Source organism: Streptomyces sp. NBC_00690 (assembly GCF_036226685.1).
Classification (GTDB): domain Bacteria; phylum Actinomycetota; class Actinomycetes; order Streptomycetales; family Streptomycetaceae; genus Streptomyces.
The window spans coordinates 1,438,215-1,494,766 of the sequence record NZ_CP109009.1 but is presented as its reverse complement, the minus strand read 5'-3'; the positions used below and the strand labels follow the sequence as shown (position 1 = coordinate 1,494,766).

Annotated in this window: 52 protein-coding genes, 1 pseudogene and 1 riboswitch (2 of these 54 cut by a window edge); of the genes and pseudogenes, 18 read left to right on the top strand and 35 right to left on the bottom strand. The window is 69.6% G+C overall.

The genetic code is table 11. The annotated features are described in order from the left end of the window. Positions 1 to 322, top strand: the 3' portion of a protein-coding gene (locus OID54_RS06570) for a helix-turn-helix domain-containing protein (protein WP_329015281.1). It extends 251 nt beyond the left edge of the window; 322 of the gene's 573 nt are visible here — the last part of the coding sequence; its start codon lies off the left edge, out of view; the stop codon is at positions 320 to 322. A gap of 112 nt (positions 323 to 434) precedes the next feature. Then, the gene (locus tag OID54_RS06565; protein ID WP_329015278.1) at positions 435 to 989 is read left to right on the top strand and encodes a YbaK/EbsC family protein; all 555 of its coding nucleotides are present in this window, start codon (positions 435 to 437) and stop codon (positions 987 to 989) included. 74 nt (positions 990 to 1,063) lie between these two features. On the opposite strand, the gene OID54_RS06560 is transcribed toward OID54_RS06565, so the two are convergent. After that, positions 1,064 to 1,471, bottom strand: coding sequence for a CoA-binding protein (locus OID54_RS06560; protein WP_329015275.1), 408 nt, complete (start codon positions 1,469 to 1,471; stop codon positions 1,064 to 1,066). Between the two features lie 62 nt (positions 1,472 to 1,533). Here OID54_RS06560 and OID54_RS06555 point away from each other — a divergent pair, with 62 nt between their 5' ends. Beyond that, entirely contained in the window at positions 1,534 to 2,160 is a 627-nt protein-coding gene (locus OID54_RS06555) for a YigZ family protein (protein WP_329015274.1), read from the top strand. Between the two features lie 164 nt (positions 2,161 to 2,324). On the opposite strand, the gene OID54_RS06550 is transcribed toward OID54_RS06555, so the two are convergent. Next, the gene (locus OID54_RS06550) at positions 2,325 to 3,503 is read right to left on the bottom strand and encodes a YncE family protein (protein ID WP_329015270.1); all 1,179 of its coding nucleotides are present in this window, start codon (positions 3,501 to 3,503) and stop codon (positions 2,325 to 2,327) included. Positions 3,504 to 4,119: 616 nt separating this feature from the next. Between OID54_RS06550 and OID54_RS06545 the strand changes: the two genes are divergently transcribed. The 3 genes from OID54_RS06545 to OID54_RS06535 all read left to right on the top strand — a co-directional run bounded on the left by OID54_RS06545 (position 4,120) and on the right by OID54_RS06535 (position 9,555). Beyond that, on the top strand, positions 4,120 to 5,358 hold the full coding sequence (locus tag OID54_RS06545) for an exonuclease SbcCD subunit D (RefSeq protein WP_329015267.1): 1,239 nt from the start codon (positions 4,120 to 4,122) through the stop codon (positions 5,356 to 5,358). Next, entirely contained in the window at positions 5,355 to 8,501 is a 3,147-nt protein-coding gene (locus OID54_RS06540; protein WP_329015264.1) for an AAA family ATPase, read from the top strand. The genes OID54_RS06545 and OID54_RS06540 overlap by 4 nt, the downstream gene beginning before the upstream one ends. Positions 8,502 to 8,703: 202 nt before the next feature. Further along, entirely contained in the window at positions 8,704 to 9,555 is an 852-nt protein-coding gene (locus OID54_RS06535) for an SDR family oxidoreductase (protein WP_329015262.1), read from the top strand. 229 nt (positions 9,556 to 9,784) lie between these two features. Here the strand turns inward: OID54_RS06535 and OID54_RS06530 are convergent, their stop codons facing one another. Beyond that, positions 9,785 to 11,467, bottom strand: coding sequence for a DUF885 domain-containing protein (locus tag OID54_RS06530; RefSeq protein ID WP_329015260.1), 1,683 nt, complete (start codon positions 11,465 to 11,467; stop codon positions 9,785 to 9,787). Between the two features lie 489 nt (positions 11,468 to 11,956). Next, the gene (locus tag OID54_RS06525; RefSeq protein WP_329015256.1) at positions 11,957 to 12,457 is read right to left on the bottom strand and encodes an Lrp/AsnC family transcriptional regulator; all 501 of its coding nucleotides are present in this window, start codon (positions 12,455 to 12,457) and stop codon (positions 11,957 to 11,959) included. A 59-nt stretch (positions 12,458 to 12,516) separates the two neighbouring features. On the opposite strand from OID54_RS06525, the gene OID54_RS06520 reads away from it, so the two are divergent. Further along, positions 12,517 to 13,728 (top strand): trans-sulfuration enzyme family protein, encoded by a 1,212-nt coding sequence (locus OID54_RS06520; protein WP_329015253.1) that lies wholly within the window; start codon positions 12,517 to 12,519, stop codon positions 13,726 to 13,728. Here OID54_RS06520 and OID54_RS06515 read toward each other — a convergent pair. The 4 genes from OID54_RS06515 to pdxR all read right to left on the bottom strand — a co-directional run bounded on the left by OID54_RS06515 (position 13,640) and on the right by pdxR (position 22,020). Then, positions 13,640 to 14,926, bottom strand: a complete 1,287-nt coding sequence (locus OID54_RS06515) for a GNAT family N-acetyltransferase (RefSeq protein WP_443055758.1) — start codon at positions 14,924 to 14,926, stop codon at positions 13,640 to 13,642. The two genes, OID54_RS06520 and OID54_RS06515, sit on opposite strands and share 89 nt — an antisense overlap. Positions 14,927 to 15,771: 845 nt before the next feature. Then, positions 15,772 to 18,789, bottom strand: a complete 3,018-nt coding sequence (locus OID54_RS06510) for a DUF7824 domain-containing protein (protein ID WP_329015248.1) — start codon at positions 18,787 to 18,789, stop codon at positions 15,772 to 15,774. After that, positions 18,786 to 20,192 carry an SWIM zinc finger family protein gene (locus tag OID54_RS06505; RefSeq protein ID WP_329015245.1) on the bottom strand — a complete coding sequence of 469 codons (1,407 nt, stop codon included), beginning with the start codon at positions 20,190 to 20,192 and terminating at the stop codon, positions 18,786 to 18,788. The genes OID54_RS06510 and OID54_RS06505 overlap by 4 nt, the downstream gene beginning before the upstream one ends. 229 nt (positions 20,193 to 20,421) lie before the next feature. Next, the gene (gene pdxR, locus OID54_RS06500; protein WP_329015242.1) at positions 20,422 to 22,020 is read right to left on the bottom strand and encodes a MocR-like pyridoxine biosynthesis transcription factor PdxR; all 1,599 of its coding nucleotides are present in this window, start codon (positions 22,018 to 22,020) and stop codon (positions 20,422 to 20,424) included. A 278-nt stretch (positions 22,021 to 22,298) separates the two neighbouring features. Between pdxR and OID54_RS06495 the strand changes: the two genes are divergently transcribed. After that, on the top strand, positions 22,299 to 23,312 hold the full coding sequence (locus OID54_RS06495) for a DMT family transporter (protein ID WP_329015240.1): 1,014 nt from the start codon (positions 22,299 to 22,301) through the stop codon (positions 23,310 to 23,312). 61 nt (positions 23,313 to 23,373) lie between these two features. Here OID54_RS06495 and OID54_RS06490 read toward each other — a convergent pair whose 3' ends face one another. Further along, the gene (locus OID54_RS06490) at positions 23,374 to 24,207 is read right to left on the bottom strand and encodes an alpha/beta fold hydrolase (protein ID WP_329015238.1); all 834 of its coding nucleotides are present in this window, start codon (positions 24,205 to 24,207) and stop codon (positions 23,374 to 23,376) included. Positions 24,208 to 24,366: 159 nt separating this feature from the next. Between OID54_RS06490 and sigJ the strand changes: the two genes are divergently transcribed. Together sigJ and OID54_RS06480 are read left to right on the top strand one after the other, a co-directional pair. Next, entirely contained in the window at positions 24,367 to 25,269 is a 903-nt protein-coding gene (gene sigJ, locus OID54_RS06485; RefSeq protein ID WP_329015235.1) for an RNA polymerase sigma factor SigJ, read from the top strand. A 257-nt stretch (positions 25,270 to 25,526) separates the two neighbouring features. After that, entirely contained in the window at positions 25,527 to 26,291 is a 765-nt protein-coding gene (locus OID54_RS06480; RefSeq protein ID WP_329015233.1) for a GntR family transcriptional regulator, read from the top strand. Positions 26,292 to 26,379: 88 nt separating this feature from the next. Here OID54_RS06480 and OID54_RS06475 read toward each other — a convergent pair whose 3' ends face one another. From OID54_RS06475 to OID54_RS06440, 8 genes are all read right to left on the bottom strand, one after another. Then, complete coding sequence (locus OID54_RS06475; RefSeq protein ID WP_329027307.1) at positions 26,380 to 27,537, bottom strand: ROK family transcriptional regulator; 1,158 nt, start codon at positions 27,535 to 27,537, stop codon at positions 26,380 to 26,382. 385 nt (positions 27,538 to 27,922) lie between these two features. Next, the gene (gene mug, locus OID54_RS06470; protein WP_329027304.1) at positions 27,923 to 28,471 is read right to left on the bottom strand and encodes a G/U mismatch-specific DNA glycosylase; all 549 of its coding nucleotides are present in this window, start codon (positions 28,469 to 28,471) and stop codon (positions 27,923 to 27,925) included. Continuing rightward, positions 28,468 to 29,910 (bottom strand): adenylosuccinate lyase, encoded by a 1,443-nt coding sequence (purB, locus tag OID54_RS06465; RefSeq protein WP_329015231.1) that lies wholly within the window; start codon positions 29,908 to 29,910, stop codon positions 28,468 to 28,470. Before purB ends, mug begins: the two co-directional genes overlap by 4 nt. Before the next feature lie 85 nt (positions 29,911 to 29,995). Beyond that, positions 29,996 to 30,775 (bottom strand): SGNH/GDSL hydrolase family protein, encoded by a 780-nt coding sequence (locus OID54_RS06460; protein WP_329015228.1) that lies wholly within the window; start codon positions 30,773 to 30,775, stop codon positions 29,996 to 29,998. A 181-nt stretch (positions 30,776 to 30,956) separates the two neighbouring features. Beyond that, positions 30,957 to 31,970: a hemolysin family protein gene (locus OID54_RS06455; protein ID WP_329015225.1), complete on the bottom strand. Its 1,014-nt coding sequence runs from the start codon at positions 31,968 to 31,970 to the stop codon at positions 30,957 to 30,959. Further along, the gene (locus tag OID54_RS06450; RefSeq protein WP_329015223.1) at positions 31,967 to 33,388 is read right to left on the bottom strand and encodes a hemolysin family protein; all 1,422 of its coding nucleotides are present in this window, start codon (positions 33,386 to 33,388) and stop codon (positions 31,967 to 31,969) included. Before OID54_RS06450 ends, OID54_RS06455 begins: the two co-directional genes overlap by 4 nt. A 166-nt stretch (positions 33,389 to 33,554) precedes the next feature. Then, entirely contained in the window at positions 33,555 to 33,986 is a 432-nt protein-coding gene (locus tag OID54_RS06445; protein ID WP_329027303.1) for a GNAT family N-acetyltransferase, read from the bottom strand. 250 nt (positions 33,987 to 34,236) lie between these two features. Next, positions 34,237 to 35,079, bottom strand: a complete 843-nt coding sequence (locus OID54_RS06440; RefSeq protein ID WP_329015221.1) for an ABC transporter ATP-binding protein — start codon at positions 35,077 to 35,079, stop codon at positions 34,237 to 34,239. A gap of 173 nt (positions 35,080 to 35,252) precedes the next feature. On the opposite strand from OID54_RS06440, the pseudogene OID54_RS06435 reads away from it, so the two are divergent. Together OID54_RS06435 and OID54_RS06430 are read left to right on the top strand one after the other, a co-directional pair. Then, positions 35,253 to 35,450 (top strand): annotated as a pseudogene (locus OID54_RS06435) (antitoxin); the annotation flags it as partial. A 170-nt stretch (positions 35,451 to 35,620) separates the two neighbouring features. After that, complete coding sequence (locus OID54_RS06430; protein WP_329015217.1) at positions 35,621 to 35,992, top strand: fic family toxin-antitoxin system, toxin component; 372 nt, start codon at positions 35,621 to 35,623, stop codon at positions 35,990 to 35,992. 62 nt (positions 35,993 to 36,054) lie between these two features. Here the strand turns inward: OID54_RS06430 and OID54_RS06425 are convergent, their stop codons facing one another. The 5 genes from OID54_RS06425 to bioB form a co-directional block, all read right to left on the bottom strand. Continuing rightward, positions 36,055 to 36,717, bottom strand: a complete 663-nt coding sequence (locus OID54_RS06425; RefSeq protein ID WP_329015214.1) for a class I SAM-dependent methyltransferase — start codon at positions 36,715 to 36,717, stop codon at positions 36,055 to 36,057. A 32-nt stretch (positions 36,718 to 36,749) separates the two neighbouring features. After that, on the bottom strand, positions 36,750 to 37,103 hold the full coding sequence (locus OID54_RS06420) for a VOC family protein (RefSeq protein WP_329015212.1): 354 nt from the start codon (positions 37,101 to 37,103) through the stop codon (positions 36,750 to 36,752). Between the two features lie 123 nt (positions 37,104 to 37,226). Continuing rightward, positions 37,227 to 37,940, bottom strand: coding sequence for a dethiobiotin synthase (bioD, locus tag OID54_RS06415; protein ID WP_329027300.1), 714 nt, complete (start codon positions 37,938 to 37,940; stop codon positions 37,227 to 37,229). A 194-nt stretch (positions 37,941 to 38,134) separates the two neighbouring features. Beyond that, on the bottom strand, positions 38,135 to 39,454 hold the full coding sequence (locus tag OID54_RS06410; protein WP_329015210.1) for an adenosylmethionine--8-amino-7-oxononanoate transaminase: 1,320 nt from the start codon (positions 39,452 to 39,454) through the stop codon (positions 38,135 to 38,137). Continuing rightward, complete coding sequence (bioB, locus tag OID54_RS06405) at positions 39,447 to 40,724, bottom strand: biotin synthase BioB (protein ID WP_329015207.1); 1,278 nt, start codon at positions 40,722 to 40,724, stop codon at positions 39,447 to 39,449. The genes OID54_RS06410 and bioB overlap by 8 nt, the downstream gene beginning before the upstream one ends. A gap of 168 nt (positions 40,725 to 40,892) precedes the next feature. On the opposite strand from bioB, the gene OID54_RS06400 reads away from it, so the two are divergent. Next, positions 40,893 to 42,059, top strand: a complete 1,167-nt coding sequence (locus tag OID54_RS06400) for an 8-amino-7-oxononanoate synthase (RefSeq protein WP_443055534.1) — start codon at positions 40,893 to 40,895, stop codon at positions 42,057 to 42,059. On the opposite strand, the gene OID54_RS06395 is transcribed toward OID54_RS06400, so the two are convergent. Further along, positions 42,052 to 42,258, bottom strand: a complete 207-nt coding sequence (locus OID54_RS06395; RefSeq protein WP_329015205.1) for a DUF397 domain-containing protein — start codon at positions 42,256 to 42,258, stop codon at positions 42,052 to 42,054. The genes OID54_RS06400 and OID54_RS06395 overlap by 8 nt on opposite strands. Before the next feature lie 9 nt (positions 42,259 to 42,267). After that, positions 42,268 to 43,125, bottom strand: coding sequence for a helix-turn-helix domain-containing protein (locus OID54_RS06390; protein ID WP_329015201.1), 858 nt, complete (start codon positions 43,123 to 43,125; stop codon positions 42,268 to 42,270). Between the two features lie 250 nt (positions 43,126 to 43,375). Between OID54_RS06390 and OID54_RS06385 the strand changes: the two genes are divergently transcribed. After that, on the top strand, positions 43,376 to 43,807 hold the full coding sequence (locus OID54_RS06385) for an ATP-binding protein (protein ID WP_329015198.1): 432 nt from the start codon (positions 43,376 to 43,378) through the stop codon (positions 43,805 to 43,807). Between the two features lie 173 nt (positions 43,808 to 43,980). Here the strand turns inward: OID54_RS06385 and OID54_RS06380 are convergent, their stop codons facing one another. The 3 genes from OID54_RS06380 to OID54_RS06370 form a co-directional block, all read right to left on the bottom strand. Next, positions 43,981 to 44,457, bottom strand: a complete 477-nt coding sequence (locus tag OID54_RS06380) for a C40 family peptidase (RefSeq protein ID WP_329015195.1) — start codon at positions 44,455 to 44,457, stop codon at positions 43,981 to 43,983. Between the two features lie 3 nt (positions 44,458 to 44,460). Continuing rightward, positions 44,461 to 44,616: riboswitch (cyclic di-AMP (ydaO/yuaA leader) on the bottom strand. Between the two features lie 368 nt (positions 44,617 to 44,984). Then, positions 44,985 to 45,290 (bottom strand): hypothetical protein, encoded by a 306-nt coding sequence (locus OID54_RS06375; protein WP_329027296.1) that lies wholly within the window; start codon positions 45,288 to 45,290, stop codon positions 44,985 to 44,987. Positions 45,291 to 45,295: 5 nt separating this feature from the next. Next, on the bottom strand, positions 45,296 to 45,943 hold the full coding sequence (locus OID54_RS06370; protein ID WP_329015192.1) for an ATP-dependent Clp protease proteolytic subunit: 648 nt from the start codon (positions 45,941 to 45,943) through the stop codon (positions 45,296 to 45,298). A 504-nt stretch (positions 45,944 to 46,447) separates the two neighbouring features. Between OID54_RS06370 and OID54_RS06365 the strand changes: the two genes are divergently transcribed. Further along, positions 46,448 to 46,738, top strand: a complete 291-nt coding sequence (locus tag OID54_RS06365) for a type II toxin-antitoxin system Phd/YefM family antitoxin (protein WP_329015189.1) — start codon at positions 46,448 to 46,450, stop codon at positions 46,736 to 46,738. Between the two features lie 43 nt (positions 46,739 to 46,781). On the opposite strand, the gene OID54_RS06360 is transcribed toward OID54_RS06365, so the two are convergent. After that, positions 46,782 to 47,489: a lysophospholipid acyltransferase family protein gene (locus OID54_RS06360; protein ID WP_329015186.1), complete on the bottom strand. Its 708-nt coding sequence runs from the start codon at positions 47,487 to 47,489 to the stop codon at positions 46,782 to 46,784. Between the two features lie 638 nt (positions 47,490 to 48,127). On the opposite strand from OID54_RS06360, the gene OID54_RS06355 reads away from it, so the two are divergent. Continuing rightward, positions 48,128 to 48,622, top strand: coding sequence for an ATP-binding protein (locus OID54_RS06355; protein WP_329015183.1), 495 nt, complete (start codon positions 48,128 to 48,130; stop codon positions 48,620 to 48,622). 60 nt (positions 48,623 to 48,682) lie between these two features. Here OID54_RS06355 and OID54_RS06350 read toward each other — a convergent pair whose 3' ends face one another. The 5 genes from OID54_RS06350 to OID54_RS06330 form a co-directional block, all read right to left on the bottom strand. Next, positions 48,683 to 48,850: a hypothetical protein gene (locus tag OID54_RS06350; protein WP_329015180.1), complete on the bottom strand. Its 168-nt coding sequence runs from the start codon at positions 48,848 to 48,850 to the stop codon at positions 48,683 to 48,685. Between the two features lie 136 nt (positions 48,851 to 48,986). Further along, positions 48,987 to 49,997, bottom strand: a complete 1,011-nt coding sequence (locus tag OID54_RS06345) for a cytochrome c oxidase assembly protein (protein ID WP_329015176.1) — start codon at positions 49,995 to 49,997, stop codon at positions 48,987 to 48,989. A 104-nt stretch (positions 49,998 to 50,101) separates the two neighbouring features. After that, the gene (locus OID54_RS06340; protein WP_329015174.1) at positions 50,102 to 51,127 is read right to left on the bottom strand and encodes a 6-phosphofructokinase; all 1,026 of its coding nucleotides are present in this window, start codon (positions 51,125 to 51,127) and stop codon (positions 50,102 to 50,104) included. Between the two features lie 228 nt (positions 51,128 to 51,355). After that, the gene (locus OID54_RS06335; RefSeq protein WP_329015171.1) at positions 51,356 to 52,084 is read right to left on the bottom strand and encodes a type 1 glutamine amidotransferase; all 729 of its coding nucleotides are present in this window, start codon (positions 52,082 to 52,084) and stop codon (positions 51,356 to 51,358) included. Between the two features lie 63 nt (positions 52,085 to 52,147). Continuing rightward, a complete protein-coding gene (locus tag OID54_RS06330) occupies positions 52,148 to 53,386 on the bottom strand; it encodes a Mur ligase family protein (protein WP_329015168.1) in 1,239 nt (412 codons plus the stop codon). A gap of 115 nt (positions 53,387 to 53,501) precedes the next feature. Here OID54_RS06330 and def point away from each other — a divergent pair, with 115 nt between their 5' ends. After that, entirely contained in the window at positions 53,502 to 54,071 is a 570-nt protein-coding gene (gene def, locus OID54_RS06325) for a peptide deformylase (protein WP_329015166.1), read from the top strand. Positions 54,072 to 54,190: 119 nt separating this feature from the next. Here def and OID54_RS06320 read toward each other — a convergent pair whose 3' ends face one another. Continuing rightward, entirely contained in the window at positions 54,191 to 54,838 is a 648-nt protein-coding gene (locus OID54_RS06320) for a TetR family transcriptional regulator (RefSeq protein WP_329015163.1), read from the bottom strand. Positions 54,839 to 55,004: 166 nt separating this feature from the next. On the opposite strand from OID54_RS06320, the gene OID54_RS06315 reads away from it, so the two are divergent. After that, positions 55,005 to 56,231, top strand: coding sequence for an acyl-CoA dehydrogenase family protein (locus OID54_RS06315; RefSeq protein WP_329015161.1), 1,227 nt, complete (start codon positions 55,005 to 55,007; stop codon positions 56,229 to 56,231). A 214-nt stretch (positions 56,232 to 56,445) separates the two neighbouring features. Here OID54_RS06315 and OID54_RS06310 read toward each other — a convergent pair whose 3' ends face one another. After that, positions 56,446 to 56,552, bottom strand: partial view of a glutathione peroxidase gene (locus tag OID54_RS06310; RefSeq protein WP_329015159.1) — the 3' portion only. The gene runs 385 nt beyond the window's last position; only the last 107 of its 492 coding nucleotides appear in the window; the start codon falls outside the window, past its right edge; the stop codon is at positions 56,446 to 56,448.

Here is a 56,552-nt window from a genome sequence, read left to right as displayed (position 1 = left end):
GGCGGCGGTGCGCATGTGGTCCACCTCCACCGGTAGCTCCACGACCCTGCTGATCGGAACCGAAAGTCCCGGACCGCTGGAGCTGTGGTCCTGGCGGCTGATGCCCGGCGACCACAGCGAGTCCGACGCCCACCCGGAGGGAACGGTAGAACTGCTGCACGTGACCGCGGGTGAACTCACCCTGGTCGTGGACGGCGAGTCTCATGCGGTCAGCGCCGGAACATCAGCTTCCTTCGATGCGCAGGTGCCGCACGGCTATCGCAACGAAGGGACGACGGCCGTGGAGATGACGATGGCGGTCAGCGTCCCGCCCGTGCGCTAGGTCGCGAACCGTCAAGGTGTCCGCAGTGTCGTCGAGCGCAGCCGACGTTCCTGCTTCCGCCTGTTCAGAACGGCCATCCATGGGGCGCGTGCCCGCTGCTAGCGTGGGCGCCATGCGTGCTCCCATCGGAACCTTCGACAACGCCCGACCCGCCATCGACTGTCTTGACCTGCTGACACCGTCCGTCGTGGATGCCCTGCGCGGATGGTCCGCAGACGTCCCCGTCGACCAGTTGATCTACGTCGACACCGATCCGGAGATCGCGGACACCGCAAGCTTCGTGGAGCACCACGGCCGTGAACTGCTCGACCAGTCGGCCAACTGTGTGGTCGTCGCGGGTAAGCGGGGTGCCGAGTCCACCCTTGCCGCCTGTCTGGTGCAGTCCCGCACCCGCGTCGACGTCAACGGCCTCGTCCGCAAGGAACTGGGCGCCCGCAAGGCGTCGTTCGCCCCACGCGACACGGCCACCGGAGAGACCGGCATGGAGTACGGGGGCATTACCCCGATCGGCCTGCCGACGGGCTGGCCCGTGCTTGTGGATGCGGCCGTCGTCGACCTTCCCTGGGTCCTCATCGGCAGCGGACGCAGGCGCGGAAAGCTAATCGTCCCCGGAAAGGCGTTCGCAGGGCTCCCCGGCGCGATGGTCCTGGAGGGTCTGGGAGTCTGACGCAGCCGGTGTATGCAACGACCGCCGGCCGGACCCGCAGGATTACCTGGATCCGACCGGCGGTCCCGGTGGAATCAGCCGAGCCGCGGGATTTCAATGGCGGGGCAGTGGTCCATCACCATGTCGAGCCCGGCGGCCCGAGTCCGTGCGTACGCCTCGTCGTCGATCACACCCAGTTGGAACCAGACCGCCTTCGCCCCGATCGCCACCGCCTCATCGGCGACGGCACCGGCCCACTGGGAGTTGACGAAGACGTCGACCACATCCACCGGGAAGGGAACATCGGCGAGACTGGCGTACCCCCGTTCGCCGTGCACCGTCTCCGCCTTGGGATGCACCGGGACGATGCGTTTGCCGAAGCGCTGGAGCACCCGGGCGACGCCGTACGCGGCCCGCGACTCATTGTTGGACAAACCCACCACGGCCCAGGTGTCACCGCTCGTCGTCAAGATCCTGCGGATGGTCTCCGTCTCTGCGTCCATGCACAGCACAACGGGCACCCCTGACGGCGCATTCCCCGGTGAGAGCCGCATAGGCTGGGCCGATGCAGGACCAGTACCGGACCCTCGCCTATGAAGGCGTGCACGAGACAGAGATCAATCGATCGCGCTTCATCTGTGCGCTGGCACCCGTCGCCACCGAAGAGGAGGCGCAGGCGTTCGTCGCCCGCATCCGGCGCGAGCATCCGACCGCCACCCACAACTGCTTCGCCTATGTACTGGGGGCCGACGCCTCCGTACAGAGGGCCAGCGACGACGGCGAGCCGGGCGGCACGGCCGGGGTCCCGATGCTCCAGATGCTCCTGCGTCGCGACATCCGCTATGCCGCGGCCGTGGTCACCCGCTACTACGGGGGCGTCAAGCTCGGCGCCGGTGGGCTCATCCGGGCGTACGGGGGAGTGGTCGGGGAGGCGCTCGATGCGTTGGGCACGACCGTGCGCCAGCGCTATCGGCTGGTCATCGTCACCGTGGACCACCAGCGCGCGGGCAAGCTGGAGAACGACCTCCGCGCGACCGGGCACACGGTCCGGGACGTGCGCTATGCGGAGCAGGTGACCTTGGAGATCGCCCTTCCGGACGCACGCACCGATGAATTTGTCCGCTGGTTGGCCGATGCGACGGCGGGATCGGCGGAGTGGGAGTTCGGCGGCGAGGCGTACGGGGAGCTGTGATCCGACGCCCTCCGTTGTGATCCGACGCCTCCGTGGTGATCCGGCCGCACCGACTGCGGTGCAGCCCGTCCGGACCAGCGCTGCGGCGGCCCCCTGTCGCAGAACGTCCTGGACCGCAGAACCTCAGGGGCACGTGCTCGTCAAGCCGTTGGGGGGCGGGAGATTCAGCCGCCGACTAGGACCGCGATGCCCAGCGGGCGCTTTCCGCCCGGTAGTTTCCTGGACGTTCCCCGGTCGAGGTCGACGACGGTGATGCCGTCCCAGTACCCGTCCCGAGTGAAGCCGCCCGTCACATAGGCGGTCCGCCCGTCGGGGGAGACGGTGATGTCCTCGTGCGGGCCGTCGAGCGGGACGAGGCGTTCTTTGCCGTCGCGGGACCTGATGGTGAGCGAAGCCTCCCGATCACCCGACCCGATCGGCCCGGTACCGACCACGAGCAGGGTTCCCTCGGCCGTGAGCGCGACTCCGTGCTGATGCGTGTCGGCCGTCATCCTTGCCACCGTCACCCGACCCGTGCGCGGATCGAGCACGGCCAGCCGCTCCCCTTCGAAGGGCAGCAACAGTCGCCCGTCCGCGGCGACCGCTGCGTAGTGCGGCTTCAGCCATGAGCCGAGGCCCCCCTCGGTGCCGTACGGCGCGACCTCGAAGCGGCGGGTCGCCAGGGTGTCCGCACGTACGGCGGTCACGTCGAAGGAGTCGTGCTGGGTGGCGTACACCTCCCGCCCGTCGCGGGCCACATCGACATCGAACGGACGGCGGCCGATCGGAACCGTGTCGACGACGGACCGCTGGGCGGTGTCGATCACTTCCAGGACGCCGGGGCCGCCCGGCACGTTCACCCCCACATAGACCCGTGAACCGTCGGGAGAGAGCGCGATCCCCATGCCGCCGCCGCGGTACTCCCCCTCCGTGACCGGTCCGGTGTCCGTTCGGTACGGGATGCGGCCCAGGCTGCTGCGGGTTCGGGTGTCCACGATCGCGACGCCCTCCGCGGTGGCGACCCAGGCGCGCCCCTCGGCGTCCACTGCCAGACCGTAGGGCGCCGTACCGACCCTGACCGAAGCGAAGGGGCCCGTCCGCGGATGGAGGAAGGTGACGGTGTCGCTGCCGAAGTCGGCGACCAACAGGGTGCCCCGGGCGGTGACCCGTCCCGGTGCGGGGGACCCGGTGGGGGAGGAGGGCGCGGACGTCGCCGGGGCGGGTGGCCGGGACTCGACGCCCTGTTCGCCACCGCGGCCGGTCGAGCAGCCCATCAGGGCGGCGAAGCAGAGCAGAGCCGCGATCGGACGCATCCGGCCGCCGCTACGGGTCGGCCCGCAGGTCCGGTGTCGAGCGGTGTCCATGGCGCCTCTCCGCGTCGGTGTCAGCCGGGTGCGCAGGGGAGATGGCGCACCGCCGGGGGTACGGGCCCGGCCGGGAGGTTCCCCGAACGGTGTGCCGCGTTGGGTTCCATCCTGCGGGCAATCGGCCGCGATCCCCATCCTCACACCGGTCGGTGCGGACGGAGCGATCGGTGGATCCATGGGTCAACCGATCGGTCGATGCGCCTTCTGGTCCCTGTGCACCGGACCCCGCGCGGGCGCAGGTGCGGTGAGCCCGGCCCGCCCACCACCGCCGCTGGCACCGAGAAGGCACTGACGACGTCCGCGACCCTTGCCGACGTATGCCGATGGACCGGACACCACGCACCCACGAGCCCGCGACTGTACGACACGACGTCCGTGCACTCGGACCGGTACCGGAGCGCCGTCCCCGCCCAGTTGCCACCGTATGGCACGCCCCACTTGCCACCGGATGGCGAGGAAAACACCGGTCCGTGCCGAACGCACCGGCGACCGGGGATAACGTGGGGGCGCCGCCGGCCGTGCCAGGGCGGCCCGGGGCCGGCCGCAGTGCCGGGGCGACACGAGACATCGGTGAGCTGGGGGAAGCAGAGAACATGCAGGTCGGAGTAGCCACGTGAGATTTCTCCACACGTCGGACTGGCATCTGGGGCGTTCGCTCCACCGGGTGCCCATGCTTTCCGCGCAGGCGACCTTCCTCGACCGGTTGATCAGCACCGTGCATGAGCGCGAGGTCGACGCGGTCCTGGTCGCAGGCGACATCTACGACCGGGCCGTCCCACCGCTCGCCGCCGTGGAACTCTTTGACGACGCCCTCCACCGGCTCGCCGCCGCCTCGGTCCCCACCGTGATGATCTCCGGCAACCATGACTCGGCACGTCGCCTCGGGGTGGGGGCCGGGCTGATCGACCGTGCCGGCATCCACCTCCGGACCGACCCGGCCGGCTGCGCCACGCCCGTACTCCTCGAAGACGCGGCGGGCCAGATCGCCTGCTACGGACTGCCGTACCTCGAACCCGCTCTGGTGAAGGATGAGTTCCGCACTGCCGCCGCCCGCCATGAAGCAGTGCTTGCCGCAGCCATGGACCGGGTGCGCGCCGACCTCGCGGGCCGACCCGACGGCACCCGTTCCATCGTGCTCGCCCATGCCTTCGTCGCCGGCGGCCAACCGAGCGACAGCGAGCGTGACATCACCGTGGGCGGGGTCGCCGCCGTGCCAGCCGGGGTCTTCCACGGAGTGGACTACGTCGCGCTCGGCCATCTGCACGGCTGCCAGACCATCACCGACCGGGTGCGCTACAGCGGTTCTCCGCTCCCGTACTCCTTCTCCGAAGTCCACCACCGCAAGACCATGTGGCTGATCGACCTCGGTGCGCAGGGTGAGATCCACGCCGAGCGCATCGACACCCCCGTGCCCCGTCCGCTGGCCCGGCTGCGTGGCACACTCGACGAACTGCTCACCGACGAGTCGCTCGATCGCCATGCGGAGGCGTTCGTGGAGGCGACCCTCACCGACGCATCCCGTCCGGCCGACCCCATGGCCAGGCTCACCCGGCGCTTCCCGCACACCCTCAGCCTGGTCTTCGAGCCGGAGCGCGGCCCCGACGGGCCGACCGCACGTTCCTACGCCGAGCGGCTCAAAGGCCGTGGCGACCAGCAGATCGCCGAGGACTTCGTGGCGCACGTCCGCGCCGGGCAGGGCCCCGACGAGCAGGAGCGGGCCGTGCTGAGCGGGGCGTTCGACGACATCCGGGCCGCGGTGGCGGCACACGACAGCGGAGGCGTACGCACGGTGCCCCGGCAATCCAACCCCGGCCGCAAGACCGTCGCGAGCGCCGGCGAGGCGACCGGATGAGGCTCCACCGGCTCACCCTCACCGCCTTCGGTCCCTTCTCGGACGAGCAGCACATCGACTTTGACGCACTGTCATCGGCGGGCATCTTCCTGCTCCACGGACCCACCGGCGCGGGCAAGACCTCCGTGCTCGACGCGGTGTGCTTCGCCCTGTACGGATCCGTCCCCGGCGCCCGTCAGAGCCCGGGCACACCGCTGCGCAGCGACCACGCCGACGCCGGCACCCCCACCGAGGTTCTTCTCGAACTCACCGTCGCCGACAGGCGGTTGGAGATCGTCCGGCGCCCGGCCCAACCCCGCGCCAAGAAGAGCGGCAAGGGTTTCACCACCGATCGCGCCCAGAGTTGGCTGCGCGAGTACGACGACACCACGGGTACATGGCAGGCCCTCAGCCGTTCCCACCAGGAGATCGGTGAGGAGATCACCCAACTGGTCGGTATGAACCGCGAACAGTTCTGCCAGGTGGTGCTGTTGCCGCAGGGCGACTTCGCCCGCTTCCTGCGAGCGGACGCCGAGGCCAGGGGCAAGCTCCTCGGTCGACTGTTCGACACCAGCCGCTTCGCCGCGGTCGAGGAACGCCTTGCCGAACGCAGGCGGGCAGCCGAGGCCCGGGTGCGCACCGGCGACGAGCAACTCCTCTCGCTGGCCCACCGCATGGAACAGGCCGCGGGTGCGGCGGGTGGCGACTGGCCCGCCCCCGCTGGGCAACCGGGAGATCCTGGACTGGCCGAATCCGTACTGACCTGGGCGGCCATCGCCCGCTCCGCGGCCACCGAGCGGCTGGACATCACCACTCATGCGTTGCGGACGGCCGAGAGCCGACAGGCCGCGGCCCGTTCCCGGTTGGACGACGAACGGGATCTGCACCAACGCCAGCAGCGCCACGCCGACGCCTGCCGCCGCAATGACGCCCTGACGATGCGACAGGCCGAGCACGATTCCGCACGACTGCGCTGGGAACGCGGCGAGCGGGCCAGGCAACTGGCCCCGGCGCTCCGGCTGAGGGATGAGGCCGAACGGGACCACGCGGCAGCGAGCACCACCTGGCAGAACGCCCGCACCGGGCTGCCCCAGGACCTGGGCGATGCCGGTGTGGAAGCACTGTCGGCCCGAGAGGGGCGGCTGCGCCAGGATCTCGGGGGGCTCCAGGCAGCGCGCAGGGCCGAACGCCGCTGCGCCGCCATCGACCAGGAGCAGTCCGAGTTGGACCGGCAGGCACGGGTCGACGACGACGTCCTCGCGGAGGCCCGGGAGTGGCTCGCCGGCTGGGAGACGCTGCGGCACGGCTGCCGCGAGCGCATCACCGCAGCTCAGGAAGCGGCCACCCGCGCCGAGCAACTGACCGCCAGGATCGGGCCGGTCCGCGGCAGGCTCGAAGCGGCCCGGGAACGCGACCGCCTGGTCACCTTGCGGGACGAGGCGACGGAAGCCCTACGGGCGGCTCGGGACCTGTCGACCGCGGAGAAGGAGGTCTGGCTCGACCTCAAGGAACGCAGGCTGCGCGGAATCGCATCCGAACTGGCGGTGAACCTCACTCCCGGCGAACCCTGCACCGTGTGCGGCTCGATCGAACACCCGCGCCCGGCGGCCCGGGACGACGACCGGGTGGAGCCGGCCGCCGAAGACGCGGCCTACGAGGTGCACACCGAAGCCGAGGCCGCGAAGGCGACCGCGGAACGCGAACTGGCCGTGCTGCAGGAGTCCTGGGCCAGGGCCAGGGCAGAAGCCCGGGGCGCCCTCGGGGACGGCGAGGCGGCGACCTTTCCCATCCCGGACGGCAGCCCGGGCGGGCGGACGGAACCCGAGGCGTACGTCACCTCCGCGGACCCGCTCGCTGGCCCCGGTGTTGTTTCCGAGGACACGCCCCCGGACCCCGATGCCGGGGAACTGGGCTCGCTCGTCGAACGATTGGAGAGGGAGCAGCGACAGGCCCATCACCTCGCCTCCGGACTCCACGCCGCCCACGAAGCCCTCGACCGGGCCGAGCGCGAGCATCAGGAGCGGCTCACCGTGCGTCAGCAGGTCGAGCAGCGAGCCGCGGCCCGAACCTCCCGCCGTGAGTCCCTCGAAGAGGAACACGCCACGCTCTCGGCGGAGTTGGCACTCGTGCATGACGGCGAGGTCGGCATCGACGAACTCGCCGCCCGACTGGAGCGGCAGGTGACCAGGTTGGCAGCAGCAGCCGATGCCACACGTGCCTTCGACGCCACGGCCAACCGGCTGAAGGACGCCGACGACCGACTGGCCGATGCCGCCTATCGAGCCGGATTCGACACCCCGGCACAGGCCGCCGCGGCCCTCATGGGCGAAGCCGAGCGAAGGGACCTGCGCCAGCGCATCGACGCCTGGCAGACGGAAGCCGCGGCCGTGGCCGACCGGCTCGCCGAACCCGAGACCCGTGCCGCGGCCCAGCGTCCCCCGGCTGACCCCCGCGCTGCCGAGACAGCCTGGGAGAACGCCGAACAGACGCTTCGTGACGCCACCTCCCGCCTCGCCGCCGACCGGCAGCGCTGTGCCGAACTCACCCGGCTCTCCCAGGCGGCGTCCACCGAGGTCCGGCGACTTGGACCGCTGCGTGAGGAGTACGAGCGGGTCGCCCGGCTCGCGGGGCTCACCGCGGGCACATCCTCGGACAACGAGCGCAAGATGCGGCTGGAGTCGTACGTGTTGGCCGCCCGGCTCGAACAGGTGGCGGCGGCTGCCTCCGTCAGATTGCAGCGCATGTCGTCGGGCCGCTACACCCTCGTACACTCCGATGCCCGCACGGGGGCCCGGCGAGCCGGGTTGGGGCTCCATGTCGTGGACTCCTGGACCGGTAGGGAACGCGACACCACCAGCTTGTCCGGGGGTGAGACCTTCTTCGCGAGTCTTGCGCTCGCGCTCGGCCTGGCCGATGTGGTGACCGATGAGGCCGGGGGGGTGCGGCTCGACACCCTGTTCATCGACGAGGGGTTCGGCAGTCTGGACGAGCAGACCCTCGACGAGGTCATCGACGTCCTCGACTCCCTGCGGGAGCAGGACCGCAGCGTCGGGATCGTCAGCCATGTCGCCGATCTGCGTCGCCGCATCCCCACACAGCTCGAAGTGGTCAAGCAGCGCGGTGGTTCGGGCATCCGGGTGCTGACGGCACCCCTGGGCGGTTGATCGCGTCCCCGGCACTGCACGACACGGCAACCGCACTGGACGGCACGGTAACCGCAGCGCATCGACCCGCGTTGGTCCGGCGTCGAGGGGGGCGTCGAGGGGGGCGTCGAGAGAGGTCGGCGGGCCGGGCGGCAGGTGCCGGCCGGCCCGCGGGCGGTATTTCGCGCGACAACGCCGTCGGGCTCGCGCAGGATGGGGTGCCATGCCCAAGTACCCACCTCCGCAGACCGCCTCCCTCCGTCGCGACCCCCTGCCCCTGCGGGGGCGTACCGCCCTGGTCACCGGTGCGAGCAGACGGGGTGGCATCGGCTACGCCGTGGGGCGTCGACTGGCCGCGCTGGGGGCGAGCGTCTACCTCCACCACCACATCCCGCACGACGCCTCCCAATCCTGGGGAGCTGATCCGGGCGGCCCTGAGGCCGTGGCGGCTGGCGTTAGGGAAGCCCTGGGTGATCCCGCGGCCCGCGTGTGTCACGGCCCGGCGGATCTGGCCGACCCGGCGGCACCAGCCGCACTGATCGCTGCCGCTGGCGAAGCCCTCGGCGGGACCATCGACATCCTCGTGGCCAATCACGCCCTCAGCGGCCATGACGGCACGCTGGACGAGATCGATGCGGCGATGCTCGACGCCCACTGGGCGATCGACACCCGCTCGGTGCTGCTGCTGGTCCAGGCGTACGCCCGGATGCGCACCACCGCGTCGGCCGTCACCCCCGGTGGGCGGGTGGTGATGATGACCTCAGGACAGGACATCGCGGGGGGAATGCCGCACGAGATCGCCTACGCCCTCGCCAAGGGTGCGTTGGCCTCGGTGACCCGTTCGCTCGCATCCGGCCTCGCCGATCTGGCGGTGACGGTCAACACGGTCAATCCTGGTCCGGTGGACACCGACTACCTGGTCGGAGAGGAGTACCGGAACGTGGAGGAGCGGTTCCCCGCCGGCCGTTGGGGCATGCCGGACGATCCCGCCCGACTGATCGCGTGGCTGGCCACCGATGAGGCGGAGTGGATCACCGGTCAGGTCATCGACTCCGAGGGCGGCTTCCGGCGCTGATGGCGTGAAGCTGTCACGCGAGCTCCGGAGCGCGGGCACCCGCGGCCCCGAGCCGGGGGAACGACCGCACGCGTCGCCGTCGCCGTACGGAAGAACCGTCGGGCACGGAGCTGCCCTACGCCACCGAGTTCGGCGGACTGCCGGCACCGGTCCCGGTGCCGGGGTTCGAGTGTGCTGCCGGGACCGGGGTTCGCCCCGGATCCCGGCAGCAGCGTTCGTCAGCCACGACCTAGAGGCGCGACAGTTCGTCCACCAGATCGTCCAGCCCCAGCGACCCCTGGGACAGGGCCGCCATGTGCCACGCCTTGGCGTCGAAGGACTCGCCGTGGGCCTCCCGTGCCTTCTCCCGACCGAGCAACCAGGCCCGCTCGCCGAGTTTGTAGCCGATCGCCTGGGCCGGGACGGACAGATAGCGGGTCAGTTCGCTCTCCACGAAGTCCGCGGGACGCCCGCTGTGCCGGCCGAAGAACTCCTGCGCCAGAGCGGGGGTCCACCTCTCGCCCGGGTGGAACGGCGAATCCCCCGGGATCTCCAGCTCCAGGTGCATGCCGATGTCGACGATCACCCGGCAGGCGCGCATCATCTGCGCGTCCAGATAGCCGAGGCGCCGTTCGGGGTCAGGGAGGAAGCCGAGTTCGTCCATGAGCCGCTCGGCGTACAGCGCCCACCCCTCGATGTTGGCACTGACCCCGCCGATGGTGGCCTGGTAGCGGGACAACTGGTCGGCGACGTGCGTCCACTGCGCCAACTGGAGGTGATGACCCGGGACGCCCTCGTGGTACCAGGTGGTCACCAGGTCGTACACGGGGAAGCGGGTGGCGCCCATGGTCGGCAGCCAGGTCTGGCCCGGCCGCGAGAAGTCCTCGGACGGCGCGGTGTAGTAAGGGGCTGCTGCACTGCCCGCGGGTGCGATGCGCGACTCCACCTTGCGGACCTGCTCGGCGAGTTCGAAGTGGGTGCCGTCCAGGGCGTCGATGGCCTCGTCCATCAATCCCTGGAGCCAGCTGCGCACCTCCTCGACGCCTTCGATGTGCTCCCCGTGCTCATCGAGGTGGGCAAGGGCCTCCCACGGGCCGGCACCCGGAAGGATCTTCTCCGCTTCGGTCGTCATCTCCGTGAGCAGACGGTGGTACTCCGACCAGCCGTAGGCGTACGCCTCGTCGAGGTCCAGCTCGGTGCCGTTGAAGTAGCGGGACCAGCGGGCGTACCGTTCACGGCCCACGGTGTCGGGAGCATCGGCGACGGCGGGCGCGTACACATCGCGCATCCAGTCCCGCAGGGCGGTCAGGGCATCCGTGGCGCTGCGGGCGGCGGACGCGAGGTCCTCGCGCTGCGCCGTGGGGCCGTCCGCGACGAAGTCCTCGAACCAACTGCTGTCCGTCCCGATCCACTCCGTCAGTTGGTCGATCATCGTCGCCGTCGCCCGCGGGCCGGCCGGTAGCTTCCGCTCCAGCCCCAGTTGCAGCGAGGTGCGGTACCCCTCGAATGCGCTCGGCACCGCCCGCAGGCGGCGGGCGATCGCTGCCCAGTCCTCCTCGGTGTGCGCCGGGGTGACCGTGAACACCTCACGGACCTCGTGGACCGGGGAGCGGAGGTTGCTCACTGTGCGCAGTCCTTCATCGGACTCGCGAACACCCAGGTCGGCCGTCAGTCGCTCGCGCAGCAGTCGACCACAGCGCCGTTCGGCGTCGCTTTGGGCACCCGGCAGCTTCTCGGCGTCGTCAAGCTCGGCCAGGGTCCGTCGGGCGAGCTCGATGAATCCCTGCTGACCCTCGGGTGAGTAGTCGGGCAGGAACGGCGAACTCTCCTTGACTCCCAGATAGGTGCCGACGGTCGGGTCCAGTTCGATGAGGGCGTCGACGTATGCGTCGGCGACCTGACGGGGCAGCGGGCTGCTGGGGGTTACTGACATGCACACATCCTCATACGAGTGGGGGGTCCGCGTCACCATCGTCTGGCCGCGGGAGTGTCGCTGACCGGCCATTCCTTCGCTACTGACCGGCCAGCGGTCGGTCAGCGGTCGTGGGTAACGGGCCGAAAGGTCGATCAGCGGTCACAGTCGACATGCTTACCTGACGCCCGCTCGAAGGGGTCGCCGGGGGCTCATCTGGACGCGATTCGGCTGGGATTCGGCTGCCACGAGCTGGGGAATCCGGGCGGTTCCCGACGGTCTGTGGCGGTCGGTCCCGGCGCGATCTGGGTGTCCGCTCGGTCGCCCAGGGCATGTGTTGGACCGGCGGTCCTTCGAGGGGCGGCGATAGGGGCGCGGCCGTGGAGGTGCCCGCTATGGGTACGGCTCTCAGCGCTCCGCCGCTCTCCCCATGGCTACTCTCCGTCATGGCGGGTGAAGGGCGGATCTGCCTATGCGGGCCACGCCCCTCGCACGGACTGCTGGCCCTGCTCAGTGGGTCTGGGCCGGCTGATCCCTGCGGTCCGGCGGTAGCAGCGGCCCGCACTCCCACTGCTGGAAGATCAACCGGGTCTCCACCCGTGCCACCTCGGGGCGCGAGGTGAACTCGTCGATCACCAGCCGCTGGAGATCCGCGGTGTCCGCCACGGCCACATGAACGAGATAGTCATCCGGGCCGGTCAGATGGAACAGCGCCCTGGACTCGGGTAGCGCGCGGATGCGTTCCACGAACGTACTGATCAACTCGCGACGGTGCGGGCGCACCTGTACGGAGAGCAGCGCTTGGAGCCCGCGGCCGAGCCGGGCCGGGTCGAGTGCCAGACGATGGCCAAGGATCACGCCCGAACGGCGCAGCCTGGCCACGCGGTCGAGACACGTGGATGCGGCGATGCCCACGTCCGCCGCGAGATCGCGATAGGTGGTCCGTGCATCGTTCTGTAGGAGGCGAAGTATGCGGAGATCCACCGGATCAAGAGCGATAGATTCGGCCATTGGCCGAACGTAGCACGGGATCATGCCCGAACTTCCCGGTAAGTGTTCACCCTGCGGTCATGGAGAACTCAGCCTTCGCCGCCCCGACACCCCGGGCCCTGGCCACCGAAGCAGTCCATGCCGGACGCGAGGACCTCGCACAGCTCGGCCTGCACGCACCTCCACTGGATCTGTCCACGACCTACCCGTCCTACGACGCGGCTCAGGAAGCAGAGCGGATCGACGCCTTCGCCACCACCGGTGCCCGGCTGGAGGGTCCGCCCGTCTACGCACGGCTCGACAATCCGACGACGGCCCGGTTCGAGACTGCGCTCGCCCGGCTCGAAGGCGCCCAGGACGCGGTGGCGTTCGCCAGCGGAATGGCGGCGCTCACCGCGGTACTGCTGGTGCGCGCCAGTATGGGACTCAGGCACGTGGTGGCGGTGCGCCCGCTCTATGGATGCAGTGACCACCTCCTCGCCGCGGGCCTGTTGGGCACCGAGGTCACCTGGACGGATCCGGCTGGCATCGCGGCGGCGATCCGACCCGACACCGGTCTGGTGATGGTGGAGACCCCGGCCAATCCCACGCTCGCGGAAGTCGATCTCGCGGCGGTCCGGCACGCCTGTGGTGCGGTCCCCCTGCTCGTCGACAACACCTTTGCCACCCCCGTACTCCAACGGCCCCTGGAGTTCGGCGCCCAGATCGTCCTGCACAGTGCGACCAAGTACCTCGGCGGACACGGCGATGTGCTGGGCGGGGTGGTGGCGTGCGACGAGGAGTTCGCGGGCCGACTGAGGCAGGTGCGGTTCGCGACCGGGGGCGTTCTGCACCCGATGGCGGGCTATCTGCTGCTGCGGGGGCTGGCCACCTTGCCTATACGTGTGGCAGCGGCTTCCGCCTCGGCCGCCGAACTCGCCCGACGGCTCGGCTGCGATCCGCGAGTGACCGCGGTCCACTATCCACGACTCGGCGGTGGCATGGTCTCCTTCGAGGTCCACGGTGACCCCAGGGACGTCATCGCAGCCGTCCGGCTGATCACACCGGCGGTCAGCCTCGGCAGCGTGGACACCTTGATCCAGCATCCTGCCTCCATCAGCCATCGCATCGTCGCCGAGACCGATCGCCACTCGGCGGGCGTCAGCGACCGACTGCTACGGCTGTCGGTGGGACTTGAGGACGTCGACGACCTCTGGAGCGACCTCAGCCAGGCCCTCGGTGCCCAGCCGGCGCGCCGGGAAGAGCGGCCGATGAACGGGACGCTGTTGACGTCACCTCAAGGCGCGCGGTGATCACCAGGGTGCCTTCCTCCAACTGGTAGTCGAGCGGCAATCCGAGGCCCCGCATGGCGGAGACCATCCCGGTGTTCGACGACCGGGTCACCGCGTACACGCTCCGGCAGCGGGTCTCCCGGGCCAGTGCGAGGAGTCGACGCAGCAGTTCGGCGCCGATGCCCCGGCGCTGCCAGTCGTCCTCGACGAGCAGCGCCACCTCGGTCTCGTCCCCGTCCCACAGGAGGTGCCCCAGGGCGACCATGCGTCCCGAAGGCGTTCTGGCGGCGAGAGTCTGTCCGAAACGCGGATCGAGCAGATGGTTGAGATAGCGGTGGGCATCGCCGACCGGGCCGTGGTAGCGCTGCCGTAGGGCCCGGTCGGAGCACCGCTCGTGCAGTGCCGTCGCCTCGGACACGTCCGAGAGACCGGCTCGGCCCACGACGATCTCCTCGCCCTCGGCGAGCGTCCAGACGTCCTGGCCCCGGGGAATGCGCAATCCGAGCACGGCGTCCAACTCCACGAGGGCCCGTGCCCGGGCGAACTCGGTCGGGGTGAAGGCCAGATATGGGCGTTCCACCGTGATCGCGCCGCCTTCGCCGTCTCTCAACCGCATCACCGTGCCGTCCAGGACGCCCTCGACGGGCGGGAGGTCACGGGCGCGGTGGCCTGACGCGGAGACCGCGGGCCGGGACCTGATCGTGCACCGGCCCAGCAGCCGTCGCAGGGACAGGGGGAGCGCCGCGGAGTCCACGGCGGTACGGGCGGCGAGCGCGAGGACCCGGGTGGGCGTGTCGACCACGTCATGCGCGTCGGCGCGCTCGGTCCAGATGTCACGACCGCCCGCGCGGGCGATCTCCCGGGTCAGATGTTGTGCCTCCAGGGCGACCGGGGCGCGGAGCAGGAACTCGTCCACCGTCCCATCGGTGAGGGGGTGTGTCTGGAGGGTGAGGATATCGACGCGCAACCCCGCCAGGGCGGTGCAGAGGGCGGCGAGTGAGCCGGGTGTGTCCTGCACGGTGGTACGCATCCGCCAGAGCGTCGTCTCCGGTTGCTCCGGTACCGTGCCGGCCGCTGGAGAGGCAAGGTCGGGTACATCCGAGGTTGACGGGGCGAGACGCATTCCGGTGTCGATGTCCTGGACGCAACGGGCGCTCCCCGCCGTCCGCGCGCTCTTCCGCACATCCGCCGATGGGTTCTCCCGCGCATCTGCCCGCAGGTCCGCCTGCCCGTCCGTCCGTACGGGTTTCCGTGCGGAGGGCTCTTCGCGGCGGGTACCGCTCTGGCCGGGGCGAGATCCCTCTTCGGTGCGATCCAAGGTCGTGTCGTCGGCTGTAGCGCCCTTCGACGGGGCCGGACCTGCCGGCGGTGTACCGGGGGGCGCGGTCGGTCCGCTCGTACTGGGGGTGGAGCCGGAGCGCGTGACGATGATCGGTGTGGTGGTCGGGGACGCACCGCGGCCAATGGACCGACGGCGGGACCAGCCGAGCCACCAGAGCAGAAGCACACCGGTACTGACCACGGCGATCGTCACCGCCGCGGTCGTCGAGGGCTCCGGGAAAGCCGGTGCCGAACCCAGCGCCCCCGAGGTGCCGCGGGTGGTCAGGTCGCCACCGTGGATCCCCGCGGTACGGCCGGCGTCGGCGCCACCCATGGCGCCGGGGTCTGTTGTGGCGTGACGGGTCATCGCGCCGTTGACGGTCAGCAGGAGTACCGCCGTCACCGCAGCGAAGGCGGCAGATGGACCGAAGAGACTCCGCCGCCACTGGCGCGGACGGCGGGTGCGTTGCGCGGACATCGTCTCGGTCATGCATCCACCCTCTCCGAGCCGTATTGCCCAGCCACGAACGCTGTGTGACCGATGGGTAAAGAGTGGTGCGAGAGGGCTTGATCGAGTCCGCTGCTGACCCTGTGGCATGGGCCCAGGGCGGCGCCACCGTACGCCGGGCGCCCTACCGTCTGCCGTGCTGCCCTACCGCCCTGTCGCGAGGGGCCTGACCGGCTTGCGCACGGCCTTCACACCACCATGGGCACGGGCGGTGGCGTCCTACCGTGGGGGTGTCCCTACCGCAGCGCCGCCAGCAGCCGCGCCGCCTGGGTGACCGCTTGGGACGAACCTCCGCGGCGCGCCAGCTCGGCCAGCCCCGGTATCCCGCCCTCCGCCTGCGCAGTGTGTGTCGGCCGCACCAGCGTCGCCTGTGCCGCTCCGGACCGGGATGGCGAATTGGCACCCGACATGTCCAGGGGGTCGAGGCCCGTCGGTCCCTCGACACCGCGGTCGGCCTCCATCGGCCCGATGGCCGGCTCCTGGGCGACCCCCACCCTCACGGTTATGAGGCGCGGACCGCACTGCTCCACGCAGTCCGCGGCGACCGCGAGGAGGCCCCCCACGGCCCGTGCCGCCTTCGGTGAACCAAGCAGCTCGGGCAGTGCGCCGGCGAGCACCGACCAGACCGTGCGATGCGCACCCGTGGCTGCGGCCGTGGCCAGGGCGTCGGTGATGCGGGTGGGCTTCACATGGCCGTGGGCAACCAACTCGCCCAGCTCACGCCCCAGGAGAGCAGGGTCCAACTGGCCACGGGCCGCGGTCACCAACAATGCATCCACCGCGGCCAGTCGGTCGTCGGCGACCCGCACCCCAAGGCCCGCCGCGATCGCCCGGTGCATCGCCTGCCCGGCGGGCCCGCTCGGGGCCGCGCCCTCGGCCAGCCGTGGCAGGCACCAGGCGCCACCACGCAGATCGCTGTCATGGATGTCGGCCACCATGGTCTCCAGCAGCCCCGGCAACAGCCAGCTTGCCAGTGCTTCGCGGTGGTGCGGTACGACGGTGGGCCAGTGCGGCACCACGCTCTGCCAATTGCCGTAGTACATGAGGCACCTGTAGTCGTGGCGGTGCCGGGGATCGACCTGTCGGCTCAGCCAGTGGAATCCGGCGGGGAACTCCCGCTGGATCGCCCGCCGGGCCCGCGCCCGGTCCAGCAGCCGCCGCGTCGCCCGTGCCGGATGCCGCAGAAGACTGTCCTCGGAGTCCGATTCGGCCGGCTCCCGATCCTCCTCCTGCCCCGGGTGCAGGGCAGCCAGAAAGGGACCGCCGCCCATGAGCCAGAGCGCGAGCCGGTCGCCCTCTTCCGTGCCCAGTCCTGCTGCGGCCTCGGCCGCCACACCCGGGTCCCACTCGCCGTCGTCCGAGGCGACCCGCAGCAGCGCCTGGGCGAAGTCCGCCGGTGCAGGCTCGACACCGAGCCGGCCGTACTCCCTCAGGCGCTCCACCAGAACGGCGGGGTCGAGGACTCCGTTCTCCCATGTCGGCGTCGACAGGAGGAACGGCACGGATCGATTCCTGACCAGCTGGGCCGCCTCCCAGAGCCGTGCCCTGGTGATCGCCGCCATACCGCTGTGCGGGCACCCGGACTGGGTGGGTGCCTTGTTCTGGACCTGGCGGATCGCCCGGTCGGAGATCCGTCCCAGCAAGGCGGCGGCGACCACGTCCACCGCGTGGACGCCCCGCTCGAAGTGGGCGTCGAGATCGGCGAACCGGGAGAGGTGCGACTGCAACCACCAGCGGTTCGCCATGGCGCTGCGCAGTTCGGTGACCAGTGCCTCCGGCTCGCGGTGCGCGAGGCGGACCAGACCGTCCAGCGCCCGTTCGAACGCAGAGGGGTCCGTGGTGCCTCCTCGTACCACCGAGAGCTCCGCCACGAGTTCGGCGACCGATGTGGCCGGGGGAGCGAGCCTGATCGGCTCGGGTACGGCGGGCAGGAGCTCCTCATGGGTGCTCGGGTCCGTCGCCACCGTCACCGCGCCGAACAGATCTGCCGCCGCCGCATGGTGGACCGGGCTCAGGAGCGATGCCGACGCGGCCAGTTCCTTCCGAAGGTCGTCGTCCGCCGGCAGCAGATGACGTGACACCACTTTCAGCGCCCGCCCCTGGATGATGACGTCGTCATGGCCGAAGGCTTCGGCGACCACCGGCAGGAGTTCACGAACAGCCGCCGAACTCTCCGCACGCTCTCTGTTCACTGCGTTCGTTGCGTCGGTCGCGCCGGTCGCGTCTGTTGTGGGCGTTGCGCTCTTGGTGCCGGGCTTCTTCCTGAGCTGGGTGTGCGACCGCAACACCTTCCCCAGCAGCGACAGTTGAGCCGTGACCAACTTCTTCTCGGTGCGAAAGAGAACGGCGCCAGACATTTCGGCGAGGGCCGACGTCGACAGTGCCCCGCTCTCGGCGAGCCGGGCGAGCACGCCCTGAGCAACCGTCGCGACGGAGGTCGGGCCGTCGGCGGCCATGCCCAGCCAGTCGGGAACACGGGCCGCTTCCTCGTGTCCGGTCAGCTCCAGCCGCCGCAGCAGGGCCAGGAAGAAGCGCAGGTCACCCGGTTTGCCGCCGCGCAGGAGTCGGGCGACACAGGCGTCCACCACCACCGCGCGTTCCACCACCCCGTCCTCGGTGAGGCCGACGAGCACCGAGGGCCAGTGGGCGGGCGTATCAGGGTCCGCGTACCAGGCGAGTGGGCCGGGCAGTTGCGGGGTTTCGAAGAGCCGAGGCACCAGGATCGGCGTCTGCGGGTCCTCGGTGAGCCGTTGACGCAGTCGATGGAGCGTGCCGGATCGCATACGGCTCAACTCGTTGATCCAGCCGTACACATAGCCGTCGGTGACAGGCACCGGGCAGCCGGCTAGATCCACCAGGCGGCGGATCAGCCAGTAGTCCTCTTCGGCGGTGGAGGCACGTGCGGCCAGCCGGTGGGCAACGTCCCCGAGCCAGTCGGCGTCCCGCTCCTTGAGCACCTCGACGAGCGCATCACGGGGCGTGCCGGACCCGGTGCGCAGATCCCTGGACCCCAACCAGAGGGCAGCGGCTGCCGCTCCGGTGTGGCAGCCTGCGCCCGCAACCAACAGGGCGGCCCCCACGTCGTTGCGCTCCCGCCAACTGGGCCAGCGGCTCGGATCGCCCTGGCGCAACTCGTTGCGCAGGGTCTTGAGCTCGGTCAGCATCGTCTTCCGCTCGGCGGGACCCAAGCGCTTCAGCAACGTCGGGACCTTCGTGGGGTGTCCCGCGCGCACGGCTTCCAGGAGTGTGTTCATCGGGCAGCTCCTGACACCGGGTGATCGGCGGTGGCGGAGACGGTGGCCTCGCGTCGGGTGATACGTACGGCCAGGGCGTGTTTGCACGGCCCTCTCTGGCCCAGGTGGTCGGACCACCAGGCGCAGGTGCACCGCAGCCGTCCGTCCTCCTCGCGCACCTGGTACACCCGTTCGCCGGAGGTCACCGACGCGCCTTCGGCATGTAGGGCGACGGCCCGGGACGACACCAGCTTCCGGGCCGCCACCAGACGCGGGTTGTGCCGCTCGGCCCGGTCCGCGTCATAGGGGAGTTCGCGGTGGAAGTACGCCGCGTCAGCCACGTCGTAGCCCACCCGTCCGGCGGTTCCCAGCCGCACCAGGGCCGCTCGTACCCGGGCCACCGACAGACCGGAGCGGCTCGCCAGATCCGCGGGATCGATGGTCGGCTCCCAGGCGAGCAACACCGAGATCAACTCGGCGTCCTGGGCCGCCTCCTCGGTGGCCAGGGCTTCGAGCACCCCGCCCTCGCCGGAGAATCCCCTACGGGTGTCGGGCGAAAGGGTGAGCGTCAGCCGCATACCGGGCAGCACCACCTCCCATGCCGTCGAGGTGGGGGAGTTCGAGCCGCCGGGCGTCGCCGGCCCGTACACGCGCAGGGCGATCGCGTGGCGCAGGACCCGGCGCAGCGCCGTCAGCCGCTCCGGCCCCGGCAGACAGACCGCGCCGGCCACCGGACGCGTGGTCGGCCGCAGGGTCTTGCCGGCCGGCACCACCCACTTCGCGCCCAGGGAAGCCCGACCCGTCGACGTGGGCAGCGAGCGCAGAAAACGCACGGCCTCCGTCGCGGACAGCTCTGCTCGCAGATCGAAGCCCGCGGTCGCCACCTGGGCCTCGGCGAACCCCCGCAGCCAACGGTCCGGCAGCGGTACCTTCTTCTCCACCACCGATCCGTCGAGCGTGGTGACGGCCAACTCTTCCGGACCCACCCGCAGATGGAGCGGACTGTCACCGGTCATGCGGGACAGGGCATCGCGCAACGGATTGTTGACGTCCACGTTGGTGGTGCCCCGCCCGGTCTCCCTGCCGTCCAACCCCGCGCTCAACACGTCCAGCCGGGCGTAGACCCCACAACACCCCGAGAAGGACTCAAACCGCAAACGATCGCCGTTGCCGGTCACCACGGGATCCAGCAGGGGGCGAGGCGTGGGGTCCACATAGCGGGCGGCTGCCACGTCCGCGACCGCCAACAGACCACGCGCCGCGGTGTGGGGCGAGGTCAAGAAGCCCGAGAAGAAGTGGGGGTGCGCTTGTGCGCCGACGGGTGTCAGGCCCCCCGAAGTCTCCAGCCCGAGGAGGGGTCCGTCGGCCGATGACTCAAGGGTGGACGGGCGTGCGTAGGCGAGTGCCTGCATGGATCGCGTCATGCAAAAGACCGTAGGCGCAGGCACTGACATTCGATCCGCCACGAGCGGTGCCGGGGTGCATCTGACAGGCTGCGACGGCGGAAGAGTCCCTGGTCAACGGCACCAACCGACGTTATCCACAGGGCGGGTGTGCGTCGATGGGGCGCCCCACGTCATGACGGCCGACCCATCGCCCATCAGCGACATCGAAGCGGGCAAGGGCCCGGCGCGCGGTGTTATCTCCGCTTGCTCAGGGTGTGCCGGCCCGTGCCAAAAACCCCACGCCCCGGGCGATCTCGGCCGGGCTGAGATGGGCGTACCCCAACACCAGGTCCACGCCCCCATCCCCAGACCCACTCGCTGTGTCCAGCACTGCCATCCCGCCCGCCACGTCCGACATGCCCGCCTCGCCCGCGGCGCTCACCGTGCCGTCCGCGGGCTCGGTCGGCAATCGGGCAGCCGCCATCCCTGCCCCGTCCGTGGTCTGCACATCGCCGCCGGTCATCCGATGGTCCGACAGCAGTCGCACGGCGACCCCCGCGTCCGCCGCCCGCTTCCGGAACGCTTCCTCGGGTCCATACCGTGCCGGCAGCTGCGCGATGATGTGCAGCCCGGCGGCGATGCCGCTCACCCGGGTACCGGGAAAGTGCTCGTCGAGGGCCCGGACCAGGGCATCCCTTCGCTCCCGGTAGGCCCGCTGGCAGCGGCGCAACTGTCGGTCATAGTCTCCGCGGTCGACGAAGTCTGCCAACACTTCCTGGTCCAGCGCCGGATTGCCCAGATCCATCGTGCGCTTGCGCTCCACGACCTCCTCCAGGAGCCGCGGCGGTACGACGACCCAACCGAGCCGCAGCCCCGGCGCCAGCGACTTGCTGACCGAGCCGCTGTAGGCGACCCGGTCGGGGTCGAGGCCCTGGAGCGCACCGACGGGGGCCCGGTCGTAGCGGAAGTCGCCGTCGTAGTCGTCCTCGAAGATCAACCCGTCCACGGCACGTGCCCAGTCGAGGAGTTCGATGCGCCGCCGCGCAGAGTAGGCGATCCCGGTGGGGAACTGATGGGCCGGTGTCGTCATCACCGCGCGCACGCCCGATGCGCGCAACGGCCCCATCGACAGTCCCTCGGCATCGAGCGGGAGTGCCGCCATCCGCAGGCCGACGCCGGTGAAGACGGGTCCGTGACTGGGACTCCCCGGGTCCTCGACCCCGATGCTCCGCAGGCCGTGGGCGTACAGGACGGACCCGAGCAGGGCCGTCGCCTGGGTGACGCCGGAGCACACCACCAGACGGCCAGGGTCGGCCACCACTCCTCGCCGTCGGGTCAGGAGTGCGGCCAACTGCTCGCGCAGGGCCGGCAACCCACGGGGGTCGGGGTAGCCGAGGGACCGGTGGGGCAGCCGCGCGAGGACGGACTTGTGCGTCGCCGCCCACGCGCTCCGCGGAAAGAGGGAGAGGTCCGGTGTGCCCGGCCGGAAGTTCACCTGCGCGGCAACGGACCGGGGAGCTGGGGCGTGCGCCGAACGGACGCCTCCACGCGCGGCCTCGCCCACCCAGGTGCCCGAACCCCGGTCACTGCGCAGATATCCCTCGGCCGTCAGCTGTTCATACGCCTCGGTCACCAGACCGCGGGAAACACCGAGGTCGGCAGCGAGGTCCCGGCTGGAGGGCAGACGGGTGCCGGCCGCCAGCCGGCCCGCCCGAACCGCCTCACGCAGGGCGGACTGAAGCGCCCGTCCGCGCTGACGCGCGGGTGCCGTCGTAGCGGGAAGCAGCAGTTCCCAAGCGGTCGACCAGGGCCCTCCTCCCGCAGGAGCCGACCGATGGCGGTCCGCGCCTTCAAGGGGTTCCGCCATCGCGCCCGCTTCCTTCGATGTCGTCTGCCGTCGATGATCCGTCGTTGCCTGATACGACCTGTCATGACGTGCCATGGGTCGTGCTGGTCCGCTCGCCGCGCGGCGGTGGCCTCCGATCGCCGAACGCCGTACGCCCACCGGATGGTTCCCCTCCACGTGATCGAGCACCAACTGCCGCCAAGGCCCGCGGCGAGAGATCCGGGCTGCTGAATTGGTCCTCGATGACACCAGGAAAGTGGACCTTAAAGGGGACCGCCCGGCTCCCTAGCGTCATGGCCATGGCCATGGACCACCGACCACCGCATCGTGCCAACTCCGACGCCCTCCGCGGCGTACTCCTCGTCTCCTTCGCCTACTGCCTGGTGGGAGCCTCATTCACCGCCAACAGCGTGCTGGGGGAGTATCCGTACGCGGGTGGTCAAGCCGTACGGTACGCACTCGCCTTCCTGCTGCTCCTCCCTCTGCTGGGCGGTAGGGCGGCACTCGGTCCGGTGGCCGCGCTGAGGCCCGGCCAGTGGGGACGCATCGCCCTGCTCGCAGGGGTCGGCATGGTCGGTTTCAACCTGGCCATCCTGGCTGCGGAACGTACCGCCGAACCCGCTGTTCCCGGTGTGTTCGTGGGGTGTGCCCCGGTGGTCGTCGCCGTCCTGGTACCCCTCGTCGACCGTCGACGCCCCACCCGTCCCGTCCTCTGGGGAGCCCTGCTGGTGGCGGTGGGGGCGTTGACGGTTCAAGGGTGGGGCCGAACCGACACCGCGGGCATCGTCTGGTCGGTGGCGGCGCTGATCGGGGAAGTCGGGTTCGCGGTCCTCGCCGCTCCGGTGCTGCGCCCGCTCGGACCCCGGCTCCTGACGGCGTGCGTCTGCGCCGTCGCGGCCGTGGAGTCCACCATCATCGGCCTGGTACTGGATGGTTCCGGCTTCGTCCGGATGCCCGACGGGGCGGAGGCCGCAGCGCTGCTCTGGCAGGCCGCCATCGTCACCGTGATCGGATTTGTGACCTGGTACATGGGCATCCAGCGCATCGGCACCGAACGCGCGACCCTCTTCACCGGTGTCATCCCCGTGACCGCGGCACTGACGGCGCCACTTGTGGGCGCCGGCACCTTCGGTGCGGCACAGGCCGCCGGTGGAGTGCTCGTCGGATGCGGCGCGGCGCTGGGGTCCGGGGTGTTCGGCCGTCGGGCCCGGAGGGGACTGGCGCCAGCAGGCCCAGCAGGCCCAGCGATATCAGCGACATCAACAACCGACACCGCAGGACCGCCCAAGGAGACCGGTCGCTCCGGACGCTAGCCTGCCGTTCCTGGTGCACCCGACCGCGGTGCACCAGGAACGCCGGCCGTCCGGGGCGAGCTCATCGACTGCTGCCGTCGAGCAACACCCGGGCGACCAGTGCCGGATCGTCGTTCATGGGTACGTGTCCACAGCCCGGCAACCGCACCAGGCGCGCTCCGGGGATGATGCCCTTGGCCCGGACGCCCTGGCGCCGCAACAGCAGTCGGTCCCGGGTGCCCCAGGCGATGGTCACGGGCACGTCCGGCACATCGTCCGTGAACCTGACACCGCCCCCTGCGGCCAGGGTCTGCTGGAAGCCGGTGGCCTCGCGCAGCGCCAGGGTCTCCGCGACGACCGCGTCCGGTGAACGCCGTCCGGGGCGGGCGTAGATGGTGCCGGTCAGGGCGGTGCGCCCGGCCGCCGTCTTGGACAGGCCCTCGATCATGGGCAGCGGCAGTGCCCGGGCCGCGCTTCGCATCGCCTTGAGCGTGCCGAATGCGTACCTGCGTTCGGTTTCGTTCCAGAAACCGGCTGGCGACAGCGCCGTGACCGAACGGGCGATCTTTCCCCGCCCCAACTCCAGCGCCAGCAGTCCGCCGAGGGAATTGCCCGCGACATGGGGTTGCTCGATGGCCAGCGCGGTACAGAAGGAACCGAGTACGGCACCAATGGTGGGCAAGTCATAAGAAATCCCACCGGCCAATGGTGGGGAGATCCCGAATCCGGGCAGGTCAACGGCGATCACATCGCGTTCGGCGGCCAAAACGCCCATGACAGGTTCCCATGCCTGCCAGTGATGTCCTATGCCGTGGAGAAGCAGGAGGGGTTCTCCCGCTCCCGCCCTTTCATATGAAACAGACAGTTTTCGGCTGCCCTGAGGTGATGCGACGGAGAACGAAATACTTGCGACCATGTCTCCCACTCCCTCGTGTCACCCCTGCGTGAGCGCTGTAGACGGGGTGTCAGCAATGATTACCCTCCAGTAGCTTCTGGTTCAAGAGGACCGACACTTCCAGCCGGGGCCTTTGGGTCCGGCTGGACACCCGGGTGCCCGGTCGGTTGGGATGGGTGGGTGTCGACCGATACCCTCACCGACGTCTTCGAAGAGCACCGCCCTGTCCTGACCGGCGTGGCCTACCGCATGCTGGGTCGGGCGGCGGACGCAGAGGACGTGGTGCAGGAGGCGTGGCTGCGCTGGTCAGCGCGGGCGGCGGACGGTGCTGCAGCAGTCGCTGAGGTGCGTGAGCCGCGCGCCTATCTCGTCCGCATCACCGCCCGGCTCGCGATCGACCGGCTCCGTCAGATCCGCTCCCGCCGCGAGTCGTACGTCGGGCCGTGGCTCCCTGAACCGATCGTCACGGACTTCGCAGCCACGCCGTCCGACCCTGGCGAACGTACGATTCTGGCCGAATCGGTCTCCTTTGCCGTCCTTGTGGTCTTGGAGTCGCTCTCGCCCTTGGAGCGGGCCGTGTTCGTGCTCCGTGAGGCGTTCGGCTTTCCTCACGCGGAGATCGCTAACACGCTTGATCGCTCCGAGGCGGCCGTGCGTCAACTGGCGGTCCGGGCCCGTCAGCGGGTCGACGAGCGCAAACCTCGCTACCGCGCGAATCCCGATGAGTGTCGCGACCTCACCGAGCGCTTCCTCGCAGCCGCCTCCGGAGGTGATCTGGAGGACCTGTTGGGCCTGCTGGCACCCGGCGTGCGACTGGTCGGAGACAGTGGGGGCAAGAGCAAGGCGCCGCTGCGGGTCATGGTGGGCGCAGACAAGGTTGGCCGCTTCCTGTTGGCCGTCGGGCAGACGCCGGTCCCGGCCGCCGAATATCAGATCAACGAGATCAACGGCGCACCGGGCATCGTTCTTCGTTCCGCCGGAAAGCCGGACACCGTCGTCCAGCTGGAGATCGCGGACGGACTCGTCCAGTGCATCTACATCGTGCGCAATCCCGACAAATTCGCCGCGATCACATCGCTTTGATGCATGGCTTCGCACGTCAGAGGCCATGGTCCGAAAAGTCGAAAACGCGTGGAGTGTGCATAAGGCGCACTGTTCCGCGGTGCGAACGCCCCATGAACGCTTGTATAAGGCAGCCGATTTTCCTGGTGTGGCGAGGCAGGATTGGTCTTGACCAAGGTGCCGCGTCGCCTTATCGTCGGCTGAGATAGTGCAGGAACCTTTAATAAACAAGGGCGCGGAAAAGCCGCCGCTGACACGGCGAAATGCGGAGGATCAGGGTGGGGACCACGCAGCTGGAATCAGTGCCGGAACCGAAGTACTGGCACCTGAAGAACGTGATCGGAGAGGCACTCGACTCTGACTTCTCAGTGGGTGAGGTCCTGCCCAACGAGCGTGATCTCGCCGCTCGCTTCGGAGTTGCCCGGGCCACGCTCCGGCAGGCTCTCGAACAACTCGAACTAGAAGGCCGGCTCCAGCGTCGCCGCGGAGTCGGTACCACCGTCGCGCCGCCGCGCGTCGGGGTGGACGTCTCGACCGGCCGCCAGGCTTGGCCGGGCGCGGCCCAGGACGCCTGGCAGTCCTTCGACTGCGCCAAGGCGATCCCGCCGGCCGCGGTCGCCCGCATGCTCGGCACCGGCACCGAAGATCAGACCTATGCCCTGCGCCGACTGCGGGTCTCCCACGGTCACCCAGTCGCCGCGGAACTGCTCTACGTTCCGGTGGCGTCCGTGCCCGACCTGTCGGCCATAGACGCGCCGTCCGGTCCGTCCCGTGCCCGCGCTGTCCTGCGGGAGCTCCAGCGACTCGACCTCGACGGCCAGGACCGTTCGGTCGAGTTGGGTTCGGCCCGCGCTGACGACGCCAAGGAACTCGATCGGCTGCCCGGCGCACCCGTGTTGGTGGTCACCACCCGGTATCTGTCCCAGGGCAGGACCGCGGCCGTGACCGTCGCCACCTACCGCGCCGACACCTGCCGGCTCACCTTCGGTGACACCGGCGATGTGGAGATCAGCCACCCCGTGGAGGAGCGCCGCGCTTCCTGAGCAGGCGCATTCCATGCCCTCAGGGCCGCTCACACGGCCCCGAGGGACACAAGCCGGACCTTGACGGCCCGCCGCACCGAGCATCAGCTCAGTGGCGGGCCGTCACCGTTCCCTGCACTGCGAACAACTCCTCCTCCACGTGGTCGAGCGCCAGCCTGAGCGCGCCCGTGGCCACGGCGGCCTCACCGAGGAGGGAGAGCGTCACACGCGGCGGTCGAAGGCAGTAGCGCGCCAACTCGTCCCGGAGCGGGTCCAGCACCCCGTCCAGCCCGGCGGCCCAGCCCCCGACCACCACGACCTCGGGATCGAGCGCAAGCACCAGTGCCGCCACATCGTGGACCAGTCGCTGGATGAAGCGCTCCACAGCTGCCTGAGCCCGGACGTCCCCCTGCCGCGCCAGCGCGAACACATTGGCCACCGCCTGCTCGTCCAGCGGGTGCAACGGTTCGTCCGTCGGCGACAGCAGCTTCTCGGGCGAGACCTCGCGCCCCAACAGGTGCAGGGCCCCGATCTCACCCGCCGCACCACCGAACCCGCGATGCAGCCGGCCCCCGATCAGCGATCCGGCACCCGGACTCAGGCCCGCGAGGACGAAGACGATGTCGTCGGAGTCCTTGCCGGAGCCCTTCCAATGCTCGGCGACTGCCGCGGCGTTGGCATCGTTCTCCACGAGCACCGGGCAGCGGAACGAACGCTGGAGCCGCTGCCCGAGCGCCAGTCCGGTCCAACCGGGCAGCGCCGTGCCCAGCCGTACGGTGCCGTCAGCTTCAACGATGCCGGGGGAGCCGACACCGACGGCGCGCAAGCTGGTGCGGGCGATCCCCGTCCGCCGCAGCACGTCCGCGATCACCAGCCGCACCCGGTCCAACCGGTCGTCCGCGGACGCCGTCTCCGACACCTCCCGGGAGCCCGCACCGATGATGCGGCCGTCCAGCCCCGAGACCAGCGCGGCGACCCGGTGGGGGCCGATTTCGACGCCCAGGAGGTGCCCGGCTTCTACCCGGAACCGGAACCGTCTCGCCGGCCTGCCCTGGCGGCGCGCCTCGCCCTCCTCGGGAACCGACTCGGCGACCAGTCCCGCCTCGATGAGCCCTTCGATCACACCCTCGACCGTCGGCCGTGACAGGCCGGTAACGCGGGTGAGATCCGTCAGCGTCGGAGAGCCCGCGCCTCGCAGAGCATGGAGTACCACCGCGGAGTTGATCCGCCGCAGCAGCGACGGATCACCGCCGGTCAGCCGCCCCACCATGTGTCCTTCCAGCCCTCACTCGTGCAGTTCGGGCGCGTGTGTCTGCCGGATCGTACTCGTTGGTCGAACGACGTGCACGATTGCTGCGCAGGCTGCAACGCAGCGCGTTCGTTCACTGACCAACGGAGACGGCCGAGGCGGTGTTATCGCGGGTCGACGCCCGTACCGAAGCGGTGCGCAGCGACTTCGAGAGCCTGCCCGCACTTTCGGTGTCGGTCACCCGGCGCGCTGTCGGTGCGGTGCGTCGGAACGCCCGCCCTCACCACAGAACGCGGGAGCGACCAAGGAAGTGCCCACCCCGTACGGGGCCGTCGCTCGGGAGGGAGAAGACGGCAGTGGAGACGGTGGAGACAGCGGAGAAGGGGAGAGGGGGAGAGGGGCCTCAGGCCGTGGGCCCGGGCTCGGCGGCCTCGCGCAGTATGGCGTACTCCTCCGCCATGGCAGCGGTGCTCCAGTGCGCATTGAGACCGCTGGGGTTGGGAAGCACCCAGATCCGCGTCGCGCCGATCGTCCGCTTCTGCGGCCCCACCTGTGCGGCGCGCTCGCCGAAGGCCGTCCGGTACGCCATCACACCCACCACGGCCAGCCAGCGGGGCTCCAACCGCTCCACCTTGGCCGTCAGCAGTCGTCCGCCCGCCACGTACTCCTCACGGCTCAACTCGTCGGCCCGCGCGGTCGCCCGCGCCACCACATTGGTGATCCCGAGTCCGTACGTCAGCAACTCCCGCTGCTGCGCGGGCTGCAACTGGTGGGGAGTGAATCCGGATCGGTGCAGCACGGGCCAGAACCGGTTGCCGGGACGGGCGAAGTGATGTCCGGTCGCCGCTGACATCAGTCCCGGGTTGATCCCGCAGAAGAGTACGGACAGGCCGCCCGCGACCACGTCATCGATGACGCGGTCGCGGGCGGCCTCCAACTCGTCGGGGGTCAGAGGATCGACCCCGGGGTGTAGCTCGCGGCCTCCGGGTGACGCTTGACGATCTCCTCGATGCGCGAGACCACTTGGGCCACCTGGTCGGCGGCGGCACCCGTGAAGGACAGCTTGTCCGCCATCAGGGCGTCCAGCTCGTCACGGCTCAGCGGGATGCGCTCGTCCGCGGCGAGCTTGTCGAGGAGCTCATTGCGCTCCGCGCCCTGCTCGCGCATCGCCAGTGCCGAGGCCACGGCGTTCTCCTTGATCGCTTCGTGGGCGACCTCCCGGCCCACCCCGGCCCGTACCGCGCCCATCAGCACCTTGGTCGTGGCGAGGAACGGCAGATAGCGGTCGAGTTCCCGCGCGATGACGGCCGGGAAGGCGCCGAACTCGTCCAGCACGGTCAAGAAGGTCTCCAACAGCCCGTCGAAGGCGAAGAAGGCGTCCGGCAGCGCCACCCGACGCACCACGGAACAGGACACGTCGCCCTCGTTCCACTGGTCGCCCGCCAGCTCCCCCGTCATTGAGGCGTAGCCGCGCAGGATCACCATCAATCCGTTCACCCGCTCGCAGGAGCGCGTGTTCATCTTGTGCGGCATCGCCGACGAACCGACCTGGCCCGGCTTGAAGCCCTCGGTGACCAACTCGTGCCCGGCCATCAGACGAATCGTCTTGGCCAGTGAAGAGGGGGCGGCGGCGAGCTGTACCAGCGCCGTGACCACCTCGTAGTCGAGCGAGCGCGGGTAGACCTGGCCGACCGAGGTGAACGCCTGGGCGAAGCCCAGGTGGCCGGCGATCCGCTGCTCCAGGTCGGCGAGCTTCGCGGCGTCCCCGCCGAGCAGGTCGAGCATGTCCTGTGCGGTGCCGACCGGTCCCTTGATCCCGCGCAGCGGATAGCGCTCCAGCAGGTCTTCCAGGCGTCCGTAGGCAGCCAGCAACTCATCAGCTGCCGTGGCGAAGCGCTTGCCGAGCGTGGTGGCCTGCGCCGCGACGTTGTGCGAACGCCCCGCCAGCACCAGCTCCGCGTACTCCGCCGACAGCTTGCCGAGACGGGCGAGCACGGCGACCGTGCGGTTACGCATCAGCTCCAGTGAGAGCCTGATCTGTAGCTGCTCCACGTTCTCGGTGAGATCGCGGGACGTCATGCCCTTGTGGACCTGCTCATGGCCGGCGAGGTCGTTGAACTCCTCGATCCGCGCCTTCACATCGTGGCGGGTGATCTTCTCCCGCTCGGCGATCGACGCCAGGTCGACTTGGTCGAGTACGCGTTCGTAGTCGGTCAGAGCCGCGTCGGGGACCTCGATGCCGAGGTCCTTCTGGGCGCGCAGCACGGCGAGCCAGAGCTGACGCTCCAGCTTCACCTTCTGTTCGGGGGACCACAGGGCGGCCAGCTCTACCGAGGCATAGCGGCCGGCCAGGACATTGGGGATGCGAGGCTTCGCAGACACAGCAGTCACACGGCCTGATTCTACTGGCGGTTTGTGCAGGCCAGCGCCCCGGCCTCGGTTGTAGGTTGCTACGAGAGCTCCCCAGCGACCCCGCTCAGGGCCGGGGCGGTTCGTAGGGCAGGAGATCGGGGCGCTTCGCAGAGCGGCCGTCGCCGGACGAGCGTCCGGTCAGCCGGCGGCCGATCCAGGGCCCCAGGTGCTGTCGGGCGAAGCGGAGGTCCGCGGTGCGGCGCACCGCCCAGCCGGTGAGCGGTGCGGATGACAGGGGCGTTCGCCAATCGTCCTCGGGGTCCAGCCCGAGCACCTGGGCGACCGCCTCCGCCACCCGGCGGTGTCCTTCCGTCGTCAGGTGCAGTCGGTCCGCGTCCCACAGCCGGGGATCGCCGAGCGCGCCGGAGCCGTAGAGGTCCACCACCAGGGCGCCGTGCCGGGCCGCCAGTGCGTCGATGTGGGCGAACAGCACCTCCATGCGCGGACGGAACCGGGTCAGTACCGGGCCCTGACGTCCGGGGCTGTGCATCAGGACCAGCCGCCCGCACGTGGGGGCCAGCTGCTCCACGGCCTCCTCCAGTAGGCCGCACACCCTGGCCATGTCGCACTTCGGCCGCAAGGCGTCGTTGAGGCCGCCGACCAGGGTCACCACGTCCGCTCGCATCGCTGCGGCGGGCCCGACCTGCTCGTCGACGATCTGGCCGATCAACTTGCCGCGCACGGCGAGGTTGGCGTACCTGAACCCTTCGGTCCGTAGGGCGAGCCGGGCGGCGAGGAGGTCCGCCCAGCCGCGGTAGCTGCCGTCCGGCTGGAGGTCGGACATGCCTTCGGTGAAGGAGTCGCCGATCGCGACGAAGCTTGTGTAGTGGGCACTCATCTCCATGGCGCAGCGATACTACCGTGCAGTAGGGGCTTGGTTCGAGGTCCCGTAGGTGCCCCCGCGGAGCGGGAGTGACCGTGCTCTTCCGAGGCGGCCGGCGTCGCACGGGCGGTGTCCCGGGATGGGAACGGCCCCGACCCTCAAGGATCGAGGATCGAGGCCGTGCCGTTGTCGTGCGCCGGGGTCAGTCCTGGGTGCCCACCAGCTCGCGGAGTACGTCCTCCATGGTCACCAGGCCCTCGGGCCGGCCGTCCTCGTCCAGGACCGCCGCCAGATGGGTGCGGCTGCGCCGCATCGCCGTCAATGCGTCGTCCAGCGGGGTCGTGCCACGGACCCGGGCGATCGGCCGCATCGCCGTCACCGGGAACGCAACATCGCGCGGGGTCGCGTCCAGGGCGTCCTTCACATGGAGGTAGCCCAGGATGTTGCGGCCCGTGTCGATCACCGGGAAGCGCGAGAAGCCGGACTCCGCGGAAAGCGCCTCCAACTGTTCGGGCGTGGTGCCCACACGTGCGTACACGATCTGCTCGACCGGCATGATCACATCGCGCACCGGGCGTCGGCCCAGCTCCAGAGCATCGCGCAGCCGCTCGGCCGAGCGGTCGTCCAAGAGGCCGGCATCGCCGGCGTCCCGCACCATCCGGGCGAGCTCGGCGTCCGAGTACGTCGCTGCCACCTCGTCCTTGGCCTCCACCCGCAACAGCTTGAGCAGGGCGTTGGCAAAGGCGTTGATCGTGAAGATCACCGGACGCAGGGCCCTGGCGATGGCCACGAGCGGCGGGCCGAGCAGGAGCGCACTGCGCGTGGGCTCGGCCAGGGCGATGTTCTTCGGCACCATCTCGCCGAGGAGCATGTGCAGATAGGTCGCCAGGGACAGCGCGATCACGAACGAGATCGGGTGGACAGCGCCCTCAGGCACCCCGATCGAGTCGAACACCGGCTCCAGCAGATGGGCGATGGCCGGCTCGGCGACGATGCCGAGGATCAGGGTGCACAGGGTGATGCCCAGCTGTGCCGCCGCCAGCAGCGCCGACACGTGCTCAAGGCCCCAGAGCACACTGCGGGCGCGGCGGTCGCCCGCCTCGGCCGCCGGCTCGATCTGGCTGCGGCGCACGGAGATCAGGGCGAATTCGGCACCCACGAAGAACGCGTTGACCACGAGGGTCGCAAAGCCGATGAGGAGTTGGATCGCGATCATCGTCCGGTCTCCTCGTGGCGCTGGGAGTTCGATCCGTCCACGGTGGGGGCGGTCGTCTCCCTGTTTGCAGCGCGCTCGGCGTGCGGGTCGTGGTGCTCGTCTGGATCGTCGGAGGGGAGCGGGGCGTGCATCAGCACCCGTGCCGCCCGCCGTCCGGACGCGTCCACCACATCGAGCCGCCAGCCCTGGAGGTCGATGCGGTCGTTCTCCGCCGGGATGCGGCCGAGCTCAGTTGCGATGAGACCTGCGAGGGTCTCGTACGGGCCTTCCGGAACGCGCAGGCCGACCCGCTCCAGCTGATCGGTGCGCGCGGCACCGTCGGCCGACCAGAGCGAGCGGCCGTCCGCGTCATGACCGGCCGCGGCGAGGTCAGGCGTTTCGTGCGGATCGTGCTCGTCCCGCACTTCGCCGACGACCTCTTCGACGATGTCCTCCATGGTGACCACGCCGGCCGTGCCGCCGTACTCGTCGATGACGACGGCCATGGTCGACTTGCCGCCCAAGCGGTCCATCAGCCTGTCCACGGTCAGGGTCTCGGGGACTAGGAGCGGCTCCCGCAACACCTCGGAGACGCTGCGGCGGTGACGCTGCTCGGCCGGTACGGCCAGCACGTCCTTGATGTGCGCGATTCCCACGACCGTGTCCAGGTTCCCGCGGTAGACGGGGAAGCGGGACAGGCCGGTCGCGCGGGTGGCGTTGGCGACGTCCTCGGCGGTGGCCTGTACTTCGAGGGCCGTGACCTGCACCCGCGGGGTCATCACGTTCTCCGCGGTGAGATCGGCGAGGTTCAGGGTGCGCACGAACAGCTCGGCGGTGTCCGCCTCCAGTGCGCCTTCCTTGGCGGAGTGGCGTGCGAGCGCCACCAGCTCCTGGGGGCTGCGGGCCGATGCCAGTTCTTCGGTCGGCTCCATCCCGAGCCGCCGCAGAATGCGGTTCGCGGTGTTGTTGAGGTGGCTGATGAGGGGTTTGAAGGCTGCGGTGAACAGTCGCTGCGCGGGGGCGACGACCTTGGCCACGGCCAGTGGGGACGAGATTGCCCAGTTCTTGGGGACCAACTCGCCGACGACCATCAGAACGACCGTGGAGAGGGCGGTGCCCAGAACCAGGGCGACGGACGACGCCACGGACGGGGAGAGTCCGAGGTCCTCGACGGGACCACGGATGAGCTTGGAGATGGAGGGCTCGGAGAGCATGCCGACGACCAGGTTGGTGACGGTGATGCCGAGCTGTGCGCCGGAGAGCTGGAAGGTGAGGCCGCGTACGGCCTTGAGGGCGCTGGCGGCGCCTCGCTCATTGCGCTCGACGGCGCGTTCCAGATCGCTGCGCTCGACGGTGGTGAGGGAGAACTCTGCCGCGACGAACACTCCGCAGGCCAGCGAGAGCAGCACTGCCACGAACAGGAGGAGCACTTCGGTCATCGGGTCACCTCCGTCCCATGGTCGGGCAGGGGCAGGAGGAACGCTCGATGTCTACTACTGGGAGGCTCGCCCATGGATGGACGCTCACACCTTTCCTACGGAGAGTGATGGTCCACCCATGGTAAAGGATCGGCAAAACCGCTCGATGAATAGGTGGCTGACGTACTCAGTCGCCTTTGACGGGCCATGGGTAAGGCTTCACCCAGCGTCGCCAGTGGTCTTCGCGCCGGTACCCCGCCGCCGCCCATGCATGCTGAGCCCGCTCATTGGCTTCCAACACCATAGCGTCGCCGCGGCGCCCGCCCGCGGCGAGAAAACGCGCCTCGGCCGCCTCCAGCAGGGCGGTGGCGACCCCGCGACGCCGGTAGGCGGGCAGCACGGCGAGTCGGTAGAGCGAGCAGCGCCAGCCGTCGTACCCAGCGATCACCGACCCCACCAGGACGCCGTCCCACTCGGCGAGGATCAGGGCCTCGGGGTCCCGCTTGATCAGTCGGGTCACTCCGGCCACGTCATCGGTGATGCTGGTGCCCTCGGCGGCTTCGGCCCAGAACGCGAGCACGGCCCGCGCCTCTTCCGCCCGGGCGGTTCGTATCCCCATTCCGGTGGGGGCGTCACGGTCGATCGCTGAAGTCATGACCATGAGCCAAGCACGGCAGGGTCGCCGGCTGCCACCACCTTTTTCGCCGATCGTCCCTGGTCAGCGGAGTGCGCGCGAGTGCCGCAGGGCGACCGGTCGCCCTGCGGCATCGGTCTCCACCGGACCCATCGCGGTACGTACGACGGGACGGCCTCGTCGGGATTCTGAGATGCACTTGGTGCTCTCGGGGTGCTCAGCGGTCTCAATACCCTTAGTGGTCTCTGGGTTCTCGCGCTTCCTGGGTGGGGTCCGGGTCTCGCTCGTGGGGCCGGGGCACGTGGCCCGTACGGGTGAACGACCTCAGTCGCTCCAGGACCGTCTCCGCCGTCGGTCGATGGATGGTGTCGACGATCCTGCCGTCGGCGAGGAACAGCACCAGATCGGAATATGCCGCTGCGACGGGCTCATGGGTCACCATCACCACCGTCTGATCCAAACGGTCCACCGCGTCCCGGAGGAAACCCAACACCTCGGCACTCGCGCGTGAGTCGAGGTTGCCGGTGGGCTCGTCGGCGAAGATCAACTCGGGCTGGGAGGCCAAGGCGCGGGCACACGCGACCCGCTGTTGTTGACCGCCCGACAACTGCGCCGGTCGATGGTGCAACCGATCCCGTAGCCCCAGTGCATCGATCACCCGCTCCACCCACAACCGGTCGGGCTTGCGCCCGGCGATGTCCATCGGGAGCGTGATGTTCTCGGCGGCGGTCAAGGTGGGCAGCAGATTGAAGGACTGGAACACGAAGCCGACCCGGTCCCGCCGCAGTTGGGTCAGGTCGCGGTCGTGCAGCGGGGTGATCTCAGTCTCGCCCAGCCAGACCTGGCCGGACGAGACCGTGTCGAGCCCGGCCAGACAGTGCATCAGGGTCGACTTGCCCGATCCCGAAGGCCCCATGACCGCGGTGAAGCGCCCGCGTGCGATGTCGACGTCGACGCTGTCGAGGGCCCGTACGGTCGTCTCGCCACTGCCGTACGCCTTGGTCAGGGACCGTGCTCTGGCCGCGAGGGGCAACCCCGGTGCCAGGCCGTGCGGTGGTGCAGGGGCAGGTGTGGACATGGCCGCCTTCCGGACAGGGCCGTTCCTCACTCGATGGTCCGAGGAGAGTAGGCGACTGTCGAGCCGGGTGAACATCCCTCGGAGGTCGCGCATTCGGGGTCCATGTAGGGGGCACCCGCACCGGTCGGCGGTATTGCTTGCGGGCGCTAGCGCAACCGCGCTAGCTTTCTGATATGGCCAAGACCCAGTTGAACGTGCGCGTGGACGAATCCACCGCACAGGCCGCCCGCGATCGGGCCCAGCAGCGCGGGATGAGCGTCAACCGCTACATCGAAGAACTGGTCCGACAGGACGCGGGGGAGGCGGGCCGCACCTTCGTGGAGGCCGCCGCCGACTTCATGAAGCGTTATGCCGCCGTCTTCGCGGAGGACGCCAACGACGGTGTTGCGGGCCCGGTCAAGGACGTCCACGGTTTCGATGAACCACCCGCCGGTCGTCACCGACCCCCGGCGGACGATCCCCACCCGAGCCCCACGACTGCCGGCCCTGCCGCCACGCGCGCACCGGGCGAGTACGACCCCGCCGCGGCTGAAGGCCCGCGTTGACCCTTCAGATCGACCTCGCCTGGCTGTTGATGGTCGCCGAGTACCGGACCCCAGGTGATCCTCAGGTCGCCGACTGGGGTGCGCTCGTCGCCGCCGTCAGCCGGCACGAGGCAGAGATCTTCGGCATCCCCGTGTACAGCGATCCGCACACCCGGGCGGCTTCGCTGCTCCAACTGCTGCTGCACGTGCCGGCCCTGGAGCACTCCAATGCGCTGTACGCGTCAGCCGTCGCCTACGGCTATCTCGTAGCCAGTGGGGAGCAGGTCGACACCTCACCCGAGCGGGTGCGCGATCTGGCCCGGCTGGTGAAGTCCGGCAAGGCCGATGTCCGGGTGATCGCCGACGAACTGCGCCTCTGGAGCAGTTGACCCCCGACCCACCAACCCACCAGCCTGCCGTGATCCGTTTGAGCCCCCGGCCAGCGTTCGCCTCAAGGGTTGTGCGCGACCCCTCGCACACAGGGCGAGGTCGGAGCGGCGAGCCCGCGCTCCGGGACCCGGAAGCGCTCGTACCGGATGTCCTGGAACCCGGCCTCCTCCAGTGCGGCAACCGTGTCCCGTGAGGTGTGGCAGCCGCCGAACAACCGGGGCCAGACCGTACGGTCCAACACCCTCTGCACCCGTGCTGCCCCCGGCGTCCGGGCCAGTCCGTGTTCGAAGAACCGCAGTTCACCACCGGGTCGCAGGACCCGGCGGACTTCGCCGAGCGCCCGCGGAACGTCCCGTACCGAACAGAGCACCAGGGACATGACGGCCGCGTCGAAGGACGCGCTCTCGACCGGCAGCGCCTCGGCCACTCCGGGCACGACCTCCACCGGGACCCCGGCGCCGTCTGCGGCCCGTACCGCCAGGGTCCGTAGCGAACGCTCCGGTTCCAGCGCGACCACCTCGCTGACCGAGGTCGGATAGTGCGGGAAGTTGAGACCGTTGCCGGCACCGATCTCGATCACCCGACCCGAGAGCGCGGCCAGGAGCTCAGCGCGGATGGCCGCGATGCCCGCGGATTGATCGGCGGCCACGCTGAACCTGGCGTAGAAGCGTGCGAACAGGGGGTGATGGACGGCATCGGGAGAGGTGTCGCCACATGTTCCCATCACGGCCTCCTGACGAAGGTGTCCCTTCCTCCCTATTCTCCGCCACCCTGGACGAAGCAGAACTCGTTCCCCTCCGGGTCTGCCAGCACCTGGAACCGCCCCTGCGGATCCGCGACGACCCCACCGAGTCGTACCGCACCCAGGGTGACGGCCTCGTCCGACGCCGCTTCGACGTCCCCCGCGGCCAGATCGAGGTGCAACCGGTTCTTGGCCGCCTTCCCCTCAGGGACCTGCTGGAACGCGACGCGCACCGAGCCGGGCGGATCGACGAAGGACCAGCCGGAGTCGCGGTCCACCGGTGCGCCCCCGAGCAGCGCGGCCCAAAAGCGCACCAGAAGGGCCGGGTCATGACAGTCGAAGACGATTTCGTCGATCCGCGCTCGCATCCGACCAGGGTAGGTCAGCCGCGTCCAGCGGACGGGGATCTCCACCACGCACGAGCGGACGCGAGTACCAGCGACAGCAGCGGCCGGCCGGTTCAGACGGGGTCGTTCAGCGAATGACGGCCGTCACTCGGCCGTTCGGGTGAACGCCCCTTCGTCCCACACCCCACCGAGCCGAGGAGCCAGCCACCGGGCCGCCTGCGCCCGGAAGTCCACCGGTCGCAGCTGCCCCGCCCGCTCAGGGACCGCACCGAGCAGTGGAGCACCCGCGACCTGCGGTAGGTCCAGTGCATTGCACCGCGCCGCCAGATCCGGTCGGTGCGGCCAACTCCCCACGACGACCCCCAGCTGCGCTATGCCCCGCGCGGTGAGGGCCTCTGCCGTCAGCGCCACGGAGTTGAGGGTGCCCAGGCCCGCGGGGGCCACGACCAGCACGGGCGCGGCGAGCAGTCGAGCCGCGTCCGCGAGCGTTCCGCCGTCCTCGTCGAAACGCACCAGCAGTCCACCGGCGCCCTCGACCAACACCAGGTCGTACTCGTCGGCCAACCGCTTCACCGCCGCGGCCGTCTCAGCGGGTCCCACACCAGCGACGCCGGCCCGTCGAGCCGCTGTGGCCGGAGCCAATGGCTCGCTGTAGCGGGCCAGCTCCACACCGCGGACACCGCCGCCGAGCCGGCTCACCTCATCGAGATCGCCCGGATCGCTCGCCGACACCCCCGTCTGGACGGGTTTGACCACGGCGACGCGTTGGCCCCGGGCTCGTGCAACGGCGACCAGCGCAGCGGTGACAACGGTCTTCCCGATCTCGGTCCCCGTGCCGGAGACGACGATGATGCCCATGGTGGTGGCGATGACCCTCTCTCGATGGTTCGGTCGTACGACCGTGCGAACGATACGGCGGTCGGTCGTGCCGCCGACCGGTCGCAGGAGCGGAAGGGACCCCGTCACCGATCGGCGTTCGGCAAGTCGCCCGGGGCCGGACCCGCAGACGGGCACCGCCTTCGGACGAACTCGCGGGACTTCGACGACACGAACTAGCCGGCTGCCGCAGCCTCGCACAGTGCCGTGCACACCCGGGCGAGATCGTCGTCATCAGTGACGTAGGGCGGCATCGCGTACACCAGATCCCGGAAGGGGCGCAGCCAAACCCCCGCCCGTACGGCCGCTGCCGTCGCCGCCGCCATGTCGACCTCATGATCGAGTTGGATCACACCGATGCCCCCGAGCACCCGGACGTCCTTGACCCCCGGTGCGCCCTCGGCCGGTGCGAGCCCCGTCCGCAGCCCCGACTCCAAGCGCCGCACTTCACCGCGCCAGTCCTGCGCCAGCAGCAGATCGATCGAGGCGTTGGCCACCGATGCGGCCAGTGGATTGCCCATGAACGTCGGGCCGTGGGCCAGCACCGGAACTTCGCCCCGGGAGATGCCTTCGGCGACCCGACTGGTGCACAAGGTCGCCGCCATCGTCAGATAGCCGCCCGTCAGGGCCTTGCCCAGACACATCACATCGGGCGAGACCCCTGCCCAGTCGGCCGCGAACAGTTCGCCCGTCCGTCCGAAGCCGGTCGCGATCTCGTCGAACACCAACAGCACTTCGTGTTCGTCGCAGGCGTCCCGCAGCACCCGCAGATACTCGGGGGAGTGGAACCGCATGCCCCCGGCACCCTGCACCACGGGCTCCACGATCACCGCGGCGAGTTCATCGGCGTGCCGCGCGATCAGATCGCGCAGGGCATCCGCGTACTCCTGCTGGAACTCCTGCGGCGGCGCGCTGGCGAAGACCTGGAGAGGCAGCGCCCCCGACCAGAGGTGGTGCATTCCGCCCTCGGGGTCGCAGACCGACATCGGCTGCCAGGTGTCTCCGTGGTAGCCACCGCGCCAGGTCAGCAGCCGCCGCTTGTTGGGTCGGCCGACGGACTGCCAGTGCTGGAGGCACATCTTCACCGCGACCTCGACCGAGACCGAGCCCGAGTCGCAGAGGAAGACGTGCTGGAGCGGCTCCGGGGTGATCTCGACGAGCCGGGCGGCCAGTCGGACGGCTGGCTCATGGGTGAGTCCGCCGAACATGACGTGGCTCATGCGCCCCAGTTGGCTCTGGGCCGCCGCATTGAGGTCGGGATGGTTGTAGCCGTGGATCGCCGACCACCACGACGACATCCCGTCGATCAGTTCCGCGTGGCCGTGGGCGGGTTCCGCCAATCGCAGGCGCACCCCGGCAGCCGATTCCACCACGAGGGGATCGGCGCGTCCGGGCATGGGGCCGTACGGGTGCCAGACATGGGCGCGGTCCAGCGCCACCAGTTCGCCCGCCGACAGCGGTCCCGGGGCGAGGTCGAACGGACGGGGCTCAGGCATTGGGAGCGAGGTCCGTACCGGCGCCGCGGCGGCGAACGGTGACCAGGTCGGTACGCGGTACGGGTACCCCCGACTGGTCTTCCTGGGCCGCGGGCGGGGATTGCGGCTCGGATCCGCACGGCGCGCCGCCCCCGCATCCGGTGGCCGATTCCCCCGACGGCGCCGCGCTGCCGCAGACCGCTGCCGTCTCATCCGGGGCCGTCGTACCGCCGTCGAGGGAATCTTCCGAGGTTGCGGCACTGCCGCAGACCGAACCGCAGCCGCCCGCCCGGTGCTCGGGCAGTGTGGTCGTCCCCGCGCCCTCCACCTCGAAGCCGGCGTCCGCGATCATGTCCAGATCGGCCTGGCCCGCCTGGCCCTCGCTCGTCAGGTAGTCGCCGAGGAAGATGGAGTTCACCAGGTGCAGGGCGAGCGGCTGGAGGGACCTCAGATGGACCTCGCGCCCACCGGCCAACCGCACTTCCACGTCCGGGCAGACGAAGCGGACCATGGCGAGGATGCGGAGGCAGCGCTGCGGGGTGAGGTTCCACTCCTTCGCCAGGGGAGTGCCCTCGAAGGGGATGAGGAAGTTGACCGGCACCGAGTCGGGGTCGAGCTCGCGCAGTGCGAAGACCACGTCGACCAGGTCCTGATCGCTTTCGCCCATGCCGGCGATCAGACCGGAGCACGCCGACAGACCCGCGGCCTGAGCCTGTTGGACGGTGTCCACCCGGTCCTCATAGGTATGGGTGGTGGTGATCTGTCCGTACGTGCCTTCGGACGTGTTGAGGTTGTGGTTGTACGCATCGGCGCCGGCGTCCCGCAACCGCTCCGCCTGGCCCTGCGACAGCAGCCCGAGACAGGCGCAGACCTCGACGCCCTCGTTCTGCTCCTTGATCGCTTCGATCGTCCGGGAGACCCGGTCGACGTCCCGGTCCGTCGGACCGCGCCCGCTCGCGACCAGACAGACCCGCTTGGCTCCCCCGGCGACCCCGGCCGCCGCCGCCCCCGCGGCCTCGTCCGGCTTCAGCCAGGTGTACTTGAGGATCTCCGCCTTGGACCCGAGCCGCTGTGAACAGTACGAGCAGTCCTCCGGGCAGAGCCCCGACTTGAGGTTGACGAGGTAGTTCAGCTTCACCCGGCGGCCGAACCACTGGCGGCGCACATGGCCGGCTGCGGCCACCACGTCGAGCAGCTCGTCGTCCGTGGACGACAGTACGGCGAGGGCCTCTTCACGGGTCGGCAGCTCGCGCCGCAGCCCCTTCTCCACCAGCGTCTTCAGCAGGTCCATGGCGCAGATCCTGACGCACGGGGCAGCCAAGGCGAAAGGCCGAACCCCACAACAGACCCTTGCCGAGGTGTGTGCATGACCACACTCGTTCCAGGTGGGGGCCCGGTTAGGGTCTGTGCGCTGCCTACAAAAGGGCCCGCGCACGGCCTAGCGAAGGACCCGACCGTCATGATCACTCAGGACCCGTTTGGCTGGATCGACGAGGAGTCCCTCGACCGGGAGCGCATGGGGCTGACCCGTACGCTCCGTCCCCGGGCCCTCGACACCGACCTGCTGGACCTCGCGGGCAACGACTACCTGGGCTTGACCCGCCACCCGGAGGTCACCGGGGCCGCTGCCTCGGCAGCGCGCCGCTGGGGCGCGGGCGCCACCGGATCGCGGCTGGTCACCGGCAGCACCGAACTCCACGCCGAACTCGAAGGCGCACTCGCCTCCTTCTGCGGGTTCGAGGCGGCCCTCGTCCTGTCCTCCGGCTACGCCGCCAATCTCGCCGCGCTCACGGCACTGACCGCGAGTGGTTCCCTGCTCGTCTCGGACGCGGGCAACCACGCCTCCATAGTGGACGGGTGTCGACTCTCACGCGCACGGACGGCGATCGTGCCGCACGCGGATCCTCGGGCCGTGCGTATGGCGCTGGAGGCGTACGGCGACGGGCGGGCGCTGGTGGTCACCGATGCGGTGTTCTCCGTGGACGGCGACGCCGCCCCACTCGTCGATCTCGCGGAGATCTGTCGTTCGCGGGGGGCCGCCCTCCTCGTCGACGACGCCCACGGCTTCGGAGTCCTCGGCGCCGGCGGTCGGGGTGCGCTGAACGCCGCGGGGATCGCGGGTGAACGAGGGGTGGTCGCCACGCTCACCCTCTCCAAGGCCCTCGGGAGCCAGGGCGGTGCGGTCCTCGGGCCGGCCGATGTCATCGCCCATCTGATCAACACCGCGCGGACCTTCATCTTCGACACCGGGCTCGCGCCCGCCGCGGCCGGGGCCGCGCTGGCGTCCGTCCGGTTGCTGGAGCGGACGCCGGAGCTGGCCGGTCGGGTGCGTACGGTCGCCGAGACCCTGCACCGTCTGTTGACGGCACGGGGTCTGACGGCCGTACGCCCCGACGCCGCAGTGGTCTCGATCAAGGCACCGTCGCCACGGTCGGCGGTGGAGTGGGCGGCCGAGTGCCGAAGGGCGGGTCTCGCGGTGGGCTGTTTCCGTCCGCCGTCGGTCCCGGACGGTGTCTCGCGGATCAGACTGACGGCTCGCGCCGATCTGACCGATGAGCAGATCGCCTGGGCGGTGGACACGATCGCGCGGACCGCTCCGCTTCGCGCCCGGGACGCCGTCAGTTGATGCTGTCCGCCTCCACGGCGATCAGGAACCGGTACCACGCCTGCGGGGAGAAGTGCAGAGCTTCACGGGCCACGTCTTTGGAGTCCCGTACGGAAAGGGTGCGGTCGGGCAGTCGGGCGGCCTCGACACAGTTGTTCGCCGCCGTGCTGTGACTGCTGCGCCGCCAGGCTAAGCCGGGGTGGTCGATGTGATTGGACATGGAGCCTCCCTATGCGCCGACGCGGATGCCGGCGATGAGATCCAAGGATTCGACCGGTGACAGGGCGAGCGTCTGCATCGTTGCGAACGCGGTCCCGTACACCGCCAGATCCTCTGCCCGTTCGATATGAAGGCTACTCGCGAGGTGGTCGAGAACGACCACATCTAGATCAGAAGTGGTCGAAAAAGAGAAGATAACGAAAGAACCGGCCAGGCCCACATACTCCCCGGCCGAAAACGGCATGACCTGGAGCCGGACATGGGGGAGCACGGCCCAGTCCGCCAGTACCCGCAACTGTTCCTTCATTACCCGGGTGCCGCCGATCTCGCGCCGCAGCGCGGCCTCGTCGAGGATCACGCTCAGCTCAAGCGGATCGTCCCGCCGCAGGACCGCCTGACGCGTCATCCGCACCTCGACCAACTGATCGACGGTGTTCTCGGGCAGCTCTTCCAGGGTCGCCCGGGTGATCGCCCGGGCGTACTCGGCGGTCTGGAGCAGTCCGGGCACCACGGAGGTCTCCATCGAACGCACCCGGTTCGCCTGGGACTCCAGACTGATGAAGTCGCGGTACTCGGGCGGAAGCACGCCGCGGTAGGCGTGCCACCAGCCGCCGCCACCCCCGTCGGCGGCCCCCGCCAGGGTCTCCAGGAGGGTGCGCAACTGGGGGTCGGTCACGGTGTAGAGGTCGAGCAGCAGTCTGACGTCGTCCGGTTTGACGCCGCTGGCCCCCGTCTCGATCCGGCTCACCTTCGACTGGTGCCAGTCGGCGAGCTCTCCAGCGCGACGACTGGTGAGTCCGGACGCCAAGCGCAGCTTGCGGAGTTCCTCGCCCAATTGGCGGCGGCGCACCACGGGTCCTTGACGCATGGACGCTCCTTCCGGTTGATCTGTACGGGCCGTGTGGTCCGCCCGAGATCAAAGTCCCTGCGGGTCGCAAAATACGTTCTCGCGTCGCAGAGTTCACCGTATTGAGCGACAGATATATGCATATCTTGGGGGATCGGCCCCCCTCGCGGCACGATGAGTGGCACTCTGACGGCAGCGCAGTCCGTGGCCGCTCAAGCATCCCTCCGCTTCGAGTCGGAGCCCGGCCGCGGTGGGAAAGGGAAGCATCGCCATGGCAGATCACCAGGAAGCATCCGTCACTCTGCCGAGCGATCCCGCCTCGGTGTCGGTGGCGCGAAAGTTCGCCATCGACATCGTGACCGAGTGGGGCCTGCCGGCGCGGAGCGGCGAAGTGGACACGGTCCGGCTGATCGTCTCGGAGCTGACCACCAACGCCGTACAGCACACCTTCGGCCAGTCGCCCACCTTCACGCTGGAACTGAGGTTGGCGCGGGAGGAGGAGCTGATGGTGGGGGTGACGGACAGTCATCCGCGCTGGCCGCAACGGCTTCCCGCCGCCGTACGGCAAGACAACGGCCGAGGCATGGTGATCGTGCGCACCCTCATCGCGGAGTTCGGCGGAAAGCTGCACGTCACTCCGACGGACGAGGGGGGCAAGACCGTATGGGTCGCCCTTCCTTGGACCGCATCGGTGCCCGGTTGACGCCGGCCGCCGCAAGGAGGTCGGCTCGGTTGCGGCGTGGTGGTGTCGACCGGGCTCGGTGTCCGGTGCCGACGTCCGCTTCCAGCCGTTGACCTGACAGAGCTCCGCGCCGACCGCCGGGGGCCACACCCGGGGCCGGCGCGGATCGAGTACCAGGACTCAGCGCGGGATCGTCACCCCACGCGGCCGTACTTGACGCTCTTGGACCAGATCTTGTCCAACTTCACCCAGGACCCCGTCTTGGGGGAGTGCCAGATCTTTCCCTTACCTGCGTAGATGCCCACGTGGTAGACGTTCCGGCCGGAGTAGAAGAACACCAGGTCGCCGGCCTGACGCGCGGACGCAGAGATGCGGCGCGTCTTGTTGTACTGCTGCTGTGCGGTACGGGGGAGCTTCTTGCCGGCCTTCTTGTACGAGTAGAGCGTCAGCCCCGAGCAGTCGAAACGGGACGGTCCTACTGCGCCGTACTTGTAAGGGGCGCCCTTCTTGGATGCCGCCACCTTCAGTGCCGCGCCCGCGTGGCTCGACGCGGCGTGTGCCTCGGGTGTGCCGCCCGGTACGAGCAGCGACCCTCCGAGAGCGGCGAGGGTGAGAGCGGATACCGCTCCCGCCCGACCCAGCAGGAACGGGACGTTGTTCTGCGCACTCATGCGCGACCCTTCGTCAGCCGCCTGTGAAGGATGACCTGTCGGGTTCGGGCGGACGAAGGTGCCCGGTCGCTTTCGCGGCTTCACCCCAAGGAACGTCCGGAATTTCCGGGCGCCCCGTACTGCTTGGGTCCTCCACTCCTGCCGAAGCACTCCTGTCGACCAGTCGCCCCGGCGGCGGCAGGACTCGGCGTCCGCCCGGGCTGCCCCGCCGAGGTGACGGGGGCTTGTCGTCCCAGGGATCTTGACCCACGGCCTGTCAAATTGCCGAGCGGAAACGGCGATATGTGAGTTTTCACACCATTGGTCTGATCGGGTGGACATGCTCGTCGCGCGATCGGCCCTCGACAGGTGAGGATGCCCGCACCAGCACCGGAATAAGGCATTCCGTTCGACGCGTCATCCTTGTGCGCAACTCGACCGTAGCTGCTGGCTCTCCTGCGCGTACTTCAAATGGGGTAGCCCAACCACTACTCCTTTGGCGGTTGACGGTCTGGACGGAGGTCGTTCCGGCCCGCCGTCAGGGGTCGTTAGAGAGTTACGGAAGGGGGCAAAGTAACCCGAAGTGATCTGCGTTCGCCGTCGAGGATGCGCAGCGCGCGGGCGAGCGTCTGCACATGGACGTCGCTCTCGCCCCGTTGGTGCATCACGGTCAGCGCGTCCTTGAGAGCAACGGCCCGGGAGACCAGTGCCTGCGCGGCACGCAGCGCTCCATAGGTATGGGTGGAACGAGCGGGGTTGATGCGTCCGACCTGATCCACGACCGCGAGATAGGCGTCGATGAACTCGCCCTCGGCGCGGGTGAGAGCGGGCAAGGGAGGCAGTTCCGGAACCATCGCGGTCAACGGCTTCCGGGCCCGGACGGGGTGGCTCCGCGATTCATGATGACGTGGTCGACGAATCCGTACTCCTGGGCGGCTGTCGCGGTGAAGAAGGCGTCCCGTTCCAGATCCTCTGCGACCCGTGCCGGCTCCCGGCCGGTGTGGCGCGCCATCAGTGCGGTGAACTGCTCCCGCTGTCGCAGGAGTTCCTTCGCCTGGATGTCGAGATCGGAGAGCTGGCCGTGCTGCTCTCCCTCCGATGCGGGTTGCTTCAGGACGAGCCGGGCCCCGGGCAGGGCCATGCGCCTGCCCGGCGTGCCGGAGGCGAGCAAGAGGGCTGCCGTGGAGACGGCCTGACCGAGACAGACGGTCTCCACCTCGCAGATCACGCTCTGGATCGTGTCGTAGATCGCGGTCATCGCGCTGTACGAGCCGCCCGGGGAGTTGATGTACAGCGAGATGCACCGGTCGGGATCGGCGTGCTCCAAGTGGAGGAACTGCACGATGACGTCATTGGCCGCCGTGTCGTCGACATGGGTCCCGAGGAAGACGATGCGCTCCTCCAGCAGCTTCGCGTACGGGTCCAGGGTGCGGGTGCCCGTACTGGAGCGCTCGGTGAACTCCGGCAGTACATAACGGGCATTGGGGCTGGTGTGGTGGCTCTCCATGAGGTGCCTCTCCGAGGTCTCGATTCCAAGAAATGTACAGGACGTACATTATCGAGGGAGGGCTTGGCGGAGAGATGAGTTTCAGTCAGCTATGAAACATCGCGATTTCTTCACCTATGGGGCACGATTTCATCGCATACCCTTTGAAGTCGCAGATCCTTGAAGTCGCAGATCCTTGAGGGAGCGCGACCGGCTCTCTGGCAGGCCGCTCACTCCGGTGGTGCGTGAACCACCCTTGGAGAAGGCGTGGTGACGTATCGCCAGCAACCCCGGTCGCGCGGCCGGGTTGGTGTGGCGAGCCGCTGTGAAACGCCCTCGGGGGGCAGAGCGGATCGAGGCCCCGCGACGGCTGCACACTGGCACGGCGGCATCCGCATCGGTCGCTCAGCGGCACGAGCGAAGGCCGACGACCTTCGTGCGCAATCCGTGGAGAGCCCTTGACCTGGACTTCGACCGGACCGGACGTCTCGGAGCGGGGCGCGACGCGCCGACTAAGCTGGGCCCATGGCCTACGAGATCCCGGTGACGCAAGCCCGCGCGGAGCTGGCTGAACTGATCAATCGCGTCGTCTACGGCGGCGAACGCGTCGTCGTGACCCGGCACGGGAAGCCGCTCGTGGCCCTCGTGTCGGCAGCTGATCTGGAGCGACTCGAACACCCGACGGCGGAGACCGAGGGCGAGGAGGCTCCGGTGATCAGCTCCGTCTCCTCGCTGGGCGCCCCCGGGAGCCGTCCCCCGGGGGGTGGAGGCTATGGCCTCACGGCGGAGCACCACCGCCCCGGCGTGCACGGCTGAAGCGCCTCGGCGACCGCTATACCTGGGTGGAGGGCCGCGACCCTCAATCCTTGCGGCGCGCAGCCTTCTTCGCCTGCTCCGCCTCGGCCTTGACCTCAGCCGCGTACCGGTCCACGTACTCCTGCCCGGACAGTTCCAGGATCGCGTACATGATCTCGTCGGTGATGGCGCGGATGGCTGCCTTCTGGTTCTCCAGGCCCGTGTAGCGGGAGAAGTCCAGAGGCTCCCCGAACCGCACGGTCACCCGCTTGATCTTGGGGAGGACCTGGCCGGGCGGCTGGATCTCAAAGGTGCCCACCATCGCGCAGGGGATGACGGGCACCCCTGCGGTGAGTGCCATCACCGCCACCCCGACCTTCCCCTTGTACAACCGGCCGTCGTGCGAGCGGGTTCCCTCCGGGTAGATGCCGAGGAGCTCGTCCTTGGCGAGCACGCCGAGCCCTTCCCTGATCGCCGCCCGGCCCGCCTCCTTGCCCGAACGGTCGACCGGGATCTGTCCGGCGCTGCGGAAGAATGCGGCGGTCAGCCTTCCTTTGAGGCCCGGGCCCGTGAAGTACTCGGCCTTCGCCAGAAAGGTGATCCGCCGCTTGAGGATGGCGGGCATCAAGAAGTGGTCGGAGAACGACAGATGGTTTCCCGCGACGATGGCCGCCCCTTCTTCCGGTACGTGCTCAAGGCCCTCGATCCGGGGGCGGAACAGCAGGCGCAGCAGCGGCCCGATGACGACGTACTTGAGCAGGTAATAGAACACGGGGAGTTCCTATCTCTACCGGATCGGCCCTGGAGCCGCGTTCATCGAGGTCACGGGGGTGCACTGACCGCTCGACCCGATGGTTCCGGGCCTGCTGTCAACCGAGGTCGCTGGTGGGTCGACACGGGTGACGGGCAGTCAGATCCTGGCGGTGGGGCGAGCGTCCGCAGGCGACTGCGGCGATCGATCGTAGCCCGCTCATGTGTGCCCCGCACCACCCGCGAGGTACGAGTGCAACACGGCGCTTCGGCCTCCCGGACGGGGTTCGAGAGGCGCGCGTGCAGCGTCGGCACGATGGGTCCACCGATCCACGGAGGTCCCTGCCCGCGCCACGAGCAGGTCGCCCCGCCGCCTCGCTGTCACCGACACCGGTCCGTCATCGAGAGCACGTGATTCTGCTGCCCGCTACCGGATGCAACGACACGTACCCACCGAGCCGGGCAGTGGGTAGGGAGGGGCTCCTCAACCGGCGGAACGTGCGCGATGCCCCCTGCCCCAGGCGGGCGAAGTTGCGAGGTGTGATGCTCCGGGTCACGCTGATCAGTGACCCGGAGGTGATGGGTGCTGCCTCTTCGCGCACGGTGATCGAGCCGGGCAGCGTCGAGGATCTGGTCAAGCGGTGATGAGGAGCCGAGGTCATGCACGATCAGCCAGCCTGCCGATACGTCCTGGAGGTGCAGGCGTCGCCGCAGCGCATTCCGCAGGTCCGCCGCATCCTCGCCGCCCATCTGCGGCACTGGGCCCTGGACGCACATGTGTCGCCCGTCTGCAGAGCGGTCGACGAGCTGATCGGCAATGTCATCCGTCATACCCGCGGTGACAAGACCTGTGAGGTCGAGCTGCGCTGGACCGGCCGCCAACTGGTGGTGTCGGTGGCCGATCGGGACCATCGGATGCCCCAGCTGACCGGCTGCTGCCCGCCCAAGGGCGGACTGGCCACTGTCGCCCTGCTCAGCGACAGCTGGGGTACCTGTGCGACGCCGTCGGGCAAGGTGGTCTGGTTCAGCCGGTACATCAAGGAGGCCCAGCGGGTCGGGCTCGGCGATGCCAGCACCGCTCCTGCGGCGCCGGAGGCCAATCCGCTGCCCAGCACCCCGCCCGGAGGAGTGCCAACGACGACGTCGGTGGTCTGACCCGGATTCACCGCTCCCGGACTCCGCCCCGGGCCGGAGTCCGGGTTCGCTCGGATGGACTCATGTGCTCCGGGACGTCGCCATTCCGATGGTCACCAGCCCCAGCACCACCCAGCCGAACCACAGCCAGCCGTTGCTGCCGAGGGCGGCGGTGTAGGCGCTCACGACCACCAGTGCGGTGACCGTGAGCACTCCCATTGCTTTCGTCGACTTCGTCGATCCGGACATGTGCCCTCCTTCGACGACCGCGGTGTCTTCACGTCATCCTCACCCGAAGGAGGGGCTCCGCGCCACCGCCGGGCAGCTGACGGGGTCGGTTCGCGCCCGGGCCCCGCAGGTCGGACGGAACTCGGGCAGCGGGTGACTACGGAGAGGTGGCGTTCTCGCGATCGCCGGTCGAGCCGGTCCCGCTCCCGGTACGACCCGTACCGCTTCGGGCGTGGAGCGAGGCGAGATAGGCGTTGTACGCCTCCAGCTCCTTGTCCCCGTTGCGGTCGGCGGCCCGGTCCGTGCGGCGCGCCTGCCGCTCCTCCGAGCGGTACCACTGGAACACCAACGCGATCAACACCAGCACGGACGGGATCTCACTGAACGCCCAGGCGATGCCGCCGGCCGCGTTCTGATCCGTGAGCGCATCGATCCCCAGCGACACCGGAGGGTTCTCGTACGCCTTGATCATCGGCTCGCTCGCCATCATCAGGGCGATGCCGAAGAAGGCGTGGAACGGCATTCCCGCGAACAGTTCCAGCATCCTCATGAGGTAGCCCGGCCGATGCGGCCCCGGGTCCACCCCCATGATCGGCCAGAAGAAGATCAGGCCGACGGCGAGGAAGTGCACCATCATCGCCACGTGCCCCGGCTTGGACTCCATGAGGAAGTCGAACAGCGGGGTGAAGTAGAGACCGTAGAGGCTCGCGATGAAGAGCGGGATGGTGAACACAGGGTGTGTCACGATCCGCATGTAGCGGCTGTGGAGCAGGGCGAGCAGCAATTCGCGCGGGCCCTTGCGACCCCTGCCGGCGACCGGGAGCGCGCGCAGAGCCAGCGTCACCGGCGCACCCAACAGCAACACGATCGGCGAGAGCATGCTGATCACCATGTGCTGCACCATGTGCACGCTAAACATGACCATGCCGTAGTCATTGAGCTTGGTGCAGGTCACCAGTGCCACGCTCAGGACACCGATGACGAAGAAGATGGTCCTGCTGATCGGCCAACGGTCACCGCGCCTGCGAAGGCGCAGCACGCCCCAGGCGTACAGGACCAGCGCGAGCGCGCTGCCGACGAGGAAGAAGAGGTCCGGGGAGAACTCCAGACCACGCCCCAGCGTGAACGGCGGCAGATCCATCATCGTGCCGTGCCCGCTGTGATCCATCCGCCGGCTCCTGATTCGTACTGGGTTGTCCGTTCGCCTGCACCAGAGTAGAACCGCCCCCGGTCGCAGCTTCGACCGGGGGCGGTTCTCTCACGGCAATCGGGCTAGAGCACGACCTGAGCCTCGGCGTAGCGGTCGTCGGGGACGGTCTTGAGGGTCTCCACGGCGCTCTTGAGGGGAACCATGACGATGTCCGTGCCCCGCAGCGCGGTCATGTTGCCGAACTCGCCGCGGTGCGCCGCCTCCACCGCGTGCCAGCCGAACCGGGTCGCGAGCACCCGGTCGTACGCCGTCGGTGTGCCGCCGCGCTGCACATGGCCGAGGATGACGGGACGCGCTTCCTTGTTGAGCCGCTGCTCCAGCTCGATGGACAGCTGTCGGGCCACTCCCGCGAAGCGCTCGTGACCGTAGATGTCCTTGCCGCCCTCGTCCCAGCGCATCGAGCCCTCGCGCGGCTTGGCGCCCTCGGCGACGACGACGATCGCGAACCGCTTGCCGGCGTCGAAGCGCTGGGAGACCCGCTTGGTCAGCTCCGCGATGTCGAAGGGCCGCTCGGGGACGACGATGGCGTGCGCCCCGGCCGCCATGCCGGAGTGGAGGGCGATCCACCCGGTGTGCCGGCCCATGACCTCGACGATCAGAACCCGCTGGTGGGACTCGGCGGTGGTCTTCAACCGGTCCAGGGCCTCGGTGGCGACGCCGACCGCGGTGTCGAACCCGAAGGTGACGTCGGTCGAGGCGATGTCGTTGTCGATCGTCTTCGGCACCCCGACGATGGGCAGTCCGCTCTCGGACAGCAGATGCGCCGCCTTGAGGGTACCTTCGCCGCCGATCGGGATGATGGCGTCCAAGCCAAGATCGGCGACGTGCCCCTTGGCGCGTTCCACTCCGTCGCGCAGATGCTCCGGGCGGACCCGGGAAGATCCAAGGATCGTGCCGCCACGGGCCAGGATGCCGCCCACCGCATCGAGATCGAGCTTGCGGTAGTCACACTCCAGAAGGCCCTTCCAACCGTCGTGGAAGCCGATGACCTCGTCACCGTGGTCAACGACCGCGCGATGCACGACGGAGCGGATGACGGCGTTCAGACCGGGGCAGTCGCCGCCGGAGGTGAGTACACCAATGCGCATTGCCCGATATACCTTTGCAACGTGGGCCGACTCCCGGACCACGTCGTCCGGTTGTATCACCACCACCCTACCGGCGGGAGGTGGCGAGAATCGAACCGAGCGTCCGAGTGATGGACGGCTCACATCCCACTTGCGTACGAGTGGGGACGTTCCACTCGTCGGCCGGGCATGACAGTGCCCGGGGTGCGGTCGCATCCCCGGGCACCGAGACCGTACGGCCCGCGGCGATCACGCCGGTTGGGTCGCCGCCGTGATCCGCTCCGCACGCAGCGCCTCGAACCACCGGTCGTCCGTCGGCGGCAGGGCGTTCACATCGAGGGCCAGCTTCAGCAGCAGATCCGCGATCTGCGGATTGCGGGCCATGACCGGGCCGTGCATATAGGTGCCGAAGACCGTGTCGTTGTACGCGCCTTCGGTGCCGTCGCCCGTGCCGTTGCCCCGGCCGATGACCGTACGGGCGAAGGGCCGGGCCGTGGGACCGAGGTGGGTGATCCCCTGGTGGTTCTCGAAACCGGTCAGCTGCGGCAGGCCGAACCGGGGGTCGATGTCCCCGAGGACGTCGCCGACGCACCGCTCGCCCTCGCCACGGGTGGAGATCACATCGATCAGACCGAGTCCGGGCTCCCGCTCACCGAGGTCGTTGATGAACTCGTGGCCCAGGATCTGGTAGCCGGCGCAGACGGAGAAGATGATCGCTCCGTTGGACGCCGCTCGGGACAGTCCGCCATCACGTCGCAGCCGCTCGGCGGCCAGCCGCTGGGGACGGTCCTCACCGCCACCGATCAGATAGATGTCACCCGAGGTGGGGATCGGCTGGTCGCTGCGCACGTCGATGCGCATCACGTCGAGGCCGCGCTGCCGGGCCCGACGCTCCACGACCAGTGCGTTTCCCTGGTCGCCGTAGGTGCTGAGGAGGTCCGGGTAGACCCAGACCAGCCGCAGACTGTTGTCGCTCATTCTCATGGGAGTCCTCTGAGGTCCTTCTCCGGTCGGCTACCGGTCTGCCGTGGTCCTGCTCGATCAGTTGCCGACGCGGCGGCGCACGTCCTGGAAAGCGGTGTAGTTGGCGATCAGCTCGATGCGCCCGGGCGGGGCGCTGTTCACCGCGTCGTCGACCGTGTCGCACACCCGGAAGTCCAGACCGGCGACCTCAAGACGGACCGCGAGGTCGAGCCGGCGATCACCGATGACGAAGATCGGGTGGCCCGCGAGCCGGGTGTAGTCGACGTCCCACAGCCACGAGGTGTCCGTGCCGTCCGCGCCGCGGGCGTTCACCGAGAGGATCACCGGCGTCGGCGGCGGGTCGATCAAGGAGAACGTCTCCAGCCAGCCGGCCGGATTCTTGGCGAGGAGCAGCCGTAGTTCGCGGTTCATGAAGGTGACCACGTCATAGCGGCCGGCGACGGCCTGCACCGAGTACATGCGCTCCAGGGCCACCTGCGGCGGGACGCCGAAGCAGGCGGCGACCGCGGCGGAGGTGGCGGCGTTCGCCTTGTTGGCGCGACCGGGCAGCTGGAGCCGGATGGGCCAGGCCGATCCGTGCGGGTCCAGGACGTGGTCACCGCGGAGCACCCAGCTCGGGGCGGGACGGCGGAAGCCGCACTCGCCGCAGAACCAGTCGTCACCGGGTCGCTGCATCACGCCGCCGCAGGAGGGGCAGGACCAGGCGTCGTCCTTCCACTCCTGTCCCGCGGCCACCCACACCACGTTGGGGGAGGAGGATGCGGCCCAGACGATGAGCGGGTCATCGGCGTTGGCGATGACGATCGCCTTGGAGCCTGCGAGACCCTCGCGCCACTTCTCGGCGAGCATCCGGGTCTCGGCCGCACGGTCGAGTTGGTCACGGGAGAGGTTGAGGAGGGCGATCGCCTTGGGCGTCACGTCCCGGGCGACTCCGGCGAGGTACTTCTCGTCCACCTCGATCACACCGAACTTGGAGTCGGTGCCGCCGGCGAGGGCCGAGGTGATGCCGGCGGGCATGTTGGCGCCGAGCGCATTGGAGACGACCGGCCCCGCGGCCCGCAGGGCTTCGGCGATCAGTCGGGTGGTGGTGGTCTTGCCGTTGGTCGCCGACACGAGAACGACGTCCAGGTGCTGCGCCAGCCGCCCCAGGAGATCGGGGTCGAGTTTGAGCGCGACCCGGCCTCCGATCACCGAACCGCTGCCCCGTCCAGCGGCGCGCGAGACCGCGGCCGCGGCTCTACCGGCGGTCACGGCGAGCTTGGCGCGCGGCGTCAGTGGCTCCGAGTTGCCTGACATCGTCCTTGATCCTCCTTGCATTGGTCCCGCCCAGCCTATCCAGGTCCGGCCGGGCGGCCCTACCTCGGCACCGCCGGTGATGGGGCCGACTCCTGCCGAACGTACGCTTACCGCCATGCGAAAACGGCTGATCCCCGGCAGTACCGGACGCGTGAGGCCGATGAGTCTCATCGGCGATCCGGTGTTGCACACGCCCTGCGAGAGTGTCACCGACTTCGGTCCTGAGCTGAAGGGGCTCGTCGAGGACATGTTCGCCACGATGTACGCGGCCCGCGGAGTGGGACTTGCGGCGAATCAGGTGGGGCTCGGACTGCGGGTGTTCGTGTATGACTGCCCCGACGATGACGATGTACGCCATCTCGGACATGTCGTCAATCCGACGCTCGTGACGGTGGACGGCATGACATTTCGAGGGCCTGAGGGCTGTCTGTCGCTACCAGGGCTCGAAGCGGGCACCGAGCGCCACGACCTCGCCGTGGTGGAGGGGGTGACCTGGGACGGTGCCCCCGTACGCGTGGAGGGCACGGGCTTCTTCGCCCGCTGCCTCCAGCACGAGTGCGACCATCTGGAGGGCGTGGTGTACGCGGACCGGGTCACGGGGTGGCGTCGGAGACGGTTGTTGCGTTCGGTGCGTCGGGCGCCGTGGGCCCCGGCGACACTGCCACCGCAGCCGCCTTTGTCGTAGTGACCTAAGACTCAGGTCACTAGGGGCCTTTGGCCCAGCCACCCCGAGACGACCCGGTGCGCGTCCCGATGCCGGTGGCTGGGGCGTTGCCGTGCCCAAAACCCAAGGATGCGTTCGACTCAGAACCCCGGGCCGCCCGCGCGGTCGGCCACCGCGGCGAGCCTGCCCCACAACAGGTCCGCGAGGCAGCGGACCAATTCCGCCCGGGAGCAGGGGCGTTCGCCGAGCCACCAGTCACCGGCCGCGTGCATCATCCCGACGATGCCGTGCCCCCACACCCGGGCCAGCCGCTCGCCGTCCGGCCCGAGTTCGACCCGCTCGTGGATGACCTCCGCCAGTTCCTCGCCCATCCTCCGCAGCAGGGGCACCGAGTGGCGGCCCACGTCGAAGCCGCCCTCGGGAATCTGGGTGTCCTCCGCAGGATGCATCAGAAAGCGGTAGACCTGGGGTCGCATCTCGATCGCGGCCAGATAGGTGTCCAGCGTTGCTTCGACCCGCTCCCGTCGCTCGGCTGGCGCGTCGAGGGCCGCTCGCAGCGAGCCGAGCAGGGCGTCGGTGTGACGCTTGGCCAGTGCCCGGTAGAGGCCGCCCTTGTCCCCGAAGTGCCGGTACAGGATGGGCTTGGTGATGCCGGCCTCGGCTGCGATCGCGTTCATCGATGCGTGGGGGCCGTCCCGGAGCACCACCCGGTCCGCCGCCTCCAGTAGTTCCCGGCGGCGCTGTTGTGCCGGCCGATCCTGGTCGGAGGACTGCTGTGTGGTCTCCATGCGTGTATCTCCCCGCCCGAGCGATTGCGTGACGCCTGCGAAAGCTAACACCTCGAAGCTCTCCCGGGCGGCCCGGCTCATCGGCGGTTGACACGCTCTACCACCCGGTAACAGACTGCCGTTACCAGAGGTAACATCCGGGTTGGCTGGGAGCGTTGGAGGGGACATGGCCGGGTTCACCTTGGAACTCAATGACGATCAGAAGCAGGTCCGCGACTGGTTGCACGGCTTCGCGTCCCAGGTGATGCGTCCCGCAGCGGCCGAATGGGACGAGCGCGAGGAGACGCCCTGGCCGATCATCCAGGAAGCGGCCAAAGTGGGGATCTACTCCCTCGACTTCTACGCCCAGCAGCACCTTGACCCGACGGGCCTCGGGATACCCCTGGCGATGGAGGAACTCTTCTGGGGCGACGCGGGCATCGCCCTCTCCATCGTCGGTACCGGACTCGCCGCCGTCGGCGTCCTCGCCAATGGGACCGACGAGCAGATCGGCACCTGGATACCCCAGATGTACGGCGACGCTGCCGACGTCAAACTGGCCGCCTTCTGCTCGTCGGAGCCGGACGCCGGATCCGACGTCGCTGCGATGCGCACCCGGGCCGTCTACGACGAGTCCACGGACGAATGGGTCCTCAACGGCACCAAGAGTTGGGCCACCAACGGTGGTATCGCCCATGTGCACGTCGTCGTCGCGGGGGTCGACCCCGCGCTCGGCTCCAAGGGCCATGCCTCGTTCATCGTCCCGCCCGGTAGCCAAGGGCTGACCCAGGGGCAGAAGTTCCACAAACACGGCATCCGCGCCTCCCACACCGCCGAAGTGGTCCTCGACGACGTACGTGTCCCCGGTGAGTGCCTCCTCGGCGGCAAGGAGAAGCTGGACGAGCGCCTCGCGCGAGCACGCGAACGGGCGGTCACGAACGACGAGCGCGTCAAGAACGCGGCGATGGCCACCTTCGAGGCATCGCGGCCAGCGGTGGGGGCCATGGCCGTAGGCACCGCCAGGGCTGCCTACGAAGTCGCCCTCGACTACGCCAAAACCCGTCACCAGTTCGGCCGCCCCATCATCGACAACCAGGGCATCGCCTTCCAACTCGCCGACATGCGCACCAGGATCGACGCGGCCCGGCTCCTGGTGTGGCGTGCGTCCTGGATGGCCGCGACCGGCCGGCCGTTCACCTCGGCCGAAGGGTCGATGTCCAAGCTGTACGCGAGCGAGACGGCCCAACACGTCACCGCCCGGTCCATCCAGATCCTCGGCGGCAACGGCTTCACCCGTGAGTACCCGGTGGAACGCATGCACCGGGACGCCGCCATCTACACGATCTTCGAGGGGACCAGCGAGATCCAACGGCTGGTCATCGCCCGAACACTGGCCGGGGTACCGATCCGCTGAGCTGCGGCGCGCGTCAACCAGGCGGCCCATCAAACCCGTTGGAGGAAAGCGATACCCTGCCCGTCCGATTGGCGGGAGCGGCGACACGGGCGAGGGGGCTGTGGCCGGTGGGGCGGCACGTCCTGCCACCGCCCCACCGGACGTTGCTCCCAGCTGCCGCCCGCCCGTCATCGCGGGCCGCTCCCGGCGCTCGGCCGTCCTCAGCCGTCGACCATCAGGACTTGAGGAGACCTTCGATGGCGGCAACCACCTCAGGGGCCTCCGGCTCGGTCCTCGGCCGGATGCGGGCCACCACCTCACCATCCCCGTTGAGCAGGAACT

Coding starts and splice junctions, on each gene's coding strand:
- OID54_RS06320 (WP_329015163.1), bottom strand. CDS start 54,838: ATGGAGACCACACAGCAGTCCTCCGACCAGGATCGGCCGGCACAACAG.
- OID54_RS06340 (WP_329015174.1), bottom strand. CDS start 51,127: ATGCGCATTGGTGTACTCACCTCCGGCGGCGACTGCCCCGGTCTGAAC.
- OID54_RS06560 (WP_329015275.1), bottom strand. CDS start 1,471: ATGGACGCAGAGACGGAGACCATCCGCAGGATCTTGACGACGAGCGGT.
- OID54_RS06390 (WP_329015201.1), bottom strand. CDS start 43,125: ATGCGTCAAGGACCCGTGGTGCGCCGCCGCCAATTGGGCGAGGAACTC.
- OID54_RS06330 (WP_329015168.1), bottom strand. CDS start 53,386: ATGTCAGGCAACTCGGAGCCACTGACGCCGCGCGCCAAGCTCGCCGTG.
- OID54_RS06335 (WP_329015171.1), bottom strand. CDS start 52,084: ATGAGCGACAACAGTCTGCGGCTGGTCTGGGTCTACCCGGACCTCCTC.
- OID54_RS06365 (WP_329015189.1), top strand. CDS start 46,448: ATGGCCTACGAGATCCCGGTGACGCAAGCCCGCGCGGAGCTGGCTGAA.
- OID54_RS06350 (WP_329015180.1), bottom strand. CDS start 48,850: ATGTCCGGATCGACGAAGTCGACGAAAGCAATGGGAGTGCTCACGGTC.
- OID54_RS06395 (WP_329015205.1), bottom strand. CDS start 42,258: ATGTCCAATCACATCGACCACCCCGGCTTAGCCTGGCGGCGCAGCAGT.
- OID54_RS06380 (WP_329015195.1), bottom strand. CDS start 44,457: ATGAGTGCGCAGAACAACGTCCCGTTCCTGCTGGGTCGGGCGGGAGCG.
- OID54_RS06510 (WP_329015248.1), bottom strand. CDS start 18,789: ATGAACACACTCCTGGAAGCCGTGCGCGCGGGACACCCCACGAAGGTC.
- OID54_RS06535 (WP_329015262.1), top strand. CDS start 8,704: ATGCCCAAGTACCCACCTCCGCAGACCGCCTCCCTCCGTCGCGACCCC.
- OID54_RS06565 (WP_329015278.1), top strand. CDS start 435: ATGCGTGCTCCCATCGGAACCTTCGACAACGCCCGACCCGCCATCGAC.
- def (WP_329015166.1), top strand. CDS start 53,502: ATGCGAAAACGGCTGATCCCCGGCAGTACCGGACGCGTGAGGCCGATG.
- OID54_RS06495 (WP_329015240.1), top strand. CDS start 22,299: ATGGCCATGGACCACCGACCACCGCATCGTGCCAACTCCGACGCCCTC.
- OID54_RS06385 (WP_329015198.1), top strand. CDS start 43,376: ATGGCAGATCACCAGGAAGCATCCGTCACTCTGCCGAGCGATCCCGCC.
- OID54_RS06425 (WP_329015214.1), bottom strand. CDS start 36,717: ATGGGAACATGTGGCGACACCTCTCCCGATGCCGTCCATCACCCCCTG.
- OID54_RS06540 (WP_329015264.1), top strand. CDS start 5,355: ATGAGGCTCCACCGGCTCACCCTCACCGCCTTCGGTCCCTTCTCGGAC.
- bioB (WP_329015207.1), bottom strand. CDS start 40,724: ATGGACCTGCTGAAGACGCTGGTGGAGAAGGGGCTGCGGCGCGAGCTG.
- OID54_RS06550 (WP_329015270.1), bottom strand. CDS start 3,503: ATGGACACCGCTCGACACCGGACCTGCGGGCCGACCCGTAGCGGCGGC.
- OID54_RS06440 (WP_329015221.1), bottom strand. CDS start 35,079: ATGTCCACACCTGCCCCTGCACCACCGCACGGCCTGGCACCGGGGTTG.
- OID54_RS06445 (WP_329027303.1), bottom strand. CDS start 33,986: ATGGGGATACGAACCGCCCGGGCGGAAGAGGCGCGGGCCGTGCTCGCG.
- OID54_RS06530 (WP_329015260.1), bottom strand. CDS start 11,467: ATGTCAGTAACCCCCAGCAGCCCGCTGCCCCGTCAGGTCGCCGACGCA.
- OID54_RS06345 (WP_329015176.1), bottom strand. CDS start 49,997: ATGGATCACAGCGGGCACGGCACGATGATGGATCTGCCGCCGTTCACG.
- OID54_RS06505 (WP_329015245.1), bottom strand. CDS start 20,192: ATGACGCGATCCATGCAGGCACTCGCCTACGCACGCCCGTCCACCCTT.
- OID54_RS06355 (WP_329015183.1), top strand. CDS start 48,128: ATGCACGATCAGCCAGCCTGCCGATACGTCCTGGAGGTGCAGGCGTCG.
- OID54_RS06370 (WP_329015192.1), bottom strand. CDS start 45,943: ATGGAGAGCCACCACACCAGCCCCAATGCCCGTTATGTACTGCCGGAG.
- OID54_RS06555 (WP_329015274.1), top strand. CDS start 1,534: ATGCAGGACCAGTACCGGACCCTCGCCTATGAAGGCGTGCACGAGACA.
- OID54_RS06455 (WP_329015225.1), bottom strand. CDS start 31,970: ATGATCGCGATCCAACTCCTCATCGGCTTTGCGACCCTCGTGGTCAAC.
- OID54_RS06375 (WP_329027296.1), bottom strand. CDS start 45,290: ATGGTTCCGGAACTGCCTCCCTTGCCCGCTCTCACCCGCGCCGAGGGC.
- pdxR (WP_329015242.1), bottom strand. CDS start 22,020: ATGGCGGAACCCCTTGAAGGCGCGGACCGCCATCGGTCGGCTCCTGCG.
- OID54_RS06525 (WP_329015256.1), bottom strand. CDS start 12,457: ATGGCCGAATCTATCGCTCTTGATCCGGTGGATCTCCGCATACTTCGC.
- bioD (WP_329027300.1), bottom strand. CDS start 37,940: ATGGGCATCATCGTCGTCTCCGGCACGGGGACCGAGATCGGGAAGACC.
- OID54_RS06450 (WP_329015223.1), bottom strand. CDS start 33,388: ATGACCGAAGTGCTCCTCCTGTTCGTGGCAGTGCTGCTCTCGCTGGCC.
- OID54_RS06400 (WP_443055534.1), top strand. CDS start 40,893: ATGATCACTCAGGACCCGTTTGGCTGGATCGACGAGGAGTCCCTCGAC.
- OID54_RS06460 (WP_329015228.1), bottom strand. CDS start 30,775: ATGGAGATGAGTGCCCACTACACAAGCTTCGTCGCGATCGGCGACTCC.
- OID54_RS06520 (WP_329015253.1), top strand. CDS start 12,517: ATGGAGAACTCAGCCTTCGCCGCCCCGACACCCCGGGCCCTGGCCACC.
- OID54_RS06490 (WP_329015238.1), bottom strand. CDS start 24,207: ATGGTCGCAAGTATTTCGTTCTCCGTCGCATCACCTCAGGGCAGCCGA.
- OID54_RS06315 (WP_329015161.1), top strand. CDS start 55,005: ATGGCCGGGTTCACCTTGGAACTCAATGACGATCAGAAGCAGGTCCGC.
- OID54_RS06410 (WP_329015210.1), bottom strand. CDS start 39,454: ATGCCTGAGCCCCGTCCGTTCGACCTCGCCCCGGGACCGCTGTCGGCG.
- OID54_RS06420 (WP_329015212.1), bottom strand. CDS start 37,103: ATGCGAGCGCGGATCGACGAAATCGTCTTCGACTGTCATGACCCGGCC.